Source organism: Hassallia byssoidea VB512170 (assembly GCF_000817785.2).
GTDB classification, from domain to species: Bacteria; Cyanobacteriota; Cyanobacteriia; order Cyanobacteriales; family Nostocaceae; genus Hassallia; species Hassallia carrinoi.
Window position 1 is genome coordinate 1 of record NZ_JTCM02000038.1, and the last position, 55,316, is coordinate 55,316.

42 protein-coding genes, 1 tRNA gene and 1 pseudogene are annotated in these 55,316 nt (G+C 42.7%); 24 read left to right on the forward strand and 20 right to left on the reverse strand.

What is annotated here, in order from left to right; genetic code table 11:
• Window positions 1-225: 225 nt before the first annotated feature.
• Window positions 226-381 carry an arginine synthesis PII-interacting regulator PirA gene (gene pirA / locus PI95_RS35275; protein ID WP_201280495.1) on the reverse strand — a complete coding sequence of 52 codons (156 nt, stop codon included), beginning with the start codon at window positions 379-381 and terminating at the stop codon, window positions 226-228.
• Window positions 382-498: 117 nt separating this feature from the next.
• Between pirA and PI95_RS17295 the strand changes: the two genes are divergently transcribed.
• Window positions 499-1,314, forward strand: a complete 816-nt coding sequence (locus PI95_RS17295; RefSeq protein WP_039737634.1) for an SAM hydrolase/SAM-dependent halogenase family protein — start codon at window positions 499-501, stop codon at window positions 1,312-1,314.
• Window positions 1,315-1,423: 109 nt separating this feature from the next.
• On the opposite strand, the gene PI95_RS17300 is transcribed toward PI95_RS17295, so the two are convergent.
• Window positions 1,424-4,633, reverse strand: coding sequence for a DUF4114 domain-containing protein (locus PI95_RS17300; protein WP_039737635.1), 3,210 nt, complete (start codon window positions 4,631-4,633; stop codon window positions 1,424-1,426).
• Window positions 4,634-4,888: 255 nt separating this feature from the next.
• Here PI95_RS17300 and PI95_RS17305 point away from each other — a divergent pair, with 255 nt between their 5' ends.
• Both PI95_RS17305 and PI95_RS17310 read left to right on the forward strand, forming a co-directional pair.
• Window positions 4,889-5,542, forward strand: coding sequence for a DUF2301 domain-containing membrane protein (locus PI95_RS17305; RefSeq protein ID WP_039737636.1), 654 nt, complete (start codon window positions 4,889-4,891; stop codon window positions 5,540-5,542).
• Window positions 5,542-6,222, forward strand: a complete 681-nt coding sequence (locus PI95_RS17310; RefSeq protein WP_039737638.1) for an ElyC/SanA/YdcF family protein — start codon at window positions 5,542-5,544, stop codon at window positions 6,220-6,222. The genes PI95_RS17305 and PI95_RS17310 overlap by 1 nt, the downstream gene beginning before the upstream one ends.
• 52 nt (window positions 6,223-6,274) lie before the next feature.
• Here the strand turns inward: PI95_RS17310 and obgE are convergent, their stop codons facing one another.
• Together obgE and PI95_RS17325 are read right to left on the reverse strand one after the other, a co-directional pair.
• Window positions 6,275-7,303 (reverse strand): GTPase ObgE, encoded by a 1,029-nt coding sequence (gene obgE, locus PI95_RS17315; RefSeq protein ID WP_039737640.1) that lies wholly within the window; start codon window positions 7,301-7,303, stop codon window positions 6,275-6,277.
• Between the two features lie 159 nt (window positions 7,304-7,462).
• Window positions 7,463-8,134, reverse strand: coding sequence for a DUF533 domain-containing protein (locus tag PI95_RS17325; RefSeq protein ID WP_039737642.1), 672 nt, complete (start codon window positions 8,132-8,134; stop codon window positions 7,463-7,465).
• A 300-nt stretch (window positions 8,135-8,434) separates the two neighbouring features.
• On the opposite strand from PI95_RS17325, the gene PI95_RS17330 reads away from it, so the two are divergent.
• Together PI95_RS17330 and PI95_RS17335 are read left to right on the forward strand one after the other, a co-directional pair.
• Window positions 8,435-8,866 carry a hypothetical protein gene (locus PI95_RS17330; protein ID WP_039737645.1) on the forward strand — a complete coding sequence of 144 codons (432 nt, stop codon included), beginning with the start codon at window positions 8,435-8,437 and terminating at the stop codon, window positions 8,864-8,866.
• A gap of 51 nt (window positions 8,867-8,917) precedes the next feature.
• A complete protein-coding gene (locus tag PI95_RS17335; protein ID WP_336507242.1) occupies window positions 8,918-11,503 on the forward strand; it encodes a tetratricopeptide repeat protein in 2,586 nt (861 codons plus the stop codon).
• A 671-nt stretch (window positions 11,504-12,174) separates the two neighbouring features.
• Here PI95_RS17335 and PI95_RS17340 read toward each other — a convergent pair.
• The gene (locus PI95_RS17340; RefSeq protein WP_039737649.1) at window positions 12,175-13,449 is read right to left on the reverse strand and encodes a DUF3182 family protein; all 1,275 of its coding nucleotides are present in this window, start codon (window positions 13,447-13,449) and stop codon (window positions 12,175-12,177) included.
• A 196-nt stretch (window positions 13,450-13,645) separates the two neighbouring features.
• Here PI95_RS17340 and PI95_RS17345 point away from each other — a divergent pair, with 196 nt between their 5' ends.
• From PI95_RS17345 to PI95_RS17355, 3 genes are all read left to right on the forward strand, one after another.
• Complete coding sequence (locus tag PI95_RS17345; protein ID WP_039737650.1) at window positions 13,646-14,461, forward strand: class I SAM-dependent methyltransferase; 816 nt, start codon at window positions 13,646-13,648, stop codon at window positions 14,459-14,461.
• Window positions 14,462-14,485: 24 nt separating this feature from the next.
• Window positions 14,486-15,589: a glutamate--cysteine ligase gene (locus PI95_RS17350; protein WP_039737652.1), complete on the forward strand. Its 1,104-nt coding sequence runs from the start codon at window positions 14,486-14,488 to the stop codon at window positions 15,587-15,589.
• 135 nt (window positions 15,590-15,724) lie between these two features.
• Window positions 15,725-17,551: an alkaline phosphatase family protein gene (locus PI95_RS17355; protein ID WP_039737654.1), complete on the forward strand. Its 1,827-nt coding sequence runs from the start codon at window positions 15,725-15,727 to the stop codon at window positions 17,549-17,551.
• 162 nt (window positions 17,552-17,713) lie between these two features.
• Here the strand turns inward: PI95_RS17355 and PI95_RS17360 are convergent, their stop codons facing one another.
• The 6 genes from PI95_RS17360 to PI95_RS17385 form a co-directional block, all read right to left on the reverse strand.
• Window positions 17,714-18,175: a BON domain-containing protein gene (locus PI95_RS17360; protein WP_163518963.1), complete on the reverse strand. Its 462-nt coding sequence runs from the start codon at window positions 18,173-18,175 to the stop codon at window positions 17,714-17,716.
• A 536-nt stretch (window positions 18,176-18,711) separates the two neighbouring features.
• Window positions 18,712-19,188 (reverse strand): BON domain-containing protein, encoded by a 477-nt coding sequence (locus PI95_RS17365; RefSeq protein WP_039737655.1) that lies wholly within the window; start codon window positions 19,186-19,188, stop codon window positions 18,712-18,714.
• Between the two features lie 208 nt (window positions 19,189-19,396).
• Complete coding sequence (locus PI95_RS17370; protein ID WP_039738282.1) at window positions 19,397-20,056, reverse strand: general stress protein; 660 nt, start codon at window positions 20,054-20,056, stop codon at window positions 19,397-19,399.
• A gap of 131 nt (window positions 20,057-20,187) precedes the next feature.
• Window positions 20,188-20,442, reverse strand: coding sequence for a hypothetical protein (locus PI95_RS17375; protein ID WP_201280496.1), 255 nt, complete (start codon window positions 20,440-20,442; stop codon window positions 20,188-20,190).
• The gene (locus tag PI95_RS17380) at window positions 20,390-22,222 is read right to left on the reverse strand and encodes a peptidoglycan D,D-transpeptidase FtsI family protein (protein WP_052324657.1); all 1,833 of its coding nucleotides are present in this window, start codon (window positions 22,220-22,222) and stop codon (window positions 20,390-20,392) included. The genes PI95_RS17375 and PI95_RS17380 overlap by 53 nt, the downstream gene beginning before the upstream one ends.
• A 286-nt stretch (window positions 22,223-22,508) precedes the next feature.
• Entirely contained in the window at window positions 22,509-23,183 is a 675-nt protein-coding gene (locus PI95_RS17385; RefSeq protein ID WP_039737658.1) for a hypothetical protein, read from the reverse strand.
• Between the two features lie 574 nt (window positions 23,184-23,757).
• Here PI95_RS17385 and PI95_RS17390 point away from each other — a divergent pair.
• The 3 genes from PI95_RS17390 (at window position 23,758) to glgB (ending at window position 27,724) form a co-directional block, all read left to right on the forward strand.
• Window positions 23,758-23,991 (forward strand): hypothetical protein, encoded by a 234-nt coding sequence (locus PI95_RS17390; RefSeq protein ID WP_039738285.1) that lies wholly within the window; start codon window positions 23,758-23,760, stop codon window positions 23,989-23,991.
• Between the two features lie 891 nt (window positions 23,992-24,882).
• The gene (locus PI95_RS17395) at window positions 24,883-25,215 is read left to right on the forward strand and encodes a hypothetical protein (RefSeq protein ID WP_039738287.1); all 333 of its coding nucleotides are present in this window, start codon (window positions 24,883-24,885) and stop codon (window positions 25,213-25,215) included.
• Between the two features lie 220 nt (window positions 25,216-25,435).
• A complete protein-coding gene (gene glgB / locus PI95_RS17400; RefSeq protein ID WP_039737659.1) occupies window positions 25,436-27,724 on the forward strand; it encodes a 1,4-alpha-glucan branching enzyme in 2,289 nt (762 codons plus the stop codon).
• Window positions 27,725-27,836: 112 nt separating this feature from the next.
• On the opposite strand, the gene PI95_RS17405 is transcribed toward glgB, so the two are convergent.
• On the reverse strand, window positions 27,837-29,426 hold the full coding sequence (locus tag PI95_RS17405) for a type 2 periplasmic-binding domain-containing protein (RefSeq protein ID WP_052324658.1): 1,590 nt from the start codon (window positions 29,424-29,426) through the stop codon (window positions 27,837-27,839).
• A gap of 433 nt (window positions 29,427-29,859) precedes the next feature.
• Between PI95_RS17405 and PI95_RS17410 the strand changes: the two genes are divergently transcribed.
• The 4 genes and pseudogenes from PI95_RS17410 to PI95_RS17425 all read left to right on the forward strand — a co-directional run bounded on the left by PI95_RS17410 (window position 29,860) and on the right by PI95_RS17425 (window position 31,444).
• Entirely contained in the window at window positions 29,860-30,165 is a 306-nt protein-coding gene (locus tag PI95_RS17410) for a ribbon-helix-helix protein, CopG family (RefSeq protein WP_163518964.1), read from the forward strand.
• 360 nt (window positions 30,166-30,525) lie between these two features.
• Window positions 30,526-30,726: a hypothetical protein gene (locus PI95_RS17415; protein ID WP_052324659.1), complete on the forward strand. Its 201-nt coding sequence runs from the start codon at window positions 30,526-30,528 to the stop codon at window positions 30,724-30,726.
• A gap of 33 nt (window positions 30,727-30,759) precedes the next feature.
• Window positions 30,760-31,038 (forward strand): annotated as a pseudogene (locus PI95_RS37515) (COP23 domain-containing protein); the annotation flags it as partial.
• A 52-nt stretch (window positions 31,039-31,090) separates the two neighbouring features.
• Window positions 31,091-31,444, forward strand: coding sequence for a hypothetical protein (locus PI95_RS17425; protein WP_039737665.1), 354 nt, complete (start codon window positions 31,091-31,093; stop codon window positions 31,442-31,444).
• 275 nt (window positions 31,445-31,719) lie between these two features.
• Here PI95_RS17425 and PI95_RS17430 read toward each other — a convergent pair whose 3' ends face one another.
• The 3 genes from PI95_RS17430 to PI95_RS17440 all read right to left on the reverse strand — a co-directional run bounded on the left by PI95_RS17430 (window position 31,720) and on the right by PI95_RS17440 (window position 34,197).
• A complete protein-coding gene (locus PI95_RS17430; RefSeq protein ID WP_039737666.1) occupies window positions 31,720-32,835 on the reverse strand; it encodes an ABC transporter permease in 1,116 nt (371 codons plus the stop codon).
• A gap of 189 nt (window positions 32,836-33,024) precedes the next feature.
• The gene (locus PI95_RS17435) at window positions 33,025-33,921 is read right to left on the reverse strand and encodes an Npun_R2479 family HD domain-containing metalloprotein (protein WP_039737667.1); all 897 of its coding nucleotides are present in this window, start codon (window positions 33,919-33,921) and stop codon (window positions 33,025-33,027) included.
• Between the two features lie 123 nt (window positions 33,922-34,044).
• Window positions 34,045-34,197, reverse strand: coding sequence for a hypothetical protein (locus PI95_RS17440; RefSeq protein WP_163518965.1), 153 nt, complete (start codon window positions 34,195-34,197; stop codon window positions 34,045-34,047).
• Window positions 34,198-34,486: 289 nt separating this feature from the next.
• Here PI95_RS17440 and PI95_RS17445 point away from each other — a divergent pair, with 289 nt between their 5' ends.
• The 5 genes from PI95_RS17445 to PI95_RS17465 all read left to right on the forward strand — a co-directional run bounded on the left by PI95_RS17445 (window position 34,487) and on the right by PI95_RS17465 (window position 42,438).
• A complete protein-coding gene (locus PI95_RS17445; protein WP_039737668.1) occupies window positions 34,487-35,995 on the forward strand; it encodes an efflux RND transporter periplasmic adaptor subunit in 1,509 nt (502 codons plus the stop codon).
• Window positions 35,996-36,178: 183 nt separating this feature from the next.
• Complete coding sequence (locus PI95_RS17450; protein ID WP_039738295.1) at window positions 36,179-39,457, forward strand: efflux RND transporter permease subunit; 3,279 nt, start codon at window positions 36,179-36,181, stop codon at window positions 39,455-39,457.
• 233 nt (window positions 39,458-39,690) lie between these two features.
• A tRNA-Gly gene (locus tag PI95_RS17455) sits at window positions 39,691-39,762 on the forward strand.
• A gap of 244 nt (window positions 39,763-40,006) precedes the next feature.
• Window positions 40,007-40,756, forward strand: a complete 750-nt coding sequence (locus tag PI95_RS17460) for an RNA methyltransferase (protein ID WP_201280497.1) — start codon at window positions 40,007-40,009, stop codon at window positions 40,754-40,756.
• Window positions 40,757-40,905: 149 nt separating this feature from the next.
• Complete coding sequence (locus PI95_RS17465; RefSeq protein ID WP_039737670.1) at window positions 40,906-42,438, forward strand: serine hydrolase; 1,533 nt, start codon at window positions 40,906-40,908, stop codon at window positions 42,436-42,438.
• A 125-nt stretch (window positions 42,439-42,563) separates the two neighbouring features.
• Here PI95_RS17465 and dprA read toward each other — a convergent pair whose 3' ends face one another.
• Window positions 42,564-43,679: a DNA-processing protein DprA gene (gene dprA, locus PI95_RS17470; RefSeq protein WP_039737672.1), complete on the reverse strand. Its 1,116-nt coding sequence runs from the start codon at window positions 43,677-43,679 to the stop codon at window positions 42,564-42,566.
• A 175-nt stretch (window positions 43,680-43,854) separates the two neighbouring features.
• Between dprA and PI95_RS17475 the strand changes: the two genes are divergently transcribed.
• Window positions 43,855-45,057, forward strand: a complete 1,203-nt coding sequence (locus PI95_RS17475; RefSeq protein ID WP_336507241.1) for an SGNH/GDSL hydrolase family protein — start codon at window positions 43,855-43,857, stop codon at window positions 45,055-45,057.
• Between the two features lie 209 nt (window positions 45,058-45,266).
• Here PI95_RS17475 and PI95_RS17480 read toward each other — a convergent pair whose 3' ends face one another.
• On the reverse strand, window positions 45,267-45,773 hold the full coding sequence (locus PI95_RS17480; RefSeq protein ID WP_039737676.1) for a GNAT family N-acetyltransferase: 507 nt from the start codon (window positions 45,771-45,773) through the stop codon (window positions 45,267-45,269).
• Window positions 45,774-45,790: 17 nt separating this feature from the next.
• Window positions 45,791-46,921 (reverse strand): acyltransferase family protein, encoded by a 1,131-nt coding sequence (locus PI95_RS17485; protein ID WP_039737679.1) that lies wholly within the window; start codon window positions 46,919-46,921, stop codon window positions 45,791-45,793.
• A 527-nt stretch (window positions 46,922-47,448) separates the two neighbouring features.
• Here PI95_RS17485 and PI95_RS17490 point away from each other — a divergent pair.
• Window positions 47,449-48,882: a carotenoid oxygenase family protein gene (locus tag PI95_RS17490; protein WP_039737682.1), complete on the forward strand. Its 1,434-nt coding sequence runs from the start codon at window positions 47,449-47,451 to the stop codon at window positions 48,880-48,882.
• Between the two features lie 157 nt (window positions 48,883-49,039).
• Window positions 49,040-49,765: a Uma2 family endonuclease gene (locus PI95_RS17495; RefSeq protein WP_039737683.1), complete on the forward strand. Its 726-nt coding sequence runs from the start codon at window positions 49,040-49,042 to the stop codon at window positions 49,763-49,765.
• 75 nt (window positions 49,766-49,840) lie between these two features.
• Here the strand turns inward: PI95_RS17495 and PI95_RS17500 are convergent, their stop codons facing one another.
• Both PI95_RS17500 and PI95_RS17505 read right to left on the reverse strand, forming a co-directional pair.
• Entirely contained in the window at window positions 49,841-52,729 is a 2,889-nt protein-coding gene (locus PI95_RS17500; protein ID WP_052324660.1) for a two-partner secretion domain-containing protein, read from the reverse strand.
• 17 nt (window positions 52,730-52,746) lie between these two features.
• On the reverse strand, window positions 52,747-53,331 hold the full coding sequence (locus tag PI95_RS17505; protein ID WP_039737685.1) for a hypothetical protein: 585 nt from the start codon (window positions 53,329-53,331) through the stop codon (window positions 52,747-52,749).
• Window positions 53,332-53,717: 386 nt separating this feature from the next.
• Here PI95_RS17505 and miaB point away from each other — a divergent pair, with 386 nt between their 5' ends.
• Entirely contained in the window at window positions 53,718-55,082 is a 1,365-nt protein-coding gene (gene miaB / locus PI95_RS17510) for a tRNA (N6-isopentenyl adenosine(37)-C2)-methylthiotransferase MiaB (protein ID WP_039737687.1), read from the forward strand.
• The last annotated feature ends 234 nt before the right edge of the window (window positions 55,083-55,316 follow it).

Genomic DNA, 55,316 nt, shown 5'->3' on the forward strand with positions numbered 1-55,316 from the left:
GGTTTCACAAACAATAGACACTCATTGACAGCCTTCATCCGAAAATGTCGTGGGGTGTTGAGGATCTAGTAAACAAGGCTGTCCATTTTTGTCCAGGGGAGCGCCCAAGGGAGAGGTTTTGCGGAAATTATGGGTAATTTACCAAATATGATGTAACCCAAAAAAGAAAACCCGCTTTCGCGGGCTGTTTATCAAGAAATAAATCTTTACAATTGTGGTGCTTGTTTAACCTATATACTTCATTTCGGCTTCTAGTTGACGTACTAGCTTTTCGTCACCTTTGGCTCTAGCTACTTGCAAGCGATGTTCTAGGTTTTTTTGCAGATTCTCGTGATGAATTTCATCAGCTTGTTTTGCTGCTTGCATTCTGTTATTAAGCATAAGTTTTCCCTCTTAAGTTTTTGCTTTATATCTTCATTTCCTAATATAGCACAACTTCCGTAACATAGGCTACAGAAAAATGTGGTTTTATAGTTTTAAGTGATATATTTTTGTCAGATGAGTCAAATTACGTTACTCAGCGATTTTGGCGATCGCGATGTGTATGTCGGCGTAATGAAAGGAGTAATCGCCCAAATCAACCCAAAATTAACAGTGATAGACTTAACGCACCAAATACCCCCGCAAAACATCGCTGCGGCAAGATTTTGCTTGATGAATGCTTATGCTTATTTCCCAAAGGGGACAGTGCATGTAGCGGTGGTAGATCCGGGGGTGGGAGGAATCAGGAGAGCGATCGCCTTACAATTAGCTGATGGGTTTTTGGTGGGACCTGACAATGGTATATTTAGCGGAGTACTTAGTCAAAGTCCCGCCATTACCGCAGTCGAACTGACAAACTCTCAATATTGGCGAACTCAAGAACCCAGTAGAACTTTTCACGGAAGAGATATTTTTGCACCTGTGGCAGCGCATCTGAAGAGCGGTGTTTCTTTAAAAGAGCTAGGGAGAGAAATCGATTTAGCAAAGTTGATAAAGTTAAATTTAGCAGAATGCAGTTTAACAGAAACTGGTGTAACCGGTTGCATACAATATATTGACCATTTTGGCAACTTAGTCAGCAATATTCCAGCAAGTTACGTGCAAGGAAAAACCTGGTATGTGAAAGCTGCGGGATTGACGATACCAGGTTGTGAAACTTACGCTGATGTGGAAGTAGGGGATGCGATCGCTTTAATTGGCAGTCACGGCTGGGTAGAAATTGCGATCAACAGCGGTAATGCACAGTTACAGTTACAGATGAAGTTGGGAGATGCGGTAGAAGTATTTTTGAGGCACAAGAACCCCGACTTCTTAGAGAAGTCGGGGTTCTAAGCAGAAGTCGCACTTTTAGAGAGAGGGCGATCGCCACAATAACGTAAACTTTTAAAAAAAGCCAAGCTCTATGGCGACAAGTTAGAAGTTACAACTTCCCTGCTTTCAATTATTCAAAGTACGGAATCTCAAAAGCCCCAATGTCAATCCTGCTCAAGACAACGCGAGCAAAACCCGTGCCGCGTTGGTCTGTGTCTGGCGGGGAAGTAAAAGCAGGATCGCCTGCATTAATTGCCGGACTATCAGGAAGCAGCGCCATAGTCTGGGTGGGACCGCCGTTATTTTTCAGAGTGTCGAGTTTGGGGTCAACTGGGGCAGCACTAGTACCGAATTTATCACCAGTGGCGGCAGTGCCAGAATAAACGCCAATTAGATTGTAGCCGTCTGAAGTCAACGTGCCAGAGAAATCTGGACTAGAAGATGCAGTATTTTTGGCGATGATGGTGTTTTTAGCATTCACCGTGCCAAATATATTATGAATACCGCCGCCGTCTTTGGTTGCCGAGTTGCCAGACAGGGTGCTGTTAGTTACCGTCAACGTGCCGACGTTAAAGATACCGCCACCGTCTGCCTGTGCCGAGTTGCCAGTAAGGGTGCTGTTGCTCACCGTCAAGGTACCGCCGCCATTCTTAAATATACCGCCACCGTTGTTTGCCGAGTTGCCAGCAAGAGTGCTGTTGCTCACCGTCAAGGTACCGCCGCCATCGTTAAGGATACCGCCGCCGATCTCCTTTGCCGAGTTGCCAGAGAGGGTGCTGTTAGTTACCGTCAACGTGCCAGTTTTGGTATAGATACCGCCGCCATAGCCCCCGTAGCTACCGGAGGTGAGTTTTGCCTCATTATCAGCGATGGTGCTGTTAGTTACCGTCAAGCTGCCTTCGTTATAGATACCACCTCCTAAGCCGCCAGCACCCACGCCAGTGTAGTCTGCCGAGTTGCCAGCGATGGTGCTGTTAGTTACCGTCAAGCTGCCTTCGTTATAGATACCACCTCCTAAGCCGTCGGTGTCGCTAACGTAGTAACCCGTACCGCTTGCCGAGTTGCCAGTTATGGTGCTGTTAGTCAGCGTTAGGATGCCATCGTTATAAATACCGCCGCCTTCATTTGCTTTACCATTAGCAATGGTCAAACCATCAATCTTCACCGTTACTTCTTCGTCAATGCTAAAGACACCCACAGCATTATTGCCACTGACAGTCAGTTTGTTAGCACCCAAACCAGTAATATTGACATCATCGCTAATATTATCTAAGTCTGAAGCCAGGGTAATTGTGTACATTCCCGTAGCTGCGGTGTAACCAGTGTCAGTAGTGGGGATGTTGAAGGTGATATTATCAGTTTCCTCAAAATCATTAGCATTAATCAACGCTTGCCGCAAAGAACCTTCGCCGCTGTCGTTGGTGACAATTACCTCTGTATCATTGGCAGCAATTGTGACTGTGGCATTATTGTTAATAGTATCAACGCTGTAACCTCCAGCCGCCAAACTCAGTTTTAGTATCTCATCTGCCTCAGCATGAATGTCATCCATCGTCGTGAGGGTAAGATCTACAAAACTTTGTCCTACAGGAATAATTACACTCCTAATTGCACCTGTGCCAGAAATATTACCACCACTCAAACTGTAGTCAACTGCAAAAGCACCACCCGTATTACTGGTAACAGTGCTACTGCTATCAATATCCAGACTTACAGCTAATTCAGCAGAAGTGTCACCAGTGCGACTAATGCGGAAAGTGCTTGTATTCGTTGCTGAAGCTGTTTCGGTAACTGTGGCATTAGAGGCGCTGATGTTGACAAGTGCATCATCATTCTTAATTGTATAAGTCGCTGTTTGCTGACTTCCTAAAATTGCGCCACCTGTGGCATTAAATAACTTCAGCTTGATGGTTTCATCCATCTCATCCGTCGTATCTCCCACAATCGGAATCACTACATCTTTACTAGTTTCCCCATCTGCAAAGTTAATGGTAAGTGGCAAATTGCTGTAGTCATTGGGGGTGGCTGTGCTACCTTCATCCAATTGCAGACCTACACTAACTGCTTTTTTTACACTACCCGTGCGTTGAATTTTGGCAACAACTTTATCTACCATGCCGCTATTACCTTCAAAATCGCTGTAATTAGCAGCAGCAAATGCTAAAGTACCAGCTTGTAAGTTTGTATTTTCAGTGTCATCATCATCATCACTACCGTTATCAATATCGATATCAATTTCGGTTTTAACGCTGAGATCAACTTTGAAAACCGTATAATTAAACTCACGCTTACCTTTAATCGAAGGCTGTTCAAAACCAAACGTGTTATCTCCGCACTGTCGAATGTGCTGAAGTTTATCAGGGTTAGCTTTGTGGTAAGTAAAGTAGGCAACAGGACCAGAACCCTCTTGATTGCTTTGATTCAGATTGAGAAATTGTTCAGAAGTGCCATTGGCAATTATGTAAGTTGCGAATAGTCTCCCAGTTTCAATAGAAGTTGAGGACGTACTGCTTTGGTTAAAGCTGACTATACTTTGTCGAATCGCTGCTTGGGCATAACCGACTTCACCGGGAGTAATTGTTTTGCCAGTTAAGGGGTCGGTAACTGTACCTTGAGTATCGTTGATTCGATAAAATCCAACGTGATTGCGATTAGAAGAATCGCTGTTGAGTGTAAAGTTAGCGGAAATCTGACCCTTGACACTGCGTAAATCAATGATTTCCCCTTCTTTTCCTCCTTGCAATCCACTTCCTAGTGCGGGGGGAGTTTTGACTATCTCCATTTTCAGCACTAAGTCGTTGAAGTCTTTGTCACCACCACCTTTCAAATCTTCCCAAGCTAAATCGAAGGTGCTTTTGCCTTTATCTTTCACCCGCACATGGTCAAATTTATCTGAGTTGCAAGCGCTGAGGGAAAAGAATACATTTTCTGAGGTTTTGCCAGATGTCGTATCTACGCTACTGGTAGTGTTGTCTGCTACCATGTAAAAACCTAAGCGTTCCCCAGCTTTAAAGGTTAATTGACGAACAAAGTTAATCCCGGCTGATGCTTTTTCTGATAAAGAGGAGAAAATTACTCGCGATTGAGTCAAAGCGGCTTGCATGTAGCCTTCTTGACCTGGGGCAATACCGTTGACTGTACCTTTGTCGTCAGAGACAACAAACACCCCGATTTCATTGATAAATGCTGCTTTTCTCTCGCTTAAGCTGAACTGGACACTGGTACTGCTGCTACTACTACCGGAAAGAGCAAAAATATTACTCAGACCGTTACTATCTTTGGAACTCAAGTAGTTGATGCTAGCTTCGATTGAGAGGTCGTTGGTATTTTTGTCGTTCATAGAAAGTATAAAGTTCTCTGAATATCTGAGAAATTTCAGAGTTGTTACCGATATACTTCCCAAGAATCAAGACTAACTAACATCAACGAGCAAAAAAGTGGATAATTTCTGGTATAGCAATCCGCGTATAAGAGCGTGAACAACAAGAACCCCGGTTTCTCTAAGAAACCGGGGTTCTTGTTGTGCTTTGCGATTTTCACAAATCAAATAGGATCGCTATAGCATAGGAAATATAGATTCAAATCCAAGATTGTTATGACTCTAACAGAATCGCCAGCATCCGTTTATCAAGGTCAGTTTGGCGAATTTACAATTAATCAAAGCGATCGCACTGGCGTTATTATCTATCGCACTGCCTTAATGGTAGCTGCACTCAGCTTTGCGATCGCCAGCATTTTGGTATTGTTTTACACCAACACCTTTACCATCCAAGCAATTACACCTTTGTATACTGTCTTTTGTCTTGCTTTGGGTGTAAGTTTACTGACTATTCATATCTACTTAGCACCGCTGCACCGACTTTTACAAGTGTTCTGGCTGATTGGTTGCATTTCTTCATTTGTATTCGGACATTTTGACAGTCAACCTTTTGCTGTCACAGTTTACACTCACCCCCTGAGTTTATTCGGAGTGGGTTTTATCTTCGCAGCCTTAACAGGTATATTTTTCAAAGAAGCTTTTTGCTTCAATCGTCTGGAAACTAAGGTATTAACCTTTACAGTACCGATACTATTGCTGGGACATTTAGTAGGTGTTTTGCCAATTCAAGCAGAACGGATTTTATTAGGATTGTGGGCGATTTTGTTTGTAGTATTCGCATTGCGGAAAGCTGTACAAGAAATTCCTCCGGATATCGGAGACAAATCTGTGTTTGCTTATTTGAAAAGCAAGAGTATAAAAACAGCTTAATGCCCAGGAAAAACCATCAAAATCCCAAAATACCAAGAATTAGGCTGATAAAACGCCAACAAATGTGGACGCTGACGGCGCCGGGATGGGTGATAGCGATCGCTTTAATGATTTCTGTAATGTTTTTCAGCATTACTCATTTATACCCGTTTCTCGCCGTCACTTCTCCCATCAAAACCGATGTCTTGGTTGTCGAAGGATGGGTAACAGACTACGCAGTAGAACAAGCATTTACCGAATTTAAAAGCGGTTCCTATCGAGAAATATTCACCACAGGAGGTCCGGTAGAAAGAGGATTCTATCTAGCTGAATATAAGACTTTTGCAGGAATTGCGGCTGCAACTTTAAAAAAGCTGGGTGTACAACCAGAAAAAGTGACAGTTGTGCCTACACCGGACGTAATTAAGGATCGGACTCATGCATCTGCGATCGCACTTCGTCAGTGGCTAACAAATTCAAATTCCCCGATAAAATCAATGAATTTGTTAACCTCTGATGCCCATGCTCGCAGAAGTTGGCTAATATTTCAAGAAGTACTTGAGCCGAAAATCAAAGTCGGAATAATTGCCGCCAAACCACTAAGTTACAATCCAAATAAATGGTGGATTTCTAGCGAAGGTGTGCGAACTGTGATAGCGGAAATTATAGCTTATATTTATGCGCTATTTGTAAATTGGTAGTGAGGACTTCAGTCCTCATATTATTAATAAAAGGACTGAAGTCCTTACTACATTATCCCAACACCTCGACTTGTTGCACTGCATTAAGTTCATCAAGAAGTCGCCAAATTTCTTGTAACATTGGCTGTAACCCAGCGCCGGTAACAGCAGAAATCAAGAAAACTGGTGCAAAAGATAGATGATTAAGTTCCATCGCTAAGGCATTTAAATCTACAGATTCTTGATCGACCGCATCAATTTTGTTGAGTGCTAAAACAAGCGATCGCTCTGCTAAACCTCGTCCGTAATCTTGTAACTCTTTTTTAATCGTTTTATATTCCCCTATCACATCTTCACTGGTAGCATCTATCAAATGCAACAGTACCCGTGTGCGCTCGATGTGACGCAGAAAATCGTGTCCCAACCCCGCACCACCAGAAGCACCTTCTATCAATCCGGGAATATCAGCAAAAACCGTGCCATCGCCTGTAGGTTTTCGGACTACACCCAAGTTCGGTATCAAAGTAGTAAAGGGGTAATCAGCAATTTTTGGACGCGCTGCTGACAAAGCTGATATCAAAGTCGATTTTCCCGCATTTGGTAGCCCAATAATTCCCACTTCTGCCAAAAGTTTCAACTCCAGACGCAGCTGCTTTATTTCTCCTGGTAATCCTGGGAGCGCGTATTCTGGAGCGCGGTTGCGGTTGCTCAAGAAATGTTGATTTCCCAAGCCACCTTTACCACCTTTAGCTACCACAAAAGTCTGGTTTTGCTCAATTAAATCTGCCAACAGTTCGCCACTTTCCGCATCATAAATAGCCGTACCGCAGGGAACTTCGACAGTTAAATCCTTACCATTTGCACCAGTACAGTTATTTGGTCCACCACGTCCACCATTTTCACCTTGAAAGCGATGGTTGTATCTGAAATCTAGCAAAGTTTGCAAATTTTCCTTTGCCACAAAAATCACCGAACCACCGCGTCCCCCATTTCCGCCAGAGGGACCCCCAGCCGGCACATACTTCTCTCGACGGAAGGCAACAATACCATCGCCACCCTTGCCGGCTTCAACTTCAATGTTTGCTTGATCGATAAATTGCATAGTTTGTTAGTAATTGGTAATTGGTAATTGGTAATTGGTAATTGGTAATTGGTAATTGATAATTGGTAATTGGTAATTGATAATTGGTAATTATTTTTTATTCTCCCACCCCATTCCCCATTCCCTATTACCCATTACCCATTACCCATTACCCATTGACTAAATATAAGGTGAAATATCTTCACCGCAATCATCTGCTAGATAGGATAAAGCGCGAAAACGCAAACCTACAAGTTGTTCATAAAGTGGATTGATTTTACACATCGGCGGAATGTGAACTATTTTCCGCCCAAAGAGGTTGACATCGCGCTCAAAGGGACACTGCGAAGGTATCATTTTGCACAAAAAGCGGGCTACTCTGGGGTCGTGAATCTCCAGTTTGTCTAGCCACTCACGCATCGGGCGCAATGCATCAAGTTGCCGTTTTGTCAAATCGGCGGAAGGAGTCTGTAGTTGCTGTGGGTGTTCTATAGTGTGGCGCAGCGCTTTGAGTAATTCCTCTGGCTGTTCTAAGGCTCTGCACAATTGATGCAAAAGGTAATCTTCACTAGAAGAATAAGTACCATCGGCGATCGCTACCATCACCGCTGTACGTAAAAAATTTTCCGCTGCTGTTGTATTTTTACCCAACACCGCAGCTAATTCCTCCGGTTCAATTGGCTCTAGTGACTCAAACTTGATTTTCGGAGCCAATTCTTTGTCAGTGATATTAGCTATTAATTCTTGTTCTTGGGCATCAAAGTTACCATCCGCCCACGCTACTGTCAGTAATCCCCGCAGCCAAGCGGCAATTTGTTCGTTGCTATAACGAGATTGGACAGCACTTTTCATAAACTCACACCTCAAGCTACCTTACTTTTATACTAAGCTAATCATTCGTAGTCAGGGCTGAAGCCCTTCTTTAATGTAAACGCCCTCAGGCTGGAAGCCTGGGGCTACACGAACGAAGTCCGCGTAGGCGGACTTTGAGTCTTTAAGTCCGCGTAGGCGGACTTTGTTCTTGTAGTCGCGACTTTAGTCGTCGTCGGATTAGAAATTTATCAGCAAAAATGCGGAAAGTCGGAACGTTATTCTGTTTAAAAACGTGTAAAAGTATATTAAAATCAACCCGCGTCTGAGGGATTTACAGATATGGCTGACCCCGTAACAACCTTAACAGCTTTGGCGATCGCTGAATTTGCTTTCAAAAAGTTTTTCGAGTCCGGTGTCGGTAAGCTGGGGGAAAAGTTCACCGAAACCGCGCTTACCAAGATGGACGAACTGCGTCAGAAGATTTGGGATAAGTTACGCGGAAATCCTAGAGCCGAAAAAGCTTTGCAGGAAGTAGAAAAAGGCTCAAAAGACCATTTGAATAAACTGGCGGTTTATTTAGAAGATGAAATGAAGGATAACCCTGATTTTGCCGCACAGGTAAGCACTTTAGCTCAAGAAATCAAAGCAGGTAAAATTCAAATCAACAGCCAAAATATACAGCAAAACTACGATAACAGCACAGGCTTTCAAAACGATATTGATGGTGGTGAAAATTACATCGCGCACACTATCAACATTCATAAACCCTGACTGGAGTCGTCTGGAGGGGAACGGACAAAGAGAAATCCCGTTAGTTCTATTATCAACGAATTACCTCCTGAAACCCAGAATTGGCACGGGCGCACAGATGAACTTGCCCAAATGCAAGAATGGTTGCAAGCAAATAACGTGCGTTTAATTGGCATTACCGGGACTGGTGGTTATGGCAAATCTTCCCTGGTTGCGAAAGTCTTTGCAACTGCACAAAGCTTTGAAAAGCAAGTTTGGGCAACTTTTAGCCAAAATTACCCCTTTGCGGTTTGGGGACGCTGGTTATTAGAAAAGTTAGGCAAAGCAACACCTGAAAAAGAAGCAGATTTATTAACTGCGGTTTGTAATAATTTGCGAACAGGGCGCTATTTGCTGGTATTAGATAATTTAGAAACTCTGCTAGAAGCAAACGGAGAATGGCATGATAAAACTTACTATGACTTCTTGCTGCGGTGGTTGAGTAGCCACACTGAAAGTGTAATTTTAGTCACTAGCCGCGAACAACCTCAACTACCGCCCAATACCCTCAATTACTGCCGTTGGTTGCCATTGAAAGGACTTTCAACCGATGCTGGGGTAGCACTGCTAGAAGATTTAGATATTCAGGGTGCTGATGCACAACTGCGAGAATTTGTCAAGCAAGCGGATGGACATCCTTTATTAATCAAACTGGTGGCTGGAGTGTTGCACGCTGATGAGGGGGATGTGGTTGATATCAGCGCTTTGAGACAAAATATCTTTGAGATTCTGGGGTTACATCGATACGAGTCAGAAGCGAGTATTGGTAAGATTCTTGATGCGAGTATTGCCCGGTTAACGCCAAAGTTACAAAAACTATTATTTAATTTAAGCGTATATCGCCCCGCTTTTAACGCCACAGCCGCAGCCGCACTTTTACCAGAACAAGAAGTGACACAAGCAGATTTGCGGGGATTGGTTAAGCGATCGCTTTTGCAAGAAAACAAACTAGAAAACGTTTGGGTATTTGAGTTTCAGCCGTTAATTTTGGCTTATCTGAAACAGCAAGCGGGTGATTTAACCGAAGTACACGAAAGAGCGATCGCCTACTATTACTCTGAAGACCTCGTAGACATACTAGAAATTTTTCATCACCACTGCGAACTTAAACAGTATAACCAAGCTTGTAACATTCTTAATTCCTGCTACAATTTTTTGGATTTGCAAGGATATTACACTACCATTATTGAACTATGTAACCGACTAGAAAACGAATGGCAACCCAGTAACCAAGATGAAAATAGGGAATTTGCAGGTGTTCTCACATCTTTGGGCAATGCTTACAATTCCTTGGGACAATACCAAATTGCGATTGATTACTGTAAGCAGTCACTGGCTATTTCTCTTGAGATAGGCGATCACAATGGTGAAGCTACTTCTCTGCTTGGTTTGGGCGATGCTTACTATTTATTGGGAGAATATCAAATTGCGATTGATTATTATCAGCAGTCTCTGGCTATTTCTCTTGAGATAGGCGATCGCGGTGATGAAGCTGCTTCTCTGGCTGGGTTGGGTAATGCTTACTATTTCTTGGGAGAATATCAAATTGCGATTGATTACAATCAGCAGTCACTAACTATTTATCGTGAGATAGGCAATCGCAATGGTGAAGCTACTTCTCTGAATAATTTCGGCAATGCTTACAATTCCTTGGGAGAATACCAAATTGCGATTGATTACCATCAGCAGTCACTGGCTATTCAACTTGAGATAGGCGCTCGCAATGGTGAAGACAGTTCTCTGGTTGGTTTGGGCAATGCTTACCAATCCTTGGGAAAATACCAAATTGCGATTGATTTCTATCAGCAGTCACTGGCTATTCAACTTGAGATAGGCGATCGCAATGGTAAAGCTGCTTCTCTGGCTGGTTTGGGCAATGCTTACCAATCCTTGGGAGAATACCAAGAGGCAATTGATTACCATCAGCAATCACTGGCTATTTTTCGTGAGATAGGCGATCGCGGTGGTGAAGCTAGTTCTTTGACTAATTTGGGCAATGCTTACGATTCCTTGGGAGAATACCAACAAGCAATTGATTACCATCAGCAGTCACTTGCTATTGAACGTGACATCGCTAATCGCAATAGTGAAGCTATTTCTTTGACTAATTTGGGTAGTGCTTACACCTCTTTAAGAGAATACCAACAAGCAATTGATTTCTATCAGCAGTCTCTGGTTATTTATTGTGAGAAAAGCGATCGCAATGGTGAAGCAGCTTCTTTGACTAATTTGGGCAATGCTTACATTTACTTGAGAGAATACGAACAAGCAATTGATTGTTATCAGCAATTATTAATGACTCAACGCGAGATAGGCGATCGCAATGGTGAAGCCCAGTCACTTCAAAATCTTGGCAAGCTTTATAATTTAACAGGCAGAATTAAGGAAGGTTATGCAGCAGGTATTCAAGCTACTCAAATTCTACAAGAACTAGAACTTCCTATCGAGGCTTGGGCTATACCAAAATGGGCGAAATCTATTGCTAAATTTGCTCAACGTGGTAAATTACAATTGGGTTTATGTTTTCTTTTGGGGTTATTCGCTTTCCCCTTTGCCCTTGTTTTCATTGTGTCGGTGATGTTGTGGCGCGTGGTAAAATCTCAATTACTGCGGCGTTGATGGTTTTATAGTTGTTTTCGGTTAACTCAGATGTTGCGGCGATCGCAGCCTAGAAATAAATTTCATTTCTGTAAGCTAAAAGGCGTTTAAACAAGTTGGAATCTTTACAGAGTCATCTTTAGCTAACTTTAGCTACTCGCTGTGTAATTTATTTGCGGGCGATCGCGGACATTACACAACAAAGCCGCCAAATCTAAGTACAGCATTTGATTAATACGAGCGCGAATTAAAGAAAGGCAATAAGAGTGCGTTGCTTATGCAGAGCGATGTTATGTTAATGCAGAGCGATGTTATGTTAATGCAGAGCGATGTTATGTTAATGCAGAGCGATGTTATGTTAACGCAGAGCGATGTTATGTTAATGCAGAGCGATGTTATGTTAATGCAGAGCGATGTTATGTTAATGCAGAGCGATGTTATGTTAATGCAGAGCGATGTTATGTTAATGCAGAGCGATATTATGTTAATGCAGAGCGATATTATGTTAATGCATTTAAAAACCCTACGATTTTAGGCAAAACTGTACTAAGTTTTAGTAGTCGCGATCGCTCTCCCACATACTCGTAATATACCTAGAGTTTATTTCAGTCTCTCCCAATTAAAGACCGGACTTGAAGTCCGGTTCTTCAAACCCGTACAGGGGGAAAGGAAAGGAAAGCTTTATGCGTATTTCAAACGACTCTTTCCCTTTCCCCTTTTTTCCTTTCCCCTTTCCCCCTCCCAGATTGGTGAACCTTTACTGATATTGATATCGGTCCGAAGCGATTATCCACCCCACAATAAAGGATCTCTTCCTCAGATACGGTTTGGTATGCTTCGTCTCCGTATCGATAGTACGTTGAGGCACATACTGCATCGACATCAGGATAGGACAAAAGAGATTCAAGACCCCAAATTTCCCCAGGAGATGCTCCTCCAACACGGAAGGACTGCTCAAGCAATGCGAAGCGCAAAACTTCCTCACAAGTGCCGTTTGAATATATGGATGCGATTCCGGACACTATATCCAGGTTGAATCTCGCAGTTTTAATCTCTGGAATGTGTTTATTTAAAAGCGCTCTAAAAAGGAGTGCTTTATCTATAATTGCTTGTGCATCTTCGTTGTTGAAAATGCCAACCTGAGCAAGCAACTTAGGAAGGATACGTTTGCCTGTTCGCATAATCACAAGGTCAGTTCCCCTGTATAGTCCTTGAGAGAACCTTTGAACCCCTAGACACTGTATCTGGTGAGAACCAACAGTAATAAAACTCGCACTATATGTCTTCAAATCTTCTGGGTGAAGATTTTCTTCCACCACCAGTCCGTATTGTTGGAGCTTACCTTGATCCGCAATTTTATCAGAGATAAACTGCTCTAGCTCTTGGAAAGAGCTAATGACAAACTGGCTCATTCCCAAAAATGCAAGCGGATCTTTGAGCCGAATTTGATACACTCCTTTGTTGTAGAGCTCCTTGAAAGCTATTCTAAGATCATCAGTACTGAAAACTGTGAATCCAGGAAGAACAAGATTTCGCTGGGCAAGCTCTTCAGAAAACTCATGAGACCATCCTAGCGGACAAACTGCTTCTCTACTAACCAAGGGATGCATTATTGCTTTTGTAGATTGGTGAGGTCTGGCTACAATTCCACCAAAAAAATCCTTTTCGCTCTCGATAAGCGCATCCTCGATCAGCTTTTGGTTCTCTTTCAACTCAAGGACTATAGTTTTATCAGCAACGTAGTATGTTTTCCCCTGCTCAATACCACCGAATCTCTGGAAGATTTCGCCTATTTTTGCCGCAATCCGAAGATTTCGGTAATAAGCGAACTTAACAGGCGGTTTGTTGGTGTTGATAACTAACGTTTCAACTTTGAACTCAGGAATAACTAAGTTCTTGAAGGGAACTGAGTTTGACTGTCCATCCCACAATGAGGACGAAGACACCTCTAAATCCTGGTAGTGCATTGCAAGAGTTTGGGTGATGTATTCGTTATACTAACCCAAGTTGCTAGTTATAGTTTGATGCGATCGCGCAAATTACACAACAAAGTTTTAGTAGTCGCGATCGCTCTCCCATATCCTACCCTCTGCAAATATTTTTGAGAATTTTTATAGTTAAATCCACCAAGAGAGAGTTAATCTGTGTAGTGGAGGTATTTTAATGACTAAAACCACAGTTAACCTTGGTGTCGTTCAAGAAACTCTGCTAATCCCGCTCTGGGCTAGAGCTTGTGAGTTTTCCAAACCCGATCCAATTATACAAGACCCGAAATCGGTCGAGATTATCGAGGCGATCAATTACGATTTTGATAAATTTGCTACTGCTAAAAGCTCTCAAATAGGCACTTGCTTGCGAGGAATGATCCTCGACAACTGGGTACTTTCTTATCTCCAACAACATCCTCAAGGTTCGGTGGTAGAAATTGGTGCAGGACTCAATACCCGTTTTGAGCGAGTTGATAATGGTGCAGTACGCTGGTTTGATTTAGACTTACCAGACTCAATGACGCTGCGAAAGCAGTTTTTTGAAGAAACAGAACGCCGTCAGTTTATCACGGCTTCAGCCTTGGATACAGATTGGATTGAGCGCGTTAAAGCAGTTAATGCACCTTGTATGTTTGTGGCAGAGGGAGTACTGATCTATCTCAGTGAAGAACAGGTACAGCAGTTGTTTGCTAATCTTTTAGAGCATTTTTCTGGTTGTTGGTTTGCTTTTGATTCTATGTCACCGCTGATGGTGAAAAATCAGAACAGACATGACTCAATAAATTACACCTCAGCAAAATTTAATTGGAGTATCTCAGATATTCGCAAGATCCAAGATTGGGATTTCCGCTATCAAGTAATCGAAGTCACTACTTTTGCAGATTTGCCAGCTAAATATCTACGACGCTTTGGTGTGGTAATTCGCTTACTTTTTTCCTATATTCCTTTCTTGCGGAATATGTATCGCTTAACATTAGTTAAATTGAGTTAAATTCCAGTAATTAAGGTATAGAGAATGTTTTCTTTTGGTATTGAGCATGAAGTCGCTTTCCTCAACCATGAAGGAAAGTTTGCTGATTTTTCGCGGACAAAATTCGCTGATTTCAATCAAATCGTAGAAAGATTACCCACATACCCCAGCGACTATCCACAATTACGTGTAGGTGATGCTGGTATCAAACAAAAAAGATGGTATATTGAAGGCTTTGAACGATTTGAAGATTCTGAAAATGTCATCGAATGCGTTCCTAAAGGTATCGAAATCAGAACAACTATAAATTCTACTATTCAAAACGCTATAAATGAATTATCCGAAAGTTTTCGTTTGCTGTGTGAAAATGCTATAAACTTCGGTTTTTCGCCAGTTTTAATCAGTTTTAATCCATACTATGCAGTTTTTGATCCGCAACCCCCATTAAATGATTATGAAATAAAATGGCGGCAAACTTCCCCAGAAAGACAAACGGCACACATTCCCATGTTGACTTATGGTCCTGATTTAAATATATCAGTTGCCGGGTTATCTACTGAAGGTGTAATTGATATTGGCAGAAAGTTAACTTATTACAGTCCCTACATAGTTCCGTTTAGTTATAGTTCTCCTTTTTCTCAAGGTACTTTGTGGTCTGGTTTATCAGTAAGGACATTTATTAGAACCGGAAAAAGACCAGCGGTAATGGTGTTTGTAGAAAAACGCGAACAACTGATTGATAGTGTACCTTCATTAACGAAAATAGCACGCATCCCCGCAGAAGTCGGTAGAATTGAATTTAAGGCTTTTGATAGTTGTGATGATTTTACAATTTATGCCGGTTTGTTAGCATTATTAAAGGGTTTGGTGTTAGATAAAACTCTTTTGGGTAGAGCAACCATACCCGATGCGGAGAAACATCAAATGTCAGCTAAAGAAGGTTTTGACAACGAAGATATTTTAGCGACAGCAAAACAAGTTTTGCAAGCATCTGAAATTGCACTCTTCAACGATCCTGATGTTCATCTGTTAGCACCGCTGAAAGTTATGCTTGAAAAGCGAGAAACACCGGCTCATAAACTCATTCAAGTTTTTAACCGAGTAGGTTCAATAGAAGAAGCACTCTTGCAAACTTACGCTTTTAAATAGACAATTGAATCGTAGAGACGTTCCATCGGAACGTCTCTACAATATGCAATGCCAAAATTTTTAATTGTTTTGATTATCCTATTTTTTTGCGCCACTTCAGTATAAAATCTTCGTGTTCTCATTATCCGAGAGGTTATGCGGATTTTTACGCGCAGTCGTCGCTGGTTAATCTTAACCCTATTTGTAATTGCACTTGTGGCAGCATGTAATCTAGTTCAGCCAGCAAAACAACATAATGTAGTTATTTTCGTAGCGGATGGATTGCGTCCGACTTCGATAAATTCTATCGATATGCCTACATTGAATGAAATTAGAGAACAGGGAGTAACATTTGTCAATAGTCACTCATTATTTCCGACTTTCACCACTGCAAATGCTAGTGCGATCGCAACCGGACATTATCTTGGTGATACGGGTGACTTTAGCAATACTATCAAAGTTAGCGCCCCGGTTAAAAGTGCCAAAAATAGCTTAGTCCCCTTCCTAGAAAATAACGCCGTTCTTAAAGAAGTGAACAAACAGTTTGGTAACAACTTTATCAACGAAGAAAGCCTACTTGCAACTGCGAGAAAAGCAAATTTCAGCACTGCTGCTGTGGGCAAAATTGGACCCGTCTTAATTCAAGATGTCACCCATCAAAAGGGCGAACCTACTATCATTTTTGATGATGCAACTGGCACACCTACAGGCATTGCCTTAAGTGAAGAAATTACCCCATTGTTAACCAAAGCTTCACTACCAACAGCAACTCCATCACGAGGAGCAAATGGCAAACCAGGTGATAGCAAAACTCCCGGTACTAAAGTTGCCAATACAGTACAACAACAATATTTTGCTGATGTGACAACTAAGGTAATTTTACCATTATTCCAGCAACGAAAAAAACCTTTTGTTTTAGTTTATTGGTCGCGTGACCCCGATGGAACACAACACAACCACGGTGATAGCCTTAATCAAATCGTTCCTGGTATTAACGGTTCCACAGTTCTAGCAGCACGTCAAAATGTTGATAATAATTTAGCGCAAATTCGTACTAAACTCAAAGATTTGGGCTTAGAAACAACAACAAATATATTCGTAACCGCTGACCACGGCTTTTCAACTATAAGCAAAGAAAGCAAAACCAGCTATGCAAAAACCCTTGCTTACTCAGATGTGCCAAAAGGTTTTTTACCACCTGGTTTCGTAGCGATTGATTTAGCGCATGACTTGAAGTTGTCTTTATTTGACCCAGACAATAAAAATGCACTGATTAATCCTACCAAAGGACAATTTTCTAAAAATAGTTTAATTGCTAAAGACCCCAACAACCCAGATATCATTGTTGCTGGTAATGGCGGTTCTGATTTAATCTATTTACCTAATGTCAAAAACAACAAAGTTCTTGCCAAAAAGATTGTAGATTTGTTGTTGAAACAAGATTATGTCAGCGGCTTATTTGTTGATGATATATTAGGTTCAATTCCCGGTACATTGCCGAGTAGCGCTATCAAATTGCGAGGAACAGCGCGAACTCCTCACCCCTCGATTGTAGTCAACTTTCGCTCATTTGATACAGGTTGCGGCAATCCGACAGCGTGTGGAGTAGAAATAGCGGATACAGCTTTGCAGCAAGGACAAGGAATGCACGGAAGTTTCAGCCGTGCTGATACTTACAACACAATGGCAGCTATTGGTCCGGACTTCAAGCAAAAATATCAAGACACAGCACCAACAAGCAATGCAGATGTAGCACCAACTTTAGCAAAAGTATTGAAGTTGAAGTTACCATCTCAAGGTAAGCTAGTTGGTCGGGTATTAAGTGAAGCCTTAACTAACGGTGTCAATATTAAGTCTCAGTCTCAAACTTTAGAATCTCAAGTTGCTGCGAATGGTTTAAAGACAATTCTTAAATACCAAACAGTGGGAGGAACTCGTTATTTTGATACGGCTGGTTTTCCTGGTCGCACTGTTGGATTGTAATTAGTATTTCGTAGTGAGGGCTTCAGCCCTCAAAGCAAGAATTTAGAGGGCTGAAGCCCTCACTACGAACTAAAAAAACAGGACTTACATTTATGTAAGTCCTAATTAACTGTCCTCCTTGAGATGGTATAACTCAAAAATATTTACTCAAGGTGTGTACTGTTATTGCGGTTTTGTGCTAGCAACTTTTGCTTCCACTTTCACGCTTTTTACACCCTTAACTTCTTTAACAGCGGGTTCAATTTTCTTCATATCCGCTTCAGAGGGAACTGTTCCTGTAACGGTTACAACACCATCTTTGTCTTGGGCTGCTAACTTGCTGCCAGGAATCTTTTCTGTTAGTTTGCTGTTGACTAAGCTTTTGGTGTCGCTTCCAGCTTTCATCGCGTCGCCATTTTTCATCGCGTCGCCATTTTTCATCGCGTCGCCATTTTTCATCGCGTCGCCATTTTTCATCGCGTCGCCATTTTTCATCGCGTCGCCAGTTGTCTGAGAAGCCTCTTTTGCTGGTGCGCCGGCTTCATTTGTAGTACCAGTCTCTGAACCAGTTTGAGTACCTTGTTGACAACCAATAGTACCAATTAGCAAAATGCCGGTGACTACAAATGGAATTAGCTTTTTCATTTTTTTCTCCTAGTTGAGCAATTGAAGCGATTAATTGATTGATCTGACATGTTGAGGAGCGAATCTTAAAAAACAATTAAAAGTGAAATGGCATAAGTGCTGATTAAGGCACTTAAATTGCCTTGCCGAAATTGAACCTAGAACAACTTCTAGATTCATTACAATGTGTGAGGTAGTTTCTAGAAATGTGAATTCAACTTCGGTTATGGCTACCCACGGCTAGGGTAACTATAAGGGTTGGCTGTCTATCAACTTGGCTTTAATTCAAGGGTAGACTTTGCCCTCCCACAGCGGTGATTTAGATGTTATCAGATTTGGGCACAATTCGCTCATCCGCCCTAAAAATTTAATAAACTTAATAAATTGTAGCGGCAGTCATTTTTGTTTATTCAGGAAAAATACTTAGCATGAATAACAAAATTTACATAATATACTGTCAATCATGGTTAAAGGCTAATAGCTAATTACATTAGCCACTAGCCTTTAGCAAATTATGATGTAGCGTCCAAATTGCTACCTTACTTCTGAATTCTGTTTTATTGTTTGTTTGGTGCTGCTTGTGCTGGGGCTACCTTGGCATTAACTTTGACACTTTTCACGCCTTTAATTTCTTGTGCCAAAGTAGGAATTTTACTTAATTGCTCTTGAGTAGGAACTGTGCCGACAACGGTTACATCTCCCTTTTCGGCATCAACCGTTAACTGACTAGCTGGTAGATTTGCTTCTAGTTTACCGCGAACTTGGCTTTCAAGGTCGGCATCGGCTCTATCTGCGTCACCACCAGTAACATTATTACGTTCCTCACGCGCTCTGGTGTCAGATTCTATTTGTCTTTTACGGGTATCGCTAGTAGCATCGCTTTGGGTTGTCTGAGAGGCTTCTTTGGTTGGTGCGTTGACGTTTTCTTTTGTGCTATCGGGTGCATCGGCACTGGTTCTGGATGGGGGTTCGTTGCAACTAACTGCACCCACAACTAGGAATCCACCGATTAGTAAGCCAAGTAAGTTTTTCATTTTTATCTACTATGTGAATGCTTGAAGCGATTTGACTTGATTTGTTCTGATTAAAATACTGAAGTACGATCGCCTTCATCCGTTTACCCCAAACTCCAAGTTAAACTTTATACTTTAAACTCGGAGCGATGGCGAAGCGCCCGCCCAAAGCGATCGCACTTCACGCTCTAGCTAACTGCTTTGAAAAGTGTGCGTTGAGGAGCCAACTTTAGATGCTTTCATCCCGACGGTCAACGATAATTACCTTAGAATCATCGTCATAATTAAGAGTGCTATCGACTACACGACTAGCAGGTTCTACATAATCAGCGTCTCTTGCCATACCAGGTGCATTGTAAATGCCAAACTCCTGAATACCCCGGTTTTGCAGAATACTTTCGGCGCGATAGATTTCTTCAGAGCTGCCATCGACGATTACGAGATAATCACCACTAGACACGCGATCGCTGTAAATTTTCGCTCGTTCTTCCGGAACTCCCAAACCAGCCAAGCCGCCTAACAACCCGCCAGCTGCTGCGCCAATACCAGCACCAGCAGCGGCTGTAGCCAGAGTTGAGGCTACCTCACCCGCCAACAATATTGGTCCTACCCCAGGAATTGCTAAAGTACCTAATCCTACCAGCAAGCCAGTGATACCCCCTAAAACAGTACCCGTTACAGCTCCGCTTGCGGCACCTTCATCAGCTTTATTGCCAACACGGTTCTGCGTTTCCACACCAGCAATATCATCATGGCGATCGCCATCTTTAGCAATTATGGAAATCTTACCCATATTGAAGCCAGCATCTCTGAGTTCAGTGAGTGCATGTTCGGCATCACGACGGCTAGAGAATACGCCAACCGCACGCTTGTGAGTGCCTAAAGCCATGTTTACTCCTCCATCAAACAACAATAAATCTTGCACAAATACAAAACTTTTCTTTTTGTTTGCGCCTGTATTACAGTTTTGCCTTATTTTCGCCTAATTTTCATCGTCCCCAAGTCTGGGCTGTTTATCTATCAATAGATGGGGAATGGGGAATGGGGAATCGGTAATGGGTAATGGGTAATAGGTAATGGGGAATCGGTAATGGGTAATTCCTCCTTGTCCCCACGCCCGTCGCCCTTGTCCCCACGCCCGTCGCCCTTGTCCCCACGCCCGTCGCCCTTGTCCCCTTGTCCCCCCTGCCTCCCTGCCCCACTCCCCCTCCCCCCCTGCCCCCTACGGACTAGCAGGTGTGGAACTAATTGGCGTACTTGGCGGAATTTGTTCAATCGGAATCAGTGCTTCCATTACAGCTTTAACAATCGGTGCGGCAACGGTGGAACCAAAGGCATTTTCTCCTTTTGGCTCATCCACTAATGCCAAAACTACATAACGAGGAGATTCCACGGGCAAGATACCTACAAAACTGGTGATTTTCGCATTGCTGAGGTAGCCGCCGGCGCGACTGGCTACTTGAGCCGTACCAGTTTTACCGGCGATGCGATATCCAGGAATTTGTGATGCTTTTCCAGTTCCTTGAGAAACTACAGTTTCCATCATTTCCACAACTTTTTGGGTTGTGGCGCCAGAAAAAATTTGCCGTGGTGCTGGTAAATTAGGTAAATAATGCATATGTCCTTTGGTATCAATCAGCCCACGGACAACATGAGGCGTAACCAGTTTGCCACCATTTGCTAAAGCTCCGTGCATTTGCACCAATTGTAAAGGTGTTAAAGAAAAACCTTGACCAAAGGATGTAGTTGCGGCTTCAATTGGTGAAGCGGTAAATTCTTCTTGACTTTTTAACTGACTAGCTACTTCAAAAGGTAAATCTGTTTCAATGCCTTGCCCTAACCCTAAGCGTTCTAGCCAGTTGTAGTAGGCTGAAGGCTGCAATCGCTGAATGATTTGCACCATGCCAATGTTGCTAGAGTGTTGCAGAACCTGAGCGATATTTATTCGCCCGTAACGTTTATTTTCAGCATTTCTGATAATTCGGTCAGCAACTTGAATAGAACCTGAGTCATTGAAGGTATCATCTGGTTTAATGATGTTATTTTCCAGAGCGATCGCCACATTCAACGGCTTGAAAGTCGATCCCGGTTCATAAAGATCCGCCACTGTCCAGTTTTTGAACAATGAAATATCAGCTTTTGAATATTCATTTGGATTATAAGTAGGTTGAGAAACCAGAGCCAGCAGCGAACCATCCCACGCATCCATGACAATTACCGCTCCGCGTTTTGCCCCAAACTTTTTCATCTGTTGAAGGAGAGCTAAACGAGCCGAGCGTTGCAACCGACTATCAATAGTCAATTGCAGACGCAAATCATCAAAATGCAAAAATCCTTCCGGAGCATGATCTGGCATTAGCGCACCATTACCTGCCCGACTCATCCGCACCGTTTGCCCAGAACGTTCTAACAACTTTTCTTGACTGTATTCCACACCTGCCTGACCGCGACGGTCAAGATTAACATAGCCCACCACATCAGCAACCAAATCTTGTTGCGGGTATAATCGGGAGTATTTTTGAATTAACTCCAAGCCATCTAAATGTTTTGAAGAAATGCGATCGGCAAGTTCTTCCGGCAAAGCAGAGGAAAGTAGAATACCGCTTTTTTTACTTTCAAAAATTTTCTCTAAATCAGCAGCGTCTTTATCTAATATCGGCGCAAGTTCATTTGCTATATCTGACCCAGACTTATTAAATAGCTTGGGATGAGCATAAACAGTATATACAGGACGGTCGAGCGCTAAAACATTATTAGTGCGATCTATCACTGGACGACGGGGCATAAAAGGTCGCAAATTCACCATTTGCTGATTTCGCGCCTTCTGCGTTAACTTTGGTCCACTGACAATTTGCAGATGATACAAGTTCACAGCTAAACCAAGACCTGCCGCAACTAATACGCCCCACACCACGAACAAACGCGACTTTGTGTTGGCTGATTGGTCTTTGGTGCTAGCAATTTCTTCTAAAGCTCGCACTGAAGCCTTTTGCTGCTTTTTGAATCCAGATGAAGGCAAATTTCTAAATTTTATTCTACTTGGTGACTTTCGCATTCAGGTTGTCCTTTGCATATTTGTTAGTTGTTAGTTGTTAGTTGTTGTTTGTTAGTTGTTGTTTGTTAGTTGTTGTTTGTTAGTTGATTAACAGTTAACCACTACCCACTACCCACTACCCACTACCCACTACCCACTACCCACTACCCATTACCCACTGCCCATTACCCACTACCCACTACCCACTACCCACTACCCACTACCCACTACCCACTACCCACTACCCACTACCCACTAACCACTACCCACTACCCACTAACCACTACCCACTAACCACTGACTGACTTTAATATCCCAGCCCAGAGGCGCTTTGCTGCACCTTTTGAGAATTTGGCGTTGTTGTTGGCGTTTGCTGCGCGTCTCCAAGAGAAGGCATTGAGTTGAGATTATGAGATGCCGGATTGATGAAAATCGCCCTAGCGGGAGTTGGCGCTACCAGCCCGGTTGATGGTTTTTCGCCTTCAGTAGCCATTTTGTTTTGCAGTACCTCGCTGGTTGTTGTCAACTGTCGCTCTTGGCGTCGCAAATTTTCCAGCTTGCGGTATCCCTGACTCCAAAGTTCTTGAGAATAAACTGTCCAACCATAAACTACTAGCGTTGCTGCCACTAACAAAAACGCCACAATTGAGGAATTACGATGTATGGCGTGCAAGCGCAGTAACCATAAAGGTGGTGACTCAGAATTAGGCATTACCGGAACGCGCTCTTGATTTCCCCTTGGACTTTTGGGTGTCGCCGAGGAGCGATTTTGCTTTGGTAATTGTTGTTTGCCCAATTGACCAGGTGTGTGCCTAACCGTTTTATTTGTGTTTGAACGCCGTTGTGTTCTAGAGGGCATTGGTGTGGAAGTACTGCGCGACGCTGACTCAAAACGCGCAGAAGGCGATTTCCCTGAGGGCTGGGTAATACGCCGGAACCAATTACCCCTTGCAGCAACAGCTGATTTGCGACCAACAGCCATAACTTTTACTTTTGTGAGGAAAGGAAATAGTATATTTTTGGTTGTCTCTTGATTGCTAAAGTTCAAATTACCTTTGAAGCAATCAGCACACATTACACCCTACACCCTTAAGAGTGTTCTGACAGGTAGCTGCACCAATTTTTGCATTAACTGAAGTGCGAAACGTCTCAACAGCATGTATTGCTTGCGACAGGCGGGCTACGCCAAGCGTTAAGGAATTACAGAAACACAATTTCTGCCCTTAACCCCTAAGCTTTTTGTTTCACAGAAAGTTCACATCAGTATGGCTACATAAAACTAGCGAATGGCAAGATGCACTCCCAGGTGAGGATTTTTGGTATGATAGCGCGGAATGCTACCAAATTTGCTTTCTCTACCTTCAGTAATAAATTTCTCTTGTTCTTGAGTTAAGACAAACTAATCATATTGCTCTAAAATACTTACGCTGAACGAAAAAAGAAGAAAATATTTGGCAGAAATCTGTAATAGGAAGCATTTAAAAAAAAGCAACAAATACGGTATGGTATTCAACAGGCGAAAAATAGTTCTTGCCATAATTGGTGAAAGAGGAGTTATGAAAATAAAAATCTTTGGTTTTGCTGCAATGTTGAGTTTGGCTGCTCTTCTGGGAGCTTGCGACAGCGGCGGCGGTGGTGGTACCAGCGGCGAACCAGCTGCAACTACTTCCCCCGCAGCTGGTGAGCCTGCTGATGGTGGTGCTATGATGAGTCCTGCTGCTACTACTTCCCCTAGCCCTGGCGCTACTACCAGCCCTTCTGCTAGTCCTAAAGCTACTACGAGTCCTTAGATAATAGTCTTACTCGCACAAAGCAAAAGACAGCTGATTGGCAGCGCTCCTCACTACATCATACTTAGTTGAGTAAGTTCAAGCGTGCTATCAATTTTATGGTGGATTAAAAGCTAGGAGCGCCCTTCCTAGCGCACTAAAATATTAGTAAGTACAACAAGAGGAGGACACTAGTTTTGACGGTCTTCGCCGCTACTTAGTGTCCGCCCGTGTTTTGTTGTAACCGATAAATTTGTGGTTCCAAATTAACTGTAAGCCCCATAAATAAGTTGAGTTCAAGAAGTAGACTTAGTTTGCGGGTAAAATACTTTACACTCTTTGTTTGGCATGGCTAAATGATTCAATGGTTGAAAGTGAGCCAGCGATCGCCTTGGTTTCGTTCGCGCAGCCTCTCCAACAAAAGAAGAGAAGAGTGAGAAAAAATTAATCACGCTCACTGGCAATTGCGATTGTGCATTGACTATAGTCTATTTATGATACGAATTCTCGATTTTGAAGAAGAGACGTTACATGTAACGTATGCACAGACTGACATGCGTAGTAAAGACTCGCTCGGATCGTTACAAAGAATTGGTGGTAATGAGGCTTGACAAAGTGCGAGATTTTTATGCAAGTCCGATTTATAGGTGGAATAAAGGCGCGATGTCTAGCGACAAGCCCTTCGGGTTCAGCAGTCGCCTGCGGAGGGAAACCCTCCCGCAGCGCTGCTGAACCGCTATGCGTCTACGCCTGAAGACCAACAATCTCAAGTAGTACGTAAAGATACTTGTAAAAAGAGAATTTATTTAGACAAAATTAAGAACAGCAATCCGCACCCCATACGTGAGAAGATTTAGTTGAATGGAAGTATCAGTACGAAATCGTGTTGTACATTACATGCTAAGTGCCCAGATGCAGAGAGTAAAAGCAAAAAAAGCGATAATATTTTTTGTGGTTAGCATCAGCACTAGTGTAGTGGTATGGTTAGTTAACGATTGGCGGGCATCAGGAATCGCATTACCCGATCCATCCGATACACCCGAAGAGATACTGCGAACAGAGATAATTATAGAAGCGCGATCGCCTGTTGATGGCAAACCCTTAACTGCCGGCGAATACGCAGAACTGCTTACTCAACTGCAAACCAGCCCACCACCAAAACTGACTCCCAAAATTCGCGAACAAGTTTTCTTGCTTCGCATCCGTAAAGCATTACTTCAGGTTTTTCCCTTTTTAAACTTGTAACCTTAAATTTTTCTTTAATTTCCATCACCCGAAAACTACAAGTGCATCACCTTTTTTCTTTATCTGTTTATTTTTCACGCCACAACAAAGCCGAAGGAAGAATTCATTAGTGAAGTACCAAAAAGGTGGCGACAAAATCTGCAAATAAATGTAAAGAATATATATAGATATTAAAAAAGTCGTACCAATCACCATATTTCACGTAGGTAGCTTCATGTCCATGACCACGATCGCTCCAGAACAGGTTAACCGCATCGTTTGGAACCAACATCACGATCCCTTTGAAGTACTTGGTTCCCACCTCATCGAACAGAATGGTAAAAACGTCTGGGCTGTGCGAGCCTACCTACCAAATGCAAGTGCAGCTTGGGTAGTTCTTCCTGAAGAACGTAAGGAATACCCAATGGAAACAGTACACGATCCCCACTTCTTTGAATGCACGATTGAAATCTCAGAACTGGCAAACTACCAGTTACGCATCAAAGAAGGAGAACACGAACGTGTCACCTACGATCCTTACGCCTTTCGTTCTCCAAACTTGACAGAATTCGATTTGCACCTCTTTAGCGAAGGCAACCATCACCGCATTTACGAGAAAATGGGAGCGCACGCCACCGAAATAGACGGCGTAAAAGGCGTTTATTTTGCAGTTTGGGCACCCAACGCCCGTAACGTTTCCGTACTGGGAGATTTCAACAACTGGGACGGACGCAAACACCAAATGCGGAAAGGTTCCACCGGCGTTTGGGAATTATTTATTCCCGGACTGGGAGTAGGAGAACACTATAAATATGAAATCAAAAATTTTGAAGGACATATTTACGAAAAATCTGACCCTTACGGCTTCCAGCAAGAAGTCCGTCCTAAAACCGCATCGATTGTCACCGACTTAAATAGTTATAGCTGGGGTGACGAAGACTGGATGGAAAAACGTCGCCATACCGACCCCCTCACCCAGCCGATTTCCGTTTACGAAGTGCATTTAGGCTCTTGGTTACACGCTTCTAGCGCCGAACCACCCAAGCTACCCAATGGTGAAATTCAGCCCGTAGTTTCTGTATCCGAACTTAACCCAGGCGCACGCTTCCTTACCTACCGCGAATTAGCAGAACGACTGATTCCCTACGTCAAAGACTTGGGATATACCCATATTGAAATGCTACCAATTGCCGAGCATCCTTTTGATGGCTCTTGGGGCTATCAAGTAACCGGATACTTTGCTCCCACCTCGCGTTTTGGAGCGCCGGAAGATTTCATGTATTTTGTCGATCAATGCCATGAAAACAATATTGGCGTGATTGTCGATTGGGTTCCCGGTCACTTTCCCAAAGATGGACATGGTTTAGCTTTCTTTGATGGCTCTCACCTTTACGAACACGCCGACCCCCGCAAAGGCGAACATAAAGAATGGGGTACTCTTGTCTTCAACTACAGCCGCAACGAAGTCCGGAATTTCTTAGTAGCAAATGCCCTCTTCTGGTTTGACAAATACCACATTGACGGAATTCGTGTTGATGCTGTCGCCTCGATGCTTTATCTTGACTATTGCCGCAAAGAAGGCGAATGGGTGACAAACCAATACGGTGGTAGAGAAAACATAGAAGCCGCAGATTTTCTGCGTCAGACAAATCACACTATTTTCAGCTATTTTCCCGGCATTGTCTCAATTGCCGAAGAATCTACCTCTTGGCCGATGGTATCTTGGCCCACTTATACAGGTGGACTGGGCTTTAACTTAAAGTGGAATATGGGTTGGATGCACGATATGCTGGACTACTTCAGCATGGACCCTTGGTTCCGTCAGTTCCATCAGAACAATATCACCTTTAGCATGTGGTATCACCACAGCGAGAACTTCATGTTGGCACTGTCACATGATGAAGTCGTGCATGGCAAGAGCAATATCATCGGCAAGATGCCCGGAGATAGATGGCAGAAGTTAGCGAATGTGCGTTGTTTATTTACCTATATGTTTGCTCACCCAGGTAAGAAAACCATGTTTATGAGCATGGAGTTTGGGCAGTGGAGTGAGTGGAATGTTTGGAGTGATTTAGAATGGCATTTATTTCAGCATGAGCCGCACCAACAGTTAAAGCAGTTTTTTAGCGAACTCAATCATCTTTATCGCTCGGAACCAGCTTTATATAGCCAAGATTTTGCTCAAGCGGGGTTTGAGTGGATTGACTGTAGCGACAACCGTCATAGCGTGGTTTTCTTTATCCGTCGCGATAAAGATTCTGATGATTTCATTATTGCGGTTTGCAACTTCACACCGCAACCGCATTCTCATTACCGCATCGGTGTACCCGAATTCGGATTTTATAATGAGTTGTTTAATAGTGATGCGCGTCAATATGGCGGCAGCAATATGGGCAATTTAGGCGGTAAGTGGACTGATAATTGGTCGTTGCACAATCATCCTTATTCGCTGGATTTGTGTTTGCCACCTTTGGGAGTGTTGATTCTCAAGTTGGATAAAAAGAAGACAGCAGAAGTGATGGAATCTTAATCAGGAGCTATATTATCTCCGCTTAATTACCTTAAACAAAGTTTGTAGTTAGCGTTTTCCTGCTAACTACAAACTTTAATTTATTTATGTCTACCTACTTAGCAGCCCCAATTTAAAATCCCATTAACTTGCTAACTTGGGGAAGAAATTCTTTAAAGATGTTTGTATCAGTGGCAATCCCAATCAAAGCTTTTAGTGAACTGAGAGCAAACTTACAGATTTTCTGAATACGTTCTTCTGGGGGTTTTTGGGCTTCTTCTCCAATAGAAGCCAAAGCCTCTAAAGCATCCTTTTTCTGTTCATCAGTCAGCTTTGAGTCATTCTCAATCGCTTTTTGCAATTGAGAAATTAGGTCAGCAAGCTCTTGAGCTTCTGGCTGTTCGGAATCTTTCAACTGTTGAACAGTATTGCTCACAGAGCCACTAATATCTCCAATATTGAAGTTTGAACCAGTTTGTTCGAGATTAAAATCACCTCCAACATTAATATTGCGGCTTGAGTTTGAGTTATTATGATTTTCTGGCATATTATCTCCTTGAGCATTATCATTGTTTGCCTGAAAATGAATATTGTTGATGAACTGAAGAATTTGATGTGTGAGTGAAGAAGATTCAAATTTTGAAGAGCCGGCACGAGCCTCTTGGATGTCTAAATGATTGGAATCGTTATTTCTTAGAGTCCGTATTGTTGAAATCCCTTTGCTTTTTCTAGCACAATTAATCCCACGAATAATTAATAATAAAACAATTCCACAAGTAATAATTGCAAACAACAGCCACAAAAGTTCTTTACTAATAGATAAAAAACTATCTGATTTAATGTTTTCATGTAAATTCGTATCTTCCTGAAACTTCTGAAATTCTGAATTCTCTAATATTTTAAGTTGTGTACTACCAAATGTCTTTATTTTTGCTTTTTCTAACAAATCATTAATAACATTAAGTAGCTGTCTATTTTTATCTTTATTTATATGGTAAACAATTATTCCATGCTGCTCATGGTTTACAAGTTCAGGCGAAATAAAATATTTTTCTTTATTATTTGAATTTTGGAGGTTTATTAAACTACTAAGTTCGTCATTATAATATACATCAATTTCCCCATTCTTGATTTTATTAATTCCGTCTTTATCATCTTGTAAAAGCACAATGTTTTTAATCAATGATGGATAAAGTGTTTCAACTAAAGTTTTTGTTGTTGTTCCCCTAATAACTCCAATTTTAATTTGTTGAAGTTCACTTTGATTATCAAAAAGTGCTATTTTTTTAGCTGGTAATATAAATTTTGCACCTGTCCAAGCAAAAGGTTCGGAAAATTTACCATCACGACCATTTTCTTTTAATTCTTTTGCTTTACGTCCTTCAGTTATAGTGTTAGGTCCGCACTCGGCATCCAGCTCTTTTCCACTATCTCCTTTACCTGTAAAACGGTTTCTTCTTGTAATAGGTATTATTTCTATCTTTTTTTGAGAAAAACGTTGTTTTAAAGTCTCTATGAAAGCATTGCAGTAACCTTTCCAATTACCATATTCATCTTGATAACTTATAGGATAAGCGCCTACTCGAAGACCAAAGTAATATGTGTTTGACTCGTTTATTCCTCCCTGATTACTACTACCTTTTATATCTTGTGTTAACCCAGAAAAACTAAAAAAAAAGGTTAGTACTATTACCATTTTGCCAAGCGAGTAGTTAAATTTCATAGTGCTTTGGTAATATATATAAAATTTCTAACTAGATTAGGTTTGTTACTAGCAGTAGAAAGGTAATAAGTAGGTAGGCACAAATAAACTTAACTATGCAAATAAATATAAAGTTGCCAGAGTCCTTGCGATTGCTACGTTCCACTTCGTTTCACTCGCAATGAAATAGTTGTAAATTTTCTTGCCTACATACTTACTTGTTTAAGTTGTTTTGCTTATATTTTACCTGTAGAGCCTTTATTTAGATGTAATTGTATCAGTAAATTCACTAGGTAGGGTAGGCTTTCCGGATAAAAATTACATAATTTTCTCCTTAGTTTCCGGATGCTACTTCATTTGTGCGATCGCACTCCATCCACAAGTAACTTTCAATGCAAAAATCAGCACTCATCATATAATATGAACGTTGAAACCTTGTGCTAGGCTATCAAGCATGAAGCAAACTACAGTTTACTTACCAGAAGAAATAGACAATTCTCTTAATCGTCTTGCTCAAACAACTGGACGCACCCAAGCTGAACTTATACAAGAAGCAATACAACAATATCTCCTCCGCACAAACCAACCACTTCCCCAGTGCGTAGGAATGGGCGCAAGCGGTATGAGAAACTTGTCGGAGCGGGATGAAGAATTGTTATGGCAAGAAGACCGACGAAATTTTAACTTGATACAACCGGAAAAAGTTGAATACCAAAGAACTGCTACCTTAGCAATCAAATTAGGTTTTGGGATTGAATGAAAAAGCGATCGCTCTTTTTCTTGAGTGCGATCGAGCGTTCGTAACAAGCTGTCGTTACCACAGCGAATCGCTTCCTTACCACAGCGAATCGCTTTGTTAACACAGCGAATCGCTTCCTTACCACAGCGAATTGCTTTGTTACCACAGCAGAAGTTGTCGTTACCACAGCACAAGTCGTCCTTACCACAGCGAATCGCTTTGTTAAGTTCAAAAATATTTTATTTATCATTTCTTTATTAAAAAAGCTAATTTTTAGTGATATATCTGAGCATAATTCCGAAAAACTAGAGTTTCGGGTTGTAGCTTGCTGTATTCCTGTCAAGTTTAAATTAACGTCTTTTTAGTTATTAATACTTATATATGCAGCTGAAGTTATTTGCTCAAATCTTACCAGGGGTAGCAACAGCTTTTGGGACTTTGGCTTTAGGTTTGGCGATCGCCACTACCACAAGTAACCAACCGAGTTACGCTGGAAATAACAAATTCTTTTGCACTCAGGAAAACGGGATACCAGTTACCAAGGTACGCTCTTCACGGGGGAATGAAACATTCATCCGGTAGGTAGTTACAGATTTTAAGAACTTTCCAGCATCACAGCGCTGTAAGATTGTTTCTGCCAGGTTTCAGCGTTATTACGACAATGGGTCGCTTTTTATCACTAGCAGAGACAATTTTAACGGCTATCCAGTTTTATGTATCGCTAACCGCAAACGTATACCTTGTACATCAGAAAATATACTAGTCACCCTCAAGCCGGGAAGTGATACAGGAGCGACTCTCAAGCAGATAATTGATTTTCGTCGTGGTGTTGCAGCTTCACCTGTTAATTTGAGTGGATGTCAAGCTATTACCTACGATCAAGGTGAAATCTAGCTTGATTCATTAGGGGACGTTAATCTTCCTTGGTATATTTAGGATGTTGTGAATGGATGTTAAACAAAGAATCCGGGCTGTTATTGACTTGTTAGAAACTGTCCGCTTCAAAACTTGCCATCAACGCAAAGCGATCTACTTCTTTCCAGTAGATGGAAAATCTGCTTTAAACTTTGTTTGTGGTGTTCGGTCAGCTGCCAATGCTCTTGGTTTGCAAGAAAATAGAGATGCTTGGTGGTTAGCAATTGAAACGCGAGGTTGGAAAATTTCCCCGCTTGGTTTTTTGCCAGAAATGCAGGAGCGAGGTATGACTGATGAACAAATGGCAGAAGAAATTCTTGCTATTGAAATAGATACATGGCGGATTTTGCAGGCAGAGATATTGTCAGTAAAGGAACAAAGTTAATAAATAAGTTGAACGAGGGACTAGGGATTGGGGATTAGGGACTGGGGACTGGGGAAACGAGTAGGGGGATTGGGACCCCAACCAAGTTTTGAAGAAAACTATTCCCAGTCCCCAGTCCCCAGTCCCCAGTCCCGGAGCGCCATTCCTCCCCGACTTGCTACGCCGAAGTCGCAGAACAAGAGCGCGACCCGTTGAAAATCGCTCTTATAAATACAAATGCACTTTATAAGTTAGATAAAAAAGTGCGATCGCACTTTTTCAACTACAACAAAAAACTACCTTCGCAAACTACGCGGATCAAGCGCATCCCTTAATCCATCACCCAGTAAATTGAAAGCCAATACTGTCAGAATAATCAGTATAGCAGGGGGCCAAATTAGCCAAGGTTGCAGTACCAAAACTGAAGCATTGGTTGCCAAAGAAAGCATATTACCCCAAGAAGGATCTGGTGGTTTAATGCCCAAACCAATCAGACTAAGTACCGCTTCTGCCCCAATAAAGCTAGGAACTGAAAGCGTAGCAGCGATAATTACATAAGTAGCAGTTTGCGGCAAAACGTGACGGAGAATAATATAAAGTGGCTTACCACCCATTGCCCGTGCAGCTTGGACAAACTCTCGCTCTTTAATTGAGAGTACCTGTCCGCGAATTACCCGCGCTAACCCAGCCCAACTAATAACCGAAGTAATCAACACAATTAGCAAAAAGTTCTGAGTGCTACTTAAACCAGCTGGTAATACTGCCCCTAAACTCACCAAAAGATAAATACTAGGAAAAGTCATCAGCACTTCAGCTAAACGCATGATTATACTATCAGTCCAACCGCCGAAATAACCAGAAATTCCCCCAAACAACAGACCAAGGGGAAAGGTAACAAGTACCCCGATAATTCCAATAAATAAACTAATGCGACCACCATACAACAAGCGGGTGAATTGGTCGCGACCTTGGTCATCAGTACCCACAAGATTGAATTTGACATTATCGGTTGTGCCAAACAAATGCCAATTGAGTGGAATACCAGGGATTATTGTCACTTCCTCCCATTTGGGCGGTACGGGAAAACTAAGCTGAAACAAATGGTACTCTGAACCTTGGACGAATAAACGTAAAGGTGAAGGTTTGCTGCGGTCTACGATCAGTTCTCGCTTACCCGTTTCTAAATTTGTGTCTCCTTGCGTCGTCGGATAAACATGAGGACCGATAAACTGCCCCGATTTAGAAAACCAATAAACCTGAGTAGGTGGTAATAGCGAACCATTAGCTTGTGTTACATATGGATCGTAAGGAGCGATGAAATCAGCTGCAATTACTGCTACATAGAAAACTAATAGCAAAATTGCGCCAAATCGCGCCAACGGATTTTTCTTGAGTCTTTGCCACCAATTCATAATAGTTGTTGGTTGTTAGTTGTTGGTTGTTAGTTGTTGGTTGTTAGTTGTTGGTGGTTGGGTGTTAGGGGTTAGTGGTTAATTGTTGGGTGTTAGAGGTTAGTGGTTAATTGTTGGGTGCAAGTTATGAATTATGGAACTTTTTTACTTATTCATAATTCACAATTCATAATTCTTAACTCCTAACTCCTAACTCCTCACTCCTAACTCTTCACTCCTCACTCCTAACTCTTCTAAATATCGTTCGTCTTGTTGTTTTTCGTGTTCGACAACAAATACATTTGAATAAAGATTAGCAACAATTTGTTTTCCTTGCTGTGTCAAAGACAAATAACGCAGTCCTTCTTTAATATAAGGATATACGCCATTCCAGTAAAATTTGGCGTAGTTCTTCCGCAAATCGGCAGGAGTTTTATAACCCAAAACTTTATTTATTCCCGTTTCTTCAAACTCGTAGAATAAAGAAGTAATTTTCCGCAAGTAACGCGGATCGCTTAATTGTCCAATCAAATCGGCAGCACGCACTAAGCCTGCAAAGTTACTTGTACCTTGATGATCGTCTGCTGTGGGCACTGGAAACCGAGTCAATTCAATGTTACTCTTAATTACCTCAGAATCTATCAGCGTGTGACCGCCAAAACGCTCATCAATGAATAGTTTTGCTCGATCAACATGATACGGTGTGAGGCTGGCATCCGAAGCGCCAGGATGAAGACTAATCATTTGCCCATTTTTACCTGTAGCATACAAGTTATCTGTTTCTCGGTCTTGTCGGCAAACTCCTTTGACATAGCCGATATCGTGGCACACTAAGGAGATGACACAATGCAACCAGTCTTCACTCGAAACCCCACCCTCACGGATATGTTTGCCCCGGAGAATTTCCTGTCCCACAAGCGTGACTAAGACAGAATGTTCAACATTGTGATATAGAGCATCGCTATTGGCAATGTTTTCCAAAGCCATGTTGCCTGCCCAAGCTATGATGTCCTGGTAGTCAGTTTTTAAGCAGCCGTAAGTACGGCGGTAGCCTTCTCGAATTTGCTTGACAAAAGCATCAATTAAAATTTCAGTCGCGTTGAACATACTGTTATTTATTTCTTGTCAAAGTTAAATAATTGGGCAGGCATTTGCTGGAATTGAGTACGCAGATTTGTCCAGTAGCTATGAATGCGATGGCGCAAAGCGCCCGCACTCTTGCGATCGCATTTATGGGTGGGTGTCCTGTGCTGTGAATGTATCTATCACAGCATAGGCGATCGCCTTCATGAAGCGCAAAGTTATAGACAGTGCTAAACAACGATCTGATTGACTACAACCAAATGTCAATGCCATTGCATTCACCCGATCAGGTGAAGACATTATACGGACTATGAAAGTAAAAATGAAAGAAGTCCGCTTTTGACGGCTTCTTTCGTGGGAAATTTACGGTGATAAATTTTAATTTCGCGCTTTATTGCTACTCAAGCCTTACAGATAGGGGTGCTAACTTCTCCACTTTTTCAAATATGACTTTTTTATAGATAGATTTTACGTATTCATACAGCCATAAGCGTAGGTAATGAGTCATAGTTAATATATAGTAATTAATTTAAAGTTTTTTTAAGCAATTACCATTATTAGCATTTGGGTAAAAAGTGGAGGAATGACTATGGGGGAGGAGCATTTATCAGATATTGATGTGCAAGAACTGAGGAAAATCGAGGATGCTGACTTTGAGGAAGAATGGGTTAGTAGGCGATCGCGTCCTTGGCTATTACCGCTATTGCTGGGTACTGCTTTGGGAATAGCGATCGCTTTAGGGGGAATGCGTTTATTAGCTAATCGTTCCGCCGGTCAACAAAATCCGGTAGCAACTAAACCTGCCGCAAATCTTGCCCCCTCAATGACAGTCACCGTCGCTCCGGTTGAAATCACTCGTATTGCCCGTACCCTAACTACTACAGGTACTGTAACAGCGCGTGATTTGATTCCGGTATTACCGCAAACAAATGGCTTGCAAATCAAACAAGTCTTAGTAAAAGAAGGAGATTCAGTTAAACAAGGTCAAGTTTTGGCAATTCTGGATGATTCAGTATTGCAAGACCAAATTCGCCAAGCAAGAGCTGATGTGGAATCAAAGCAGGCAGATGTAGGATCTCAACAGGCGGATCTAGCTTCAAAGCAAGCGGCTGTAGCCACCAGTCAGGCAAATGTGGCTTCCCGGCAAGCGGTAGTGCAGCAAAGACTTGCTGATGTGGCTCAAACTAAGGCGAGGTTAGATGAAGCCAGAAAGAATCTCCAAAGCTATCAACAATTAGCAAATGCAGGTGCAATTAGCAAACAAGAACTCTTGACTCGGACAACAACTGTAGCAACAGCTACAGAAGCCGTGCGTCTCGCCGAAGCCAATGTTAGAAGCGCCGAACAGGATGTCTTGAGTGCTCAAGCTGCTGTCAAGAGTGCCCAAGCAAATGTCAACATCGCCAGCGCGAATATCAACAGCGCCCAAGCTGCTGTCAAGAGTAGTAATGCGAAAGTCCAACAAGTCAGAACTCAGCAGGGACAAACTGTGGTGCGTGCGCCAGTTTCTGGACTTATAGCCGAGAAACTAGTTAGAGTTGGAGATGTGACGGGAGTACCCCCGCAAACTCAGGTAGGAACTGTAGTTGGTGGTACGCAAAAGCTATTTTCCATTATTAGTGACGGCAGTCTAGAACTTCAAGCGCTGGTTCCCGAAACTCAATTATCACAGGTGAAAATTAGCGCACCCGCGCAAATTACCTCGGATCTCGATAACCGCGTGCGTTTGCAAGGACGAGTTAGAGAGATACAACCGGTGATCAATCAGCAAAGACGCGAAGCAACCGTAAAAATTGACTTACCGCAGACAAATTTACTTAAACCCGGAATGTTTGCGCGTGCGGTGATTACCATCAATACAACGGTAGGGATGGCAGCACCAGAAAAAGCCGTATTACCCCAACCGGATGGTACTACCAGTGTATTCATCCTATCGGGTGAAGACACAGTACGTGCTGTGAAAGTAGAAAGAGGAGAAAGTCTTATTGGTGGCAGAGTGGAAATTAAAAAAGGAGTGAAAGTAGGCGATCGCGTAATTGTAGATGGCGCAGGATACATCAAAGATGGCGATAAAGTGCGCGTAGTCAACAGACAGTAGGAGCGTGGATAGTGGGGAAAAGGGACGCTTGGACTAGGGATTAGGGACGCTTGGACTAGGGACGCTTGGACTAGGGACTAGGAAAAGAACTATTACCAATGCCCAATGCCCATTGCCCATTGCCCAATTACCAATTACCAATTACCAATTACCAATTACCAATTATCAATTACCAAAATTTATATGTCTTTCAATATCTCGTCTTGGGCAATTAAAAAACCTGTCCCGACGATAGTTATATTTTTAGTATTGACAATAATCGGTTGGTTCTCCTTCATTTCTTTGGGAATTGATACTAACCCAAATATTGATGTGCCAACAGTTTCGGTTAATGTTACCCAACCAGGTGCGGGTCCTGCGGAACTTGAATCTCAAGTGACGAAAAAAATTGAAGATGCTGTTGCTGGGTTAGGAAACATCGATGAATTGCGTTCCACCGTTACTGATGGTTCATCAAGGACGATAATAACTTTTATTTTGGGTACAAATAGCGATCGCGCTACCAACGATGTCCGCAACGCTATTTCCCAAATTCGCCAAGATTTACCCCAAGATATCAACGATCCGATAGTCGAACGTGTAGATTTTGCCGGCGGTCCCATCGTCACCTACGCTGTTACATCCAGCAAGCAAACTGTAGAAGAATTAAGTAACCTCGTAGACCAAACTATCAGCCGCGCTTTGTTATCAGTCAAGGGAGTGGGACAAGTTAAGCGTATAGGTGGAGTTGACCGAGAAATTCGGATTAACCTTAACCCAAATCGTTTACAATCCCTAGGCATCACCGCTACTCAGGTAAACGACCAAGTACGCGCTTTTAACATCAACTTACCTGGTGGACGCAGCGAAGTTGGCGGTAGCGAACAAAGTATCCGCACCCTAGGTAGTGCCAAAAGCGTCAATGACCTGAAAAATTACGAAATTGTCTTGCCTAATGGTGGTTCCGTGCCCTTATCTAGTTTGGGGACGGTAGAAGATAAATTTGGTGACATTCGCCAATCTGCACGGTTGAATAACAAACCTGTGGTAGCCTTCCAAGTATTGCGGAGTACGGGTAGCGTCACGGTGACAGTAGAAGAAGGAGTAAAAGCAGCGTTAGAAGAACTGCAAAAAACCCTGACCCAAGACGTGAAGCTGGACTTAATTTATACCAGAGCCACCCCCGTGCGTGCCTCGTATGAAAGCACAATTGATGAATTAATTCAAGCCTCATTGCTGGCGGTAATAGTAATTCTCGTATTTTTGAAAGACTGGCGAGCAACATTAATTACAGCAGTAGCTTTGCCTTTGTCGATTATTCCTACCTTTTTTGTGCAGCAAGCGTTAGGTTACACCCTCAACAACATGACTTTGTTGGGATTAGCGCTAGCGGTGGGTAACTTGGTCGATGATGCCGTTGTGGAAATTGAGAACATGGAACGGCACATGGCAATGGGCAAAACAGCTTGGGAAGCTTCTTTTGACTCTTCTGATGAAGTGGGACTAGCAGTGATTGCGAGTTCTGCGACTATTATTGCCGTGTTTTTGCCCGTTGCTTTTATGGGTGGTATTCCGGGGCAGTTTTTCCAACCTTTTGGTGTCACCGTTGCCGTTTCCACAATTTTCTCAACTTTTGTGGCACGGATGGTTACACCGATGATGGGTGCGTATTTGCTCAAGGATAAGAAACACGACGAAGGTGCAAAACAGCACAAGCGCAAAAAAGGAATCAGATTTTTTGGGATAAATTTTCCGTTTCTAGGTCGCAAAAAGAATCAAGAAGAAGAAATTCCTTTCTCACTTCCCCCCTACCCCTCGGAGTTAAAAGCTGAAAGCGTTTCTTCTCCTTCTTCTCGCCGGCGACGCTTTCAACCTTATAAATCACTGTTGAAGTGGGCATTACGCCATAGATTGACAACATTGGGTATTGCGATGGCTTTCTTCATTGCCAGTTTGATGCTGATTCCCGGTATCCCCAAAGGTTTTGTGGATGACGGAGACTTGGGTATTTCCGTTGTTTCGATAGAATTACCCCCAGGTTCTACCTTGCTAGATATCAACAAAGTAGCGACGCAAGGAACTAACCTCATCCGGCAAAATCCAGCAGTTGAAAGCGTGCTAGCCACAGAAGAAATAAATTTAGCTACCCTCACCGTCAAGCTCAAACCTAGAGAAGAACGAAAAGTTACTCAAAAAGAGTTTGAGGTGCAAATACGTCCTATATTCCAGCAAATACCGGGAGCGAGAATTAGTTTCCAAAGTCAAGGACCTGGTGACAGTGGCAAAGAATTATCTATAGTTCTCAGAAGTGAAAATCCAGACGCTTTGCTTAAAGCTGCTAACGCATTAGAAAAGCAGATGCGAACCGTACCGGGATTAGTAGAAGTGTCCTCAACTGCAAGTCTGGTAAAACCAGAGATTTTGGTAATACCCGATCCGCAGCGGGCAGCAGATTTAGGCGTAACCGTGCAAGCAATTGCCCGGACTGCATCCCTGGCAACTATCGGCGATATCGAGGCAAATTTGGCAAAATACAATCTTCTTGATCGCCAAATTCCAATTCGCGTCCAAATCGATCCGAAAGCGCGAACAGACATCAACACTATCAAAAATCTGCAAGTCCCGACTCAAAATAACACCTTGGTTCCCCTCGTTGCTGTGGCAGATATCCGCTTTGGTAGCGGTCCTGCAACCGTCAACCGCTTCGATCGCTCTCGTCAAGTCGCTGTGGAAGCAAACTTGCAAGGTATCTCTTTAGGAGAAGCAGTAAATGCAGTTGACAAGTTACCTGCATTCACCAACTTGCCACCAGGAGTCAGTCAGCAACCTTCTGGAAGTGCGAAAATTATGGCAGAAATCTTCACTCGCTTTGGTACTGCACTGGGGCTGGCATTAATGAGTATCTATGCGATTCTGGTTTTGCTGTATAATAACTTCCTCTATCCGATAGCGATTATGATGGCGTTGCCCTTTTGTTTAGGTGGGGCACTCGTAGCCTTGATGGTTGCTCAAAAACCCTTGGGAATTTACGCGCTGATTGGTATCGTTTTGTTGATGGGAGTTGTTACCAAAAACTCGATTCTCTTGGTTGACTATGCAATTATGAACCTCCAAGAAGGCAAAAAACAACGTGAGGCGCTCCTAGAAGCCGGATTGTCCCGATTGCGCCCAATTATGATGACTTCTTTGGCAACTATTGCCGGTATCATTCCTCTAGCTTTGGGAATTGGTGCTGGTGCTGAAGTTCGTCAACCGATGGGAGTTGCGATTTTGGGCGGTTTCACAACTTCCACTTTGCTGACTTTGGTGGTTGTGCCGGTGATATTTACTTATATCGACTCTTTCCAAAGGTGGATTGTGGATACGGCAAAATATGGTATAGGCAAGAAGAAACGGCGCCCCAAGAAGGTTGCTGTTGAAAAAGTCATGAGTTTGCCTCCTGGTAGGGAAGAACCGCCCTCTGAATACTCAATTCACAAATAATATCATGTCCGCTCATGTAACAAAGTTGAGAACTTCGTAGTGAGGACTTTAGTCCTCATCTTTATAAGATAAGGACTAAAGTCCTTACTACTAAAATAAAGGACTAAAGTCCTTACTACTGAAATAAAGGACTAAAGTCCTTACTACTGAAATAAAGGACTAAAGTCCTTACTACTAGAGCATGATATAATGTGGTATAATGCCTTTTAGTCTTAAATAAGGCTAAAAGATTTGCGGGTGTAATTCAGTGGTAGAATCTCACCCTCCCAAGGTGAACGTCGTGGGTTCGAGTCCCATCGCCCGCTTAAAGATAAGTCTCAAGCAAAGAGAATTTCAATATCATTGTGGGTTTGTTCGACAATTTGATGCGCGATCGCTTTCCCTCGCGTGCCGCTCTTATCGCTAAGAGCGAAGATTCTGTTTGTTCTGCTGAATCTTTGAGACTTCCGGTTTTTAGTGTTCCCAAGAGCGCAGAATGTCTCAACTTTGCGTAGGCTTTCACCTGTGCTGCGTACAATAACTATCAAGACACTATGCAGGCAGAAGGCGATGCAAGAAATCAAATTGGACTGGTTAAAAATTGTGTTGGTAGAACCAGCAGGTCCAATGAATGTGGGGTCTGTAGCACGGGTGATGAAAAATTTCGGGCTACATCATCTAGTATTAGTCAATCCTCAATGTGACTTTTTGGGGATGGAAGCAAAAAAAATGGCAGTTCATGCCGACGATGTTTTAGAATCTGCGGTATCGGTGGCAACTTTGCCAGAAGCATTGCAAGGATGTTTTCGAGCGATCGCTACAACTGCGAGAGTGCGTGATTGGGAAACGCCTTTAGAAAATCCCCGCGATGCATTACCCTGGTTATTAGAAGAAAAAGAAAAATCAGCAGCGTTGATTTTCGGTCCAGAAGACCGGGGCTTAAGTAATGAAGAATTAAACTACGCTCAGAGATTTATTCGCATTCCCACCGATTCTATTTATCCATCGCTGAATCTGGCAATGGCTGTGGGAATATGCTGTTATGAACTGGCAGAAAATGTCAAAGAAAGTGATAATCAAAGCTCAAGCAAAATTGAACTCGCACCTTTTGAGGTTGTGGAAACATATTACCAACAATTAGAATCGCTGTTGTTGCAAATTGGTTACATTTATCCACATACGGCAGCTAGTCGGATGGAAAAATTTCGGCAACTTTATAATCGCGCTGGATTGCAAACTAAGGAAGTAGCTATGTTGCGGGGAATTTTGCGGCAGGTAGAATGGGCTATGGGGGGAAAGAGCGATCATCAAAACTTGTAAGTCATCGTTTACTATATACGGATCATCTCCCCAAAATCATGAATATAACTTAAACTAAACACAAAAATGCTACTTAGTATTAAAGTGTTGCAATAAGCTTTGGATCGGGATGCAATAAACTTTTAAAGAGTGGGTCATAAGGAGTAGCAGTGTCAGAATCAAATGACAAACTAATCGCTTTCTCAAGGCGTCAACCCAGCAACCGACGCCAAAATAAGCGGAAAGTGCAACCAGTAGGACAAAATAAACAGAAAAAGAGCCAACCGCAATCGCGTCCCCAAAAAATCAGCACTACACTTACTCCTCCAGGTGCGCCGAAGACACGACCGGGGTTAGTTATGCCGTCTGCTGTCAAGAAAAGAATACCACCCCTTAAACCCACCGATGCAAACTTAAAGCCGATGCGAAAGCAGGTAGTATCAAAAACAGTTAGGCGATCGCGCAAAACTAAATTAAAGCCAATGGCAAGATCGTTGTTATATGCAATGCGCTTGTTAATTGTCGGAGTTGGTATTGGTGCGATCGTTGGTACAATGCTATCAGTGTTAGATCCTGCTACTCGGATTAACTCGACTTCATCGGCATCGAATACTGAAAATGTTGGGCAAAGTCAACCACAACCTACCCAAAATTCTCAAGCTGCTGGTGGGGGTTTATATTTATCTCAGGAAATCACCTCCTTAAAAAATGCTGTGCAAAATTTGGCACTGGCAAGTCCAAATTTGACCCCAGGAGTTTTCTTGGTAGATTTGAATAATGGTGCTTATGTAGATGTAAACGCCGGTGCAAGTTTCCCCGCTGCTAGCACAATTAAAGTGCCGATTTTGGTGGCATTTTTCCAAGATGTAGATGCAGGCAAAATTCGCTTAGATGAAACTCTAACCATGCAACAGGATATGGTTGCAGGTGGTTCGGGAAATATGCAATATAAACCTGTGGGAACTCAGTTCACGGCGCTGGAAGTTGCCACGAAAATGATTACAATCAGCGATAACACCGCTACAAATATGCTGATTGCCAAATTAGGCGGTATTGAAGCGTTAAATCAACGTTTTCGCAGTTGGGGTTTGACAACCACCGTTATTCGTAACAAACTTCCAGATTTAGAAGGTACAAACACTACCAGTCCCAAAGAATTGGGGAATTTACTTATGATGGTGAATCAAAGTAATTTAGTGAGTTTGCAATCGCGCGATCGCTTGCTCGATATCATGCGCCGTACAGAGAAAGATACATTATTACCCTCTGGTTTGGGAGTCGGCGCAACAATTGCTCACAAAACCGGCGATATTGGTACAATGTTAGCCGATGCTGGTTTAGTTGATATGCCCACCGGCAAGCGCTACATCGCCGCTGTCATGATACAACGTCCGAATAACGATGCTCGCGCTGAAAAACTCATCAGTGCAATTTCTGGTATTGCTTACCAACAATTCAGCCAAAATGCGATTACACCCAACCCTATAGGAAACACTCCACCCGCAAGCGGTTATCAATCCCCAGTCATCGCACCTCAAACCAACCCCACACTCAACACTCCACCCGTAAGCGGTTATCAACCCCCACTCATGCCACCTTTACCCAACAATACAGGAAGTTATCCACCCCCATACATAAATCCTTCACCCAACAGCAGCTACCAATACCCTGCAACCAACCCTCAATATTACCCTCAAAGATAGGGGAAAGGGGAAAGGGGAAAAAGCTATATAAATGCGATCGCGCATTCATGAATGAGTGCAAGAGGTGTAATTATTATGTAAATTTTTATTTCGTAGTAAGCACTTTAGTACTCAAAACATGCATATCAACACCGTTGATAGCGCATTCCCGGTAACTGTGAAATCAAACCCATAAGTTCCAACTGCAACAAAGCACTAGAAACCGAACCAGCATTCATCCCCGTTTGTTGGATAATAAAATCAAAAGGCAAAGACTCCGAAGAAATAGCCTCCATAACTTGTTCCAGCTCTCGTGGTAAATTTAGCAAAGGCAACTCCTGCGGTATTGGTGAAGCTTCAATTACATCAAGTTGTGGTATTGCACCCAACATCTTTAACAGTTCATCAAGTTCTCTGAGAATCGGCGTTGCTCCTTGATAAAGTAACTTTAAACACCCTTGGGATGGCTGGTCATCCAGTCTACCAGGTAGTGCATAAACATCTCGTCCAAATTCATTTGCGTATTTGGCTGTAATTAAAGCGCCAGACTTTATCGGTGCTTCCATCACCAAAACAGCGCGAGTCAACCCGGCAATTATTCTATTACGACGGGGAAAATGAGTGCGATCGGGTGGTGTTTTCGCGCTGTATTCACTCAGCACTAACCCAGATGTCAAAATCTGCTTGTACAAATCGCGATTTTTGTGTGGATAGATGACATCTACACCCGTACCCAAAACTGCTAAAGTGCGTCCACCAGCTTTCATCGCGGCAAAATGACATTCAGTGTCAATTCCCTCTGCCATTCCCGAAACAACTGTAAAATTATTTTTCGCCAAAGCCGTGCTAATTTGACGAGTCCAACGGATACCATATTCTGTAGGTTTGCGCGTCCCGACAATCGAAACCAGGGGTTTTTGTCCGAGATTTTCTGACAAGTCCACTTCACCACGATAATATAATATTGACGGTGGACTAGGTGTTTCTAGCAGCAAGCGCGGATAATCTACATCAGCTGGTGTCCAAAAATAAGGATTTTCTTGCTGGTGCTTGATAAGTAGTTGTTCGGGATGCAAGCGAGAACGTTGTTTTATCACCTTTTCCAGCGTCTGCAAACCAAAACCCTCTACTGAACCCAATTCCTTAGGATGTGCTTTCCAAGCGGCAGCCAACGTGCCAAAATGCTGTTGCAACCGTTGTAACAACACTGGACCAATTCCCGAAATTTGCGACCAAGCTAGCCAATATGCGCGTTCTTCCATATCATCTCCACACCTACTGCTTGATTATTCCCAAATTGAGTTTGTCTATTTATATTGATGAATGGGAAAATGGTTAAGAGTTAGGAGTTAGGAGTTAGGAGTTAGGAGTTAGGAGTTAGTTAAGAAATTTAAATGTAGGGTGTGTTGTCGCGCAACGCACCGTCAATAATTCAAGGTGCGATCTTCCTACGGCATAACTACTGATTATCAACTATCAACTATCAACCATCAACTATCAATGATTAAAAATTTATATCGTCCTCTCTTATGCCTATCTGGTTGCTTAATATTTTTAACTTTTCATAGTTTTCTCGATTCATCTTTCAGTTTGGCAGCTGAGAAAATTGTTGTCAGATATGGAATATTCGATCAATCTCTTCCAGTAGCAGATTTACGTAAGTATGCGGAAACGCAAAAAGTTTCGTCTGATTTGCAATCTTTTTTGGGTTATTTAAAACCTAAACAGCAAGCACAGTTACAACAAGCACTTCAGGTGAAAAAGTCTCTGGATATTGTGGCTTTAAATAAGCTGATAGATTCACAAATTGGTAAACTACTTTTATATGGAGCTTCAAAAGCGATCGCACGACGCGATCAAGCAGGTATACCAGCACTACGATCTGCTTTGCTTATCGGCGCAAAATCACCAGATGGTTTAAGTATACTCAGCTTTTTGGAAGCTTATCCCAGTGATAGATTGGTTATTGATGTCCCAGCAACTTTAGACTTACTCAGCAAATCAAAGTTATTTTTTGCTTCTTCTGGTGCAACACCAAAAGATAATTTAAATTCTTCACCTTTATGGCAACTTGAACTTCAATATCAAGTATACGCAAGCGAAGGTAAGCAATTTTCCGGCTGTTTGTTTGGTGATTCTATTTCCGCTCAAATTGGAAATACTCTTGGGGAGGGTAATTTTAATTTTGCTTTTAATGGTGTGAGTTCAATTTCATTAGTTCAACAATTGCAACGTTTAATTCCTACCAAGGTAAAATGTGAAAAAACCATCATTGCTGTTGGGGCAAATGACGCTTTGTATCAACTTAGTGATGAAGAGTTTAGCAAAAAGTTGAAAGAAGCGATCGCACTTGTGAGAACATCCGGAACTAAACAGATTTTTCTCATTCCCGCTTTTTACTCAACAGTTGCCGCTAGCAAAGATCCAAGTTTAGCAGCTCCACTTTCTAAAGTCGAGCAAATCAACGCTGCGATCAATCAAGTTGCAGCTTCAGAAAATCTCCCAGTTGTCGCTGAAGGTATAGCACCGTTGTATGAAAATAATGTTTTGAAAGATAATTTTACAACTGATGGCGATCGTCTCAATGCTGAAGGACTGAAGATTTATCGACAAGCATTATTGAATATTTTAGGGAAATAAATATCGATTTTGGTACTTTCAGCGATTTTCATTCTGATAGACCTGACTTTTCACTCTTATGTGGAAAGTCAGATCCCTGGTTAGCTGGTGATTGCTGCGGTGGCAGAAGTTAATAAGAGTGCAAGTGTAAAAAGTTCTTGGGTTTCCTCGCGTCAACTAAACCTACAAGATTAGCGCGATCGTACCGATCGTTTTCAATCCCTGCGTACCTAGAGCTTCTTGAAGTATCTAGCGATCGGCAACAGCCCGAAGCCCAGCTTTTCATAGGTGCGACGTGCTGGGGCATGACCGGGATCACCTCCGGTCTCGACCATAGCAACAGACATCCCAGCATGTTTCATCCAATCAAGAGCGAATTCTGTCAGAGCGGTGCCAATGCCGTGACCTTGAAAGTCTGGATCGACAGCAACCATATAGATTTCACCCATGCTGGTCTCGGAGTGTAGTTTCACGGCTACAAAGCCCACGGTTGAACCAGCGTCGATAGCAACCCATACATTGGTGTCCTCTGCCGCGCAGACCCCCTCGACCGCCTTTTGCTGGCTCACACGCCAATCGTCGGGATAGAATTCCCGGTACACGTCAAGATCCATCACTTTCTGAATCGAATCAAAGACCGAAGCCCATGCTCGAAGCGAAAGACGAATGACTGCATCAAGTTGATGAGCGTCGTAAGGTTCAATCCGCATTTCCAGGGGTTGGGGGTTAGGTTTCATGATTAGCGTACCAGCATTTAAACTTTGAGAAACCAGCGTTGCCGATACATCGCGTAAGCTACAGCTAACCAAAGTAACACGGTGACAATGGCAAATAATAGCGAACCGTTGAAAGCACCTGCCCAAGGTACGAAAAGATTATTGTAAATCCAATCGAAGGTGTTAGGAGCTTTTTCACCGCTGCCGATGTTGGTTTTCACTAAGATTTTAATTAGTAACACAGAAGCCACGAAAAGAGCGATCGCATTTAAGCCCATGACTTCAAATCCTTTACTCCAACGTCGTATCCGTCGCACTTCGATAAGTTCATAACAAGCAGCTAGTAATATTAACGCCCAACCAGTGGTAAAAACTACATAAGAACTCGTCCACAGCTTCTTATTAATCGGGAATGTCAAACCCCATGCCCAACCGATTATTAAGCAACCGATACCAAATAATACTAAACCTACACTTGTGCGTGATTTGACTGGCTGATTGCGTATCCACTGACCGGTGAAGTAGCCAGCAAAAACGCTAACGATAGCGGGAATCGTACTAAAAAGCCCTTCTGGATCTCCCATGAAGTTGAAGCCATCACCTTTATATAGATGTGAAGAGGGAATAATCAAGCGATCGATATAAGCTGCAAAATTACCTTCTCGCGTTAGCACTCCCGCACCAAAACCGGGAACAGGCAAATACATCATTGCCAGCCAGTAACCGATAAGCAACACTCCTGCAAGTATCCATAATTTTTTACGCGGTATATTTAAGACTGCCAAGGACGCAAATAAATAAGCAAGGCTGATGCGTTGTAATACTCCCATGATGCGGATACTACTGAAATCGAAAGTCCCAATACCCTTATTCCAAAATACATTCAGCAGCAATCCCAAGGCAAAAAGAATGGCGGCGCGGCGCAAAATACGCCAATATACACTTGATGTGGGTTTGTTCTCTTCGGTGTACTTGGATAGCGAAAAAGTCATCGCTACACCGATAATGAAGAGAAAGAAGGGAAATACTAAATCAGTTGGCGTGCAACCGTGCCAATCAGCATGAAGTAAAGGCGGATAAACATTCGGTTCGGCGATGCTTGCCATATTCACAAGAATCATACCAGCAATGGTAATGCCGCGAAAAACATCAAGAGAGGTGAGGCGCATAAGCACAATTGTGTGGTGTGAAAATTACATTACTCTCCTCAATGCAGACGAGCAGGAAAAATTTTTAGACCGATACACAAGTTAAAATTCACTCTAGTTTGTCTGGAGAGGAGATTGCCTGTACTAGCTGCTTAAATAGTAGCTTGGCGGCTTTGGCTGATATACAAAGGTCGCACCAGCTTAATTGGGCGACCAGCAGCTTTCTCTTTATCAAGTTCGGCGGCTAGGGCGAGTCTTTCTTTTGACTTATGTGGACAGGCAACCGAAGTTCAAAAGTCGTGGGTGGTTGCGGATCTACGCTTCCCTTGCCTGTCCACATCAGGCGTATCTCTTTGTTGCACGGGCGATCGCCTTATCATTCATGTGGGGATTCAGTAGAGACGTTCCAATGGAACGTCTGTACAATCCGGGCAAAACGTCTCTACAATATCTGTCCCAATGCCAGACATAATATCAGGTTTTTCGCCATCAATTCTCGATATCGTTGCTTAAATATAAGAGCGACATAGTATTTAGCATTGAATCATATGCATACAATTAACTTTAAGTCAACTTCTTCAGCTTGGGCAGGTGCGATCGCTCAACCGGCACAAGAATTTTCTCCCAGCCAACTGCAAGTTATTTCTGGAAAAATACCCGCCGGATTGCGCGGTACACTTTACCGCAACGGACCGGCACGCTTAGAACGCGGTAATATCCGCATGGGACATTGGTTTGATGGGGATGGGGCAATTCTTGCCGTACATTTTACCTCGGAAGGTGCAACAGGTGTTTATCGCTACGTGCAAACTATTGGTTACAAAGAAGAAGAAGTAAAAAATCAACTGCTTTTCGCTAATTATGGGATGACTGCACCTGGGGCAATTTGGAATACATGGTTGAAACAATTTAAAAATGCTGCTAACACCTCAGTATTAGCACTGCCAGATAAACTCTTAGCATTGTGGGAAGGTGGTAAACCTCACGCTTTAGATTTGCAAAATCTGGAAACTTTCGGCGAAGATGATTTAGAAGGGTTAAGTAACGGCTTAAGTTATTCTGCACATTGCAAACGCGATTTGCAGACAGGGGAGATTTTTAACTTTGGAGTTACTCCCGGATTAAATGCGACGCTGAATATTTATAAGAGCATAAGCACTGGCAAAATAATTCAAAAATCGCAATTTCAACTTGATGGTACACCATTGCTGCATGATTTTGTTTTAGCAGGGCAATATTTAATATTTTGCATTCCCCCAGTGCGGATGAATGCTCTCCCGACGCTCTTTGGATTAAGCAGCTACAGCGATGCTTTGGAATGGAAACCTCAATTAGGAACTCAAATTTTAGTTTTCGATCGCGAAACATTAAGCTTAGTCAGTCGCAGTGAAACTGAACCTTGGTATCAATGGCATTTCAGCAACGGTTATGTTGATGATAGTGGTTTGGTGAATGTAGATATTGCTCGTTATGAAGACTTTCAAACCAACCAGTATCTCAAAGAAGTAGCGACAGGAGAAACTCACACTGCTGCAAAGAGTTCATTATCAAGATTGCAACTTAATCCGCAAAGTGGGAAAGTAACCGCAATTGAGCAAATATTAGATAGACACTGCGAATTTCCGAGCGTACCACCAGAAAACGTGGGAAAAGCTTCTCGGTATACTTATTTTTCCACATTTCGGCAGGGAACAGATATTAGTGAAGAAATATTAAACGCGATCGCTCGTTTCGACCATCAAGCCGAAAAATTAACGTCTTCCGATTGTGGAGAAAATCGCTATCCGAGTGAACCGATTTACGTTGAAGATGCGGAAAATCCAAATCAAGCTTGGGTGGTAACAGTTGTCTACGACGGCAATATTAATAGTAGTGAAGTTTGGGTATTTAATGCAGATAGACTAGACGAAGAACCTGTTTGTAAACTGCGATTACCCAGCGTTATTCCTCACAGCTTCCACGGTACTTGGAAACCAGCTTAGAGGAAAATTGGTAATGGGTAATGGGTAATTGGTAATTGGTAATGGGTAATTGGTAGTTATTTTCATTCCCGATTCCCTATTCCCGATTCCCTATTCCCTATTCCCTATTCCCTATTCCCTATTCCCTATTCCCTATTACCCATTCCCAATAATCGATATGATAGCCACCACAGACAAATTTCAAGTTACTTGGGAAAAATTACCTGATGATTTTGTATTACCAAACGATCCAGTGGATAACATCAATCAACCTCTTCTCGCGGCAGCTTTAACACAAAGCTTGGAAATAGCTGGAAGACTGCCAAATACAGCATTAATTACAACAAATTACGGCATTTGTGCTACTGTCAACGGCAAAATGGTGATTAAAGCACCAGATTGGGGATATGTAGCGAATATCCGCGTTTCTAGAGAAGAAGTGAAACGCAGTTACACTCCCCAATTACAAGGAGATATTCCGGTAATTGTGATAGAATTTCTCTCAGATACAGAAGGTGGAGAATATTCTGTCAAACCGACTTATCCACCGGGAAAATGGTTATTTTACGAACAAGTTCTCAAAGTGCCGAACTATGCCATTTTTGAACCGGATACAGGCACACTTGAAGTATATCGATTAGACGATGGCAAGTATCAACTACAGCAACCTGATAATAATAACCGTTACGCGATCGCACAAATGAATCTATTTCTCGGTACATGGCAGGGAGAACGGGAAAACCGCACAGGTTATTGGTTGCGGTGGTGGGATGAGCAGGGGAATTTGCTGCTGTGGGGTTTAGAAAAGGCTGAACAAGAACGACAACGCGCTGAACAAGAACGACAACGTGCTGAACGATTAGCAGCGCAACTGCGATCAGCAGGTATTGAACCTGAGGCATGAATTTTGTAGTCAGCGCTTCAGCGCTGAAGCGCCGACTACATAAGTCCGTAATCTTCCCACTTTCACGCAAAGTATTCACTGTTTAGGACACATACCAGGGGTAGATGCCAAATTGTCAGGAGTAGCCACCGACGCATTAGAAATAAGAGAAACTTCACCGGTTCTATTGTTAAATACCCAACCAGTAGCAGGAATAATCTTCACAGTATTAGAAGCTTTCTTAATTGATTGGGTGATGCGATCGCTCCTTTGTTTGCTAATATTTCCATTTTCTAAGCTCCCCACCTTCTCCACTGCGGATGAAAGCCGCGTATCTTGCCATACCACATCATTGGTAAGAAATTCATCCGGACTAGGAGGTAAACCCCCGCGTCCGGTAACGATAAATTGATTGTCTTGTGTCCCATCAACAGCACAGCCAGAAGCAATTAAACTTGAGGCATCAACTAAATTTGTAGGCATGACAACCAAACCAAGGCTTGGGTTTATTTCCGTGTTGAATTCTACAGTATTGCTTAATAAAGGATTTTGCTGAGAAATTGCCGTGATATCGCTTGTTTGCAGCTTACTCGGATTTAGTTCGGATGATTCCTTAGGTTGCAGCAACCTGACCAATTCTGCGCGATCGCGTGGCACTAACCCAAAAATCCCAGAGGCTGTAATCTTAACAATACCGGCTTTGTCGCTGAATGCATTTGCCGTGATGTCGCTATTTTCATTAGGGACAGCAACGACAAAGCCATTAGGGGCATTGATAGTGATGTTACCAGCATTTCCACTAGCCTCGGCAGTCCCTGCGCTGGCAGTTATGCTGCTGTTGTTACGCAGTAGTAGGATGTCTCTGACATTCAGAGTGATATTTCCACCTGCACCCGCTGTAGTTGCAGCTGCGATCGTTCCCTGTTTGTCGAGAAAAATCAAGGGAGATGTAACTTCGATGTTGCCACCGCTAGCTGTTGCGTTACCTGTACCTGTAACGCGAGCAAACAAGCCACTGTTAGGACTATCATTATCAATTAATTGTGTACCATATCGGTCAACCCGCTCTTGAAAAATAGGATTGCTGCCAGAGATACTAACTCTTTCCTTAGCGTTGACGGTGATGTTACCTGCACTGCCACTGCTAAAGGCACTAGTCAGAAGTTGACCCCCACCAGTCAAATCAAGAGTATTGGTGTCAACATTAATATTGCCTCCAGAACCAGCGCTTCCACTTCTAGCACTGACAACTCCTCCATCTGATACGCTCAATTTATCAGCATTGATACTGATATCACCGCCCTTGCCAGTAGCATTTCCTTCACTACTAGTAATCAACCCACTAATCAAATTTCCTTGCTCTGGATTGACACCAGAAATATTCACCTCAGAAGCGTTGATTTGAATACTGCCCCCGTTATTTTCTCCTAACGCTCTAGACAATATTTCCGCACCATTTCTTAAGGATAATGCCCTTGCCTTGATATTGATGATGCCACTATTCCCCAATCCATCGGTATCGCTGGCGATAAAGCTTTTATCAAAAGAGACAGTATTTTGAGCATCAAATATCACGTTACCAGCACGCCCTTGTCCAGAGATAGTGGTATCCAGAGTGCTATTATTAGTTAAGGAGATTTTTCCGGCTCGGATGTTGATATCACCACCACTGCCCACTCCATCATTGTCTACTCCGGTGTAAATAAAACTATTGGCAATATCTACAGAATTATTAGCCTGCAAAGATACCCCAGGGGTGTTTCCTTTTCCTGAAATGCTGGCAGTCAAATTAGCGTCATCAGTTAAAGAAAAAGACCCAGCTTTAATATTAACCCCGCCTGTATTGCCCTCGGCTTGAGAATTCACATCGCTGGAAATTGAACTATTGGCAATATCTACAGAATTATTAGCTTGCACAAATACCCCTCCAGCATTTCCCACTCCATAGGTGCTGGAACTGACCTGGGCATTGTTTAACGACAACGACCCGGTATTAATATTGATAGTGCCGCTATTGCCAATAGGTTGAGAAAGAATATCACCCACATCATTAGAGACAGAGCTATCTGCAATTGTCGTTTTGTCTGTAGCATTGAGGGTGATATCTCCTGCTTGAGTACCAGTTAAATTTATCCCCGCTACAAGGTTACTTCCTCCTAAAATATCTAAATTCCGGGCATTGACTGCAATACTACCCCCACCCTCATCTGCGGTTACATCAACAGTAGCTTGATTTAATGATACATTGGCTCGCGCCACACCATCAGGAAAACTCAAACGGAAATTATTGTCATCGATATTGAGTCCTACGGTTCCGGTTGTTGCTAATCCTCCCAACTCGACTCGACCATTACGAGCAGTTAACACCCCACCATCTAAGTTGACATCGCCACCCACTAAAGCTAAGGTTTTTCCAGGCTTGACTTGAAGACCAGTAGATTGATTTTGGATGCTTCCCGGATTCGCTGGAAATTGCAAACCAATGGGAACACTAATTGTCAATAGAGGTGTTGTTTGTGGAGCAGTTGCACTGAACTCAAAACCATCAGCAAATTTCAAACTACTTGCCGTACTTGCAACAAAAGACCCACCAACATTCAAACTGGCATTGGGTCCAAAAACAATTCCATTGGGATTAATCAAAAACAAGTTAGTACCATTAGCGCGAATCAAACCATCAATGTTAGAGATTGACCCACCTGTTACCCGACTAATGATATTTTGGATATCTACAGCGTTGTAAAAAAAAGCAGTACCACCAGTTGGAACAGAAAACTGTTGGAAACTGTGGAATAAGTTGCTTCCTGCTTGAGTTCCACCAGTGATATTAAAGGTATTGCCTTTTAATTCGACGTTGGAATTAATCGGTAAAGTTGTATCTGGGACTATTTCTTGTTGAGCCTGAGTAGGCTGTGTGACACTCAGACAGCAGAAACTAACGCTAACAATCCAAAAGCCGAGAATGTACTGTCTCACGATGTTCATTGCCTCAAATGTTACACTTATGAGCGATCGCTACAACCAAACGGTACAATTTGGTATTCAATTGTGTAGTTTATGCCATCGCGTGTAAATGTCATCTCCTGCGGAGATTGAGTATACTGACTAATTGCAACTGTTTGCTGACCGATAATCCCAATTCGAGGAACTGTTGGGTTGCCCACCAAACCAAGAAGTTGAACGGTGACTGTATTGTGAAAACAGCTACTCATATCTAGAGGAATTGGATTTCCCGGATTCATCGTGTAGGGAAGTGAACTGACTCCTGTTTGTTTGATGCGTACATATATGTTGCTTACAGGGGCATCTGATGTTATGGATGTTAACTGTAATGAGTTTCCTGTGCTGGGCTGATAATTGTGAGATAGTGCCCCAGGCGGTGTTTTTATCTCTATGCCAAAGGGTGTTTCCGTGTCCTGGGCTACAGCGTAATATCCACAGGAGGCGATCGCACTCGTAGCTACAGCTATTCCTAGCCCTAATTTCCAACTCCAACTTTTCCAGCTTTGAGTCATATTAAAATCTCCTTGCTCCAAAACAATCAGACGAATGCTAAATAAAGCTAATTGAGCATTGAAAATCAACATTAATCAAATGGTCAAAACTTTACTCACCATAGAGACATATAGGACTGGGAGCAGCTGGTACTTTCATTGAGTCATGTTGTTCGCGTTAGCGTTCTGTGCAGCTACGGTAACGCGAACAACATGACAAAAATATTTTGCTGAAGTCCTAACATAGACACTTGACCGAATAAAAGTTATCAGTCTCTGTTTATATATCGGGCAAAGATTCAGACTTTTATTTACAAACCCAGAATTTTTTGACAAAACTTTACACGCTTGTCTTAGACTTTACATGTCAAATCAATATTCAATTCTTAGGCGATCGCCCGACTCCACGCACTTATTTCTATACTTTAATAGAATTGAGATAAAGCCTATATACTATTAAACTGATTAGATAATTCCCTATGACCACATCTGAACGCCGCTATCACATCACCACCTTTGGTTGCCAAATGAATAAAGCCGACTCAGAGCGCATGGCTGGCATCCTAGAAGACATGGGCTTTGAGTGGTCTGAAGATCCAAATAATGCAGATTTAATTCTTTACAACACTTGCACTATCCGCGATAATGCTGAACAAAAAGTATATTCTTATCTCGGTAGACAAGCCAAACGCAAGCATGAAAAAGCGGATTTAACTTTAATAGTTGCCGGTTGCGTTGCCCAACAAGAAGGCGAAACGCTGTTGCGACGAGTTCCAGAATTAGACTTGGTAATGGGACCGCAACACGCTAACCGTCTCAAAGAGTTGCTAGAGTCGGTATTTGACGGCAATCAAGTTGTAGCAACAGAGGCAGTCCACATTATCGAAGATATCACCAAGCCGCGCCGTGATAGCAAAGTAACAGCTTGGGTAAATGTGATTTATGGCTGTAACGAACGCTGTACTTACTGCGTCGTTCCTAACGTGCGCGGTATCGAACAATCGCGTACACCAGAAGCAATTCGCGCCGAAATCGCAGAATTAGGACACCAAGGTTACAAAGAAGTCACCCTACTCGGTCAAAATATTGACGCTTACGGCAGAGACTTGCCAGGAACCACGCCAGAAGGTCGCCATTTACACACGTTGACAGATTTACTATATTATGTACACGATGTGCCGGGAGTTGAGCGGTTGCGATTTGCTACCAGTCATCCCCGTTATTTCACTGAGCGATTAATTAAAGCTTGTGCTGAATTGCCCAAGGTGTGCGAACACTTCCACATACCCTTTCAATCTGGGGATAACGACGTGTTAAAGGCAATGTCGCGGGGTTACACTCAAGAGAAATATCGCCGGATAATTGATACAATTCGCCGATATATGCCGGATGCGTCAATTAGTGCGGATGCGATCGTCGGTTTTCCTGGAGAGACAGAAGCACAGTTTGAAAATACCCTGAAATTAGTCGAAGATATTGGCTTCGACTTGTTGAATACAGCCGCATATTCACCACGTCCAGGGACACCAGCAGCTTTGTGGACAAATCAACTAAGTGAAGAAGTAAAAAGCGATCGCCTGCAAAGACTAAATCATTTAGTTAACACTAAAGCTTACGAGCGATCGCAACGTTATTTCGGACGCATCGAAGAAGTGCTAGTAGAAGACCAAAACCTGAAAGACAAAACTCAAGTCATGGGACGCACACGCGGTAATCGTCTCACCTTCTTCGTTGGTGATATTACTGAACTCAAAGGACAGTTAGTCAAGGTGAAAATAACCGAAGTTCGAGCCTTTAGCTTGACAGGAGAACCGATAGAAGTGCGACAAGCGGTTTCAGTGTAAAAGGGGAATGGGGAATGGGGAATGGGGAATGGGGAGACAAGGGGACAAGGGGAGCCAGTGCGTTGTGGAGGCAGCGCGGTCATGTTCGTTACCCCCATGAGCGACTGCCGTCGGGTTTCCCGCGTTGAAGCATCTGGCGTGGACAAGGGGAGCCAGTGCGTTGCGGAGGCAGCGCGGTCATGTTCGTTACCCCCATGAGCGACTGCCGTCGGGTTTCCCGCGTTGAAGCATCTG

What these genes read in the sequence shown, in the direction of transcription:
- pirA (WP_201280495.1), bottom strand. Translation starts at nt 381, where the DNA reads ATGCTTAATAACAGAATGCAAGCAGCAAAACAAGCTGATGAAATTCAT.
- PI95_RS17295 (WP_039737634.1), top strand. Translation starts at nt 499, where the DNA reads ATGAGTCAAATTACGTTACTCAGCGATTTTGGCGATCGCGATGTGTAT.
- PI95_RS17300 (WP_039737635.1), bottom strand. Translation starts at nt 4,633, where the DNA reads ATGAACGACAAAAATACCAACGACCTCTCAATCGAAGCTAGCATCAAC.
- PI95_RS17305 (WP_039737636.1), top strand. Translation starts at nt 4,889, where the DNA reads ATGACTCTAACAGAATCGCCAGCATCCGTTTATCAAGGTCAGTTTGGC.
- PI95_RS17310 (WP_039737638.1), top strand. Translation starts at nt 5,542, where the DNA reads ATGCCCAGGAAAAACCATCAAAATCCCAAAATACCAAGAATTAGGCTG.
- obgE (WP_039737640.1), bottom strand. Translation starts at nt 7,303, where the DNA reads ATGCAATTTATCGATCAAGCAAACATTGAAGTTGAAGCCGGCAAGGGT.
- PI95_RS17325 (WP_039737642.1), bottom strand. Translation starts at nt 8,134, where the DNA reads ATGAAAAGTGCTGTCCAATCTCGTTATAGCAACGAACAAATTGCCGCT.
- PI95_RS17330 (WP_039737645.1), top strand. Translation starts at nt 8,435, where the DNA reads ATGGCTGACCCCGTAACAACCTTAACAGCTTTGGCGATCGCTGAATTT.
- PI95_RS17340 (WP_039737649.1), bottom strand. Translation starts at nt 13,449, where the DNA reads ATGCACTACCAGGATTTAGAGGTGTCTTCGTCCTCATTGTGGGATGGA.
- PI95_RS17345 (WP_039737650.1), top strand. Translation starts at nt 13,646, where the DNA reads ATGACTAAAACCACAGTTAACCTTGGTGTCGTTCAAGAAACTCTGCTA.
- PI95_RS17350 (WP_039737652.1), top strand. Translation starts at nt 14,486, where the DNA reads ATGTTTTCTTTTGGTATTGAGCATGAAGTCGCTTTCCTCAACCATGAA.
- PI95_RS17355 (WP_039737654.1), top strand. Translation starts at nt 15,725, where the DNA reads ATGCGGATTTTTACGCGCAGTCGTCGCTGGTTAATCTTAACCCTATTT.
- PI95_RS17360 (WP_163518963.1), bottom strand. Translation starts at nt 18,175, where the DNA reads ATGAAAAAGCTAATTCCATTTGTAGTCACCGGCATTTTGCTAATTGGT.
- PI95_RS17365 (WP_039737655.1), bottom strand. Translation starts at nt 19,188, where the DNA reads ATGAAAAACTTACTTGGCTTACTAATCGGTGGATTCCTAGTTGTGGGT.
- PI95_RS17370 (WP_039738282.1), bottom strand. Translation starts at nt 20,056, where the DNA reads ATGGCTTTAGGCACTCACAAGCGTGCGGTTGGCGTATTCTCTAGCCGT.
- PI95_RS17380 (WP_052324657.1), bottom strand. Translation starts at nt 22,222, where the DNA reads ATGCGAAAGTCACCAAGTAGAATAAAATTTAGAAATTTGCCTTCATCT.
- PI95_RS17385 (WP_039737658.1), bottom strand. Translation starts at nt 23,183, where the DNA reads ATGGCTGTTGGTCGCAAATCAGCTGTTGCTGCAAGGGGTAATTGGTTC.
- PI95_RS17390 (WP_039738285.1), top strand. Translation starts at nt 23,758, where the DNA reads ATGAAAATAAAAATCTTTGGTTTTGCTGCAATGTTGAGTTTGGCTGCT.
- PI95_RS17395 (WP_039738287.1), top strand. Translation starts at nt 24,883, where the DNA reads ATGCAGAGAGTAAAAGCAAAAAAAGCGATAATATTTTTTGTGGTTAGC.
- glgB (WP_039737659.1), top strand. Translation starts at nt 25,436, where the DNA reads ATGACCACGATCGCTCCAGAACAGGTTAACCGCATCGTTTGGAACCAA.
- PI95_RS17405 (WP_052324658.1), bottom strand. Translation starts at nt 29,426, where the DNA reads ATGAAATTTAACTACTCGCTTGGCAAAATGGTAATAGTACTAACCTTT.
- PI95_RS17410 (WP_163518964.1), top strand. Translation starts at nt 29,860, where the DNA reads ATGAAGCAAACTACAGTTTACTTACCAGAAGAAATAGACAATTCTCTT.
- PI95_RS17415 (WP_052324659.1), top strand. Translation starts at nt 30,526, where the DNA reads ATGCAGCTGAAGTTATTTGCTCAAATCTTACCAGGGGTAGCAACAGCT.
- PI95_RS17425 (WP_039737665.1), top strand. Translation starts at nt 31,091, where the DNA reads ATGGATGTTAAACAAAGAATCCGGGCTGTTATTGACTTGTTAGAAACT.
- PI95_RS17430 (WP_039737666.1), bottom strand. Translation starts at nt 32,835, where the DNA reads ATGAATTGGTGGCAAAGACTCAAGAAAAATCCGTTGGCGCGATTTGGC.
- PI95_RS17435 (WP_039737667.1), bottom strand. Translation starts at nt 33,921, where the DNA reads ATGTTCAACGCGACTGAAATTTTAATTGATGCTTTTGTCAAGCAAATT.
- PI95_RS17440 (WP_163518965.1), bottom strand. Translation starts at nt 34,197, where the DNA reads ATGTCTTCACCTGATCGGGTGAATGCAATGGCATTGACATTTGGTTGT.
- PI95_RS17445 (WP_039737668.1), top strand. Translation starts at nt 34,487, where the DNA reads ATGGGGGAGGAGCATTTATCAGATATTGATGTGCAAGAACTGAGGAAA.
- PI95_RS17450 (WP_039738295.1), top strand. Translation starts at nt 36,179, where the DNA reads ATGTCTTTCAATATCTCGTCTTGGGCAATTAAAAAACCTGTCCCGACG.
- PI95_RS17460 (WP_201280497.1), top strand. Translation starts at nt 40,007, where the DNA reads ATGCAAGAAATCAAATTGGACTGGTTAAAAATTGTGTTGGTAGAACCA.
- dprA (WP_039737672.1), bottom strand. Translation starts at nt 43,679, where the DNA reads ATGGAAGAACGCGCATATTGGCTAGCTTGGTCGCAAATTTCGGGAATT.
- PI95_RS17480 (WP_039737676.1), bottom strand. Translation starts at nt 45,773, where the DNA reads ATGAAACCTAACCCCCAACCCCTGGAAATGCGGATTGAACCTTACGAC.
- PI95_RS17485 (WP_039737679.1), bottom strand. Translation starts at nt 46,921, where the DNA reads ATGCGCCTCACCTCTCTTGATGTTTTTCGCGGCATTACCATTGCTGGT.
- PI95_RS17490 (WP_039737682.1), top strand. Translation starts at nt 47,449, where the DNA reads ATGCATACAATTAACTTTAAGTCAACTTCTTCAGCTTGGGCAGGTGCG.
- PI95_RS17495 (WP_039737683.1), top strand. Translation starts at nt 49,040, where the DNA reads ATGATAGCCACCACAGACAAATTTCAAGTTACTTGGGAAAAATTACCT.
- PI95_RS17500 (WP_052324660.1), bottom strand. Translation starts at nt 52,729, where the DNA reads ATGAACATCGTGAGACAGTACATTCTCGGCTTTTGGATTGTTAGCGTT.
- PI95_RS17505 (WP_039737685.1), bottom strand. Translation starts at nt 53,331, where the DNA reads ATGTTGATTTTCAATGCTCAATTAGCTTTATTTAGCATTCGTCTGATT.
- miaB (WP_039737687.1), top strand. Translation starts at nt 53,718, where the DNA reads ATGACCACATCTGAACGCCGCTATCACATCACCACCTTTGGTTGCCAA.